Genomic DNA, 55145 nt, shown 5'->3' with positions numbered 1-55145 from the left:
TCCCACCGCGACGGCAGTACAACGAGATCGGCGGCCCGAAGCCACGGTCGGATGTCGCGGGCGGCTCCCGCGAAGTGCACGGCGGGCGGGGCCGTGCGGCGCAGCCGCTCCGTGTCGGGGCCGTCCCCGACCAGCGCGAGGCGGGCTCCGGGGACGGCTCCGAGCAGCTCGGGCCAGGCCCGCAGCAGGATGTCCTGCCCCTTCTGCTGGCAGAGCCGGCCGACGCACACGGCCAGCGGCCCGTCGCCCAGGAAGGCGGCGGGCAGCGGCAGTTCGGCGCGCGCCCGGGCCTTGTCCCGTACGGGGTCCGGGTCGTCCGGGCGGAAGTGGCCGAGGTCGACGCCGTTGCGGATCACCGACCAGCGGGCGGCGATCCCCTCGGACTCGCCGGTCCTGCGTTCGGCCTCGCTGACGCAGAGCACCCGGTCGGCCCAACGGGCCCCGAACCGCTCCCAGCGCAGCGCGAGCGCGGCGGTGGCCCCGCCGACGGCGTCGAACGACCAGGCGTGCGGCTGGAACACGGTCGGGACGGCGCCGCGCACGGCGAGCCTCCCGGCCAGCCCGGCCTTGGCGCTGTGGGCGTGCAGGATGTCGGGGCGCACCCGTCCGATCAGGCGGCGGGCGCCGAGTACTTCGGCGGCCAGGCCCGGTCCGGGGGCCCGCCCGGCGCGCCAGGTGAGCACTTCGGCCCCGGCGTCGCGGGCGGCTTCGGCGAGCGTGCCGCCACGCGGGCAGCCGACGACGGTCCGCAGTCCGGCGGCGGACTGGGCCCGGACGAGGTCGACGACGACGCGTGCGACCCCGCCGTCGACGGGCTGCACGAGGTGGAGGACGGCCGGCGGCCTGCCGGGCGGGGAGCTGGAGGAGGACGGGGAAGGTGAGGGGGTGGGGGTGGAAGGCTGCGTCGGCACGTGGAGTGATCTCCTGCGTTCAGCGGCGCGCGTCTGTCTGAACGAAGAGCACACCGAGGAAATGACCCTGGCTTTCGCCCGTGAACCCGAAGGTCAGGCTGCGGGCGCCACCGGACAGGGCGGGACTCAGATCGAACACGTCCGCGTCATATCCGAGATTATTCATATGTTCGGGCTGTCGCACGAAAGAGGGATGCCCGAATTCCGTGATCGTGGAATTCATAACATCATTAAAAGGATTTTCTCCGTCACTGAGGGAGATCCGGCGCCCGCTGTCGGCGGTCACCGTCAGTGAATCCCCGAGCGTCCCGCGGTCCCCGTCGTAGGCGACCACACCGGCCCGCCCCGCGGCCCCGGGCGCCGCGTCCAGCCCGGTGAGCTGCACCGTCTCGCCCGCCGCCTCGCCGGCCCCCGCGGCCAGCCCTTCGAAGCCGTCCCAGATCGAGACCCTGCGCACCGGCTCCTGCGGGTGCTCGTAGGCCACCACCAGCGTCCAGCCGCCCCAGGCACCCATCTCCGAGTGCCCCATGGCGATGTTCAGCTGGGCCACCGTCCACATCCCGGCGCCGCCCTTGCGGACCAGCGGCGTCACGTCGGCGGAGGCCTGGTAGGCATCCCCGGCGTCGTCGCTGCGGTGCCCGATCACGGTGTCGGCCAGCACTTCCTTGTACGCGCCGCCCGGCTCGGCGACCAGCACCCGGCCGTTGTCCTCCGGCGGCTTCTGCTCGCCGACCCGCAGGTTCCCGCCCCAGTACAGCCGTGCGTACGAGACCTTCGCGCCCTGCGGGACCTTGAGCTCGGCCCGCGTGGAGTTGTAGGTGTCCGGGTCCTTGTCGACCTCGTCGTAGAACATCTCGTAGTCGCTGTTGGCGCCGGCGGCGCCCTTGTCGACCGCGGCGCACGGCTCGGCCTGCGAGGACTCCTCCTTGCGGCAGCCGATCGACGAGTTCGAGGCCCGGACCAGACCGCCGTGCTGCACGGCCTGGTAACGCTGGGTGAAGGGAACCCTCGGTGCCTCCTTGACGGCCGGAGCCGCGGCGCCCGCCACGGGCACGTTCGCCGAAAGTGTGAGGCAGGACAGCAGGCCGAGCGTGCCGAGGATTCTGCGGGAGGAACCCATGACCCTGTCTCTCTCATTTCGATCAAGGGAACAAAACAGGAGTGAACTTTGTCAGAACTCGGGCGGGAAATCACGCCGGACTCGCCCGTACGGCCTTTTGAGCGATAGCACGCACCCTCGGACCTGGAAGGTCGTTATGGGGTTGCAAGATTGTTCGAACCGAAAGGAAAAACGGAGATGAAGAAGAGGCTGGTGCGCGGCACCACCATGGCCGTCGCGAGCGCCGCGATGCTGATGGGCGGCGCGGGCCTCGCCTCCGCGCACGGCGGCGACGGCGCGACGGCGAACGGCTTCACGGGCGAGTCCCCCGGCGTCCTGAGCGGCAACCTGCTCCAGGTCCCCGTCGACGTCCCGGTGAACGTCTGCGGCAACACCGCGAACCTGATCGCCCTGCTGAACCCCGCGTTCGGCAACACCTGCGTCAACGCCTGACGTCAACCGTGCGGCCCGAAACTTCGGCATCCGAGTGAAGAGACGCAACCCGAACCGCGGTTGGCCCGTTGATCCGGGTGCTTGAGTACCGGGCAATCCTGCAAAAAAGGGACCATCATGATCAAGAAGTTTGCGGCCGGCGCAGCGGTTGCCGCCTCGTTCGTCGGACTGGGTGCCGCCATGGCCCCGCAGGCCATGGCCATCGGCAACGACCACGGCATCAACACCGTGAACGGCAACGGGGCCTCGCAGATCTACGGCAACCAGGCCACCTACGGCAACATGAGCCCGCAGATGGCGCTCATCCAGGGCTCCTTCAACAAGCCCTGCATCGCCCTGCCGGCCAAGGCCAACGTGCAGTCCGTCCTGGCCCTGGTCAACGTCGGCGTCCAGGACATCCCCGTCCTGTCCAGCCCGCAGAACCAGCAGTGCACCGAGAACTCGACCCAGGCCAAGGGCGACGAGGCCCTCTCGCACATCCTCAGCAACATCCCGGTCCTGTCCGGCAACGCCTCCGCCGGCAGCTGACAGCACCGCTCCAGCTGACACAGCACCGCACCAGCGAGGCCGTCGCACCTTCGGGTCGCGGCGGCCTCGCCGCATGCCGGGCCCCGGACAATACCCCGGAAAAATCCGGCCGGAATTCCGGATGCACGAGCATCTGAGTGAATTGACGGACAGCTCGCGAAAATCCCCGGTTTCTTTTCCCCGACCCACTCGTTGTTATTTCTGCAGCGGATAGACCTCTGCGGGAAGGAATCAAGAAAAATGACGTACAAGAAGGCAGTGGTGCTGGCCGCCGGCATTCTGATGGCCGCCGGTGCCGCCTCCCCCGCCATGGCCGACTCGGTCGCGGACGGCAAGGCCGTGGGCTCCCCCGGCGTCCTGTCCGGCAACGTGCTCCAGGTCCCGGTGCACGTCCCGGTCAACGTCTGCGGCAACACCGTCAACGTGATCGCGCTGCTGAACCCCGCGTTCGGCAACACCTGCGTCAACGCCTGACGAAGCGCCTGTGCCCGCAAGGGCAGACCTCCTCGGGGTGGCCTCGGAGTGCACGGCGGTGCACTCCGAGGCCACCTTCGATTCAGCACCGGCCGCAGCGCCGGTAGACAGGGAAGGACCCATGCGACAGGTACTGAGCCGACAGGTACTGGGCAAGGGGGTGCTGACCGCGGCAGCGGCGTCGAGCCTGCTGTCGATCGCGACCGGCGCGGCCTACGCACACCCCGGGGCCATGGCCGAGGCCTCGCATTCACCGGGTGTGCTGGCCGGCAACAGCGTCTCGGTACCGATCACCTTCACCCCGAACGTGTGCGGCAACACCGTGGACGCCGGAGCGGGCCTGAACCCCGCGATGGGCAACAACTGCGCCACCACGACCGGGTCCGACAGCCGGCACGACGACCACGACTACGAGCGCTACCTCAGCCCCGAGCACGCGGAGGCGTTCGAGCGCTACCTCGACGAACGCGAGGAGCGGCGCGCGGGCCGGCACGAGGAGCAGCGCGAGGACCGGCACGAGGACCGCGGCGAGGGCGGTTACGGGGAGGCCCCGCAGCGGGGCGGTTACGGGGACTCCGGCGAATCCGGCGGCCCCGGCGGTCCCGGTGGCCCCGGCGAGGAGGAGTGCGACGACCACCCGGCTCCGGAGCGGCCCGAGCCCAGGCCGCAGCACCAGCCGAACCCGCACGCCGAGCACCCTCCGGCCCCGGCCCCGCACCACGCGCCCCCGGCGCCGAGGCCCCTGCCGAAGCCGCAGCCGAAGCCCGAGGCGGAGCACCCGGCGCCGGCACCGGCGCCCCAGCCGCTGCCCGCGCCCGCTCCGAAGCCCGCGCCGGCACCCGCGCCCGTACAGGAAGCGCCCGCGCCGCAGCCCCTCCCGGCTCCCGTCCCGGCTCCGGAGCCCGTCCCGGCACCGGCCCAGGAGGCGCCCCAGCCGCTCCCCGCCCCGGCTCCGGCGCCCGCGCCCGCGCCGCCCGTGGAGGAGGAGGCACCGCACACGCTCCCCGCCCCGGCGCCCGTGGTGGAGGACGCTCCGGCGCCGATGCCGCCGCACGGCAGCCAGGTAGTGGAGCACCCGGCGGCGCCCGCCCCGGCGCCCGCGCCCGTCCCCGCGCCGGAGAACGTACGCCCGGCCGACCAGCCCCCGGCGGCCCCCGCCGGTGACCTGCCGGTCGAGCTGCCTCCGGCTCCGCTGCCCGCCCCGGCACCGGAGACCGCGCCCGCGCCCCTTCCGGCACCCGCCCCCGCACCGGCACCGGCGCGCGTGCCCGCGCAGGCGACCGCTCCCCAGCTCGCCGCGACCGGCGCGGGATCGCCCGGCGCCGCCGCGGCGCTCGCCTCGGCCCTGGTCCTGGGCGGCGCCATTCTGTACCGCAGGTCCCGTATCGCCTGACGGCAATAACGGTAATCGGAAGAAATATCGGCCGGAGAATCCCTTGTCGGATTCTCCGGCCGTTGCCGTGTTCGGTTCCGCGTTTCCGTAGCGGCGGGGAATCGTTAGCCAGGACGAAAGCTGCGCGACGGGCGCCGCTGACGCCTCTGCCCACGAAAAGAAGAGGATTTCGACAATGAAGCTCTCCAAGGTAGCCGCCGCGGTAGTCGGCTCCGTCGCCGCCCTCGGCGCCGCCACTCCCGCCTTCGCCGCCGAGGCGCCGGCCGTTCCCATGAGCCTGACGAGCGGAGTGACGGAGACCCTGGGTGCCGTGAACCCCGTCTCGGAGGCGCTCCCCCAGACGGTGGGCAACGGGCTGGCCGAGCAGGGCGAGAGCGTGGGGAAGGTCGTGGGCACCGTCCAGAAGGTCAACGAGGTCCGCAACAACGCGCCGGGCGAGGTGATGAAGCTGGCGAACGGGGCCACCCAGGCGTCCCCGCTGCTCGGCGGGGTCAAGCTCAACGGCGGGGCCAACTGACGCTCCCGGCCGGCGTTCCGGCCGACACGACTGTGGGCGCCACCGGCAAGGCCGGGGCGCCCACAGTCGGTTGGTGCGTACGACGTCAGTCGTTGACGCAGACGTTGCCGAACGCCGGGTTCAGCGCGCCGATCACGTTGACGGAGTTGCCGCAGACGTTGACCGGGACGTGGACCGGGACCTGACCCAGGTTGCCCGAGAGGACACCGGGGGAGCCCACGGCCGCGCCGTCGGCCTGCGAGTCGGCGGCGGCGGAGCCGGCGGCACCGGCCGCAGCGAGACCAGCGGTGGCCAGGACCAGGGCGGCCTTCTTGGCAGTGTTCATGGGAAGTGCACCTTCTCTTCGATGTTCCGCCCCGGTTCCGAGGCTCACATCGAGCGAAACGGTCCACCTTCCCAGACGACACGGTTCCGCACGCGATCAGACCTGTTCAGCCCAATAGTCGTAACCACGTGCGGTTCCGGGCCCACTACGGCAGAAGGAGGTCCGGGATCTCCGGGATCTCGGGAACCAGGTCCACCGGCGGCGCCGCCGGGACCGCCGGCACCACCCCCGGTACCGCCGCCGCGGGTGGGACCGCCGGCACGGACACCGGCAGCTCGGGCATCTTGAACTCGGGAATCGTGATCTTGGGGATCTCCGGGACGCCCGGGACGGCCGGGACGGCCGGGAGCTTGGGGATCTCCGGGATCGCGGGCAGGGCCGGGAACGCGGGCAGCTTGATCTCGGGGAGCGTGACCCCCGGCAGCAGGCTGCCCAGGCTCTTGGTCAGGTCCGCCAGGATCTTGGAGACCTGCGCGAGGAGGTCGTCGATCGGACCCGCCGCCGCCACCCTCTCCTCGATCTGCTCCTGGGCCGCCTCCACGCGCGAGGCGGCGGCACCGGCACCTTCGGCGGCGCCCGCGGGGGCGGCCGCGCCGGAGAGTATGACGACCGCCAGGGCCGACGGGACGAGGACGCGAATGCGGGAGGCCTTGGTGCGGTGCATGAGTGTTCCTTCTGGTGGTCGCACGAAAGCGGACCCGAGCGATCCGCCTCCTTACCCACCGTGCGAACACGTTCGACGGAGCGCAACAGGATCTTGGAGCCCCGCACCCCCGCCACGGGCTTCGTACGGGCTTCGTACGGGCTTCGCGCACGCGTCCGGGGGCGGCTCACCCCACCCGGGGAAAACCCGCCCCCCGGCAGGCCGTTTGAGTGAAGCAGCGGAACCAACCCTCTGTGCGGGCAGTTGATCAGGGCGCTCCATTAGCGGGCACTCGTGCGACAAAAGGATCAAGATGCTCAAGAAGATCATGACTGCTGCCGCGGTCACCGCCGCTGCCGTCGGCGCGGGCGCTGCTGTTGCGGCCCCGGCCATGGCCATCGGCAACGACAACGGGATCAACACCGTCAACGGAAACGGTGCCCAGCAGATCTACGGCAACCAGAAGACGCACGGCGACATGAGCCCGCAGCTCGGCGTCGTCCAGGGCACCCTGAACAAGCCCTGCATCGGCCTGCCGGTCAAGGTCAACGCCCAGTCGCTGGTCGCCCTGGTCAACGTCGGCGTCCAGGACATCAACGTCCTGTCCAACCCGCAGAACCAGCAGTGCACCGAGAACTCCACCCAGGCCAAGGGCGACGAGCCGCTCTCGCACATCCTGGACAACATCCCGGTCCTGTCGGGCAACGGCGCCGTCGGCAGCTGATCTCCGCTCCCCCTACGGTTTCGGGCACCTGGCGCCCGTGGAGCGATGTGACGAGGGCCCCGGCAGCTTCCAGCTGCCGGGGCCCTCGCCCGTCCCCAGGGGGTGTCTAGCCGGTCCAGAAGTCCCACCAGCGCGTCAGGATCAGCATCCCGATCACGCCGGTGTGCAGGACGGGCGGGGCCCAGCCGAACTCGGCGAAGAAGCTCCGCACCGGGGCGGGCGCCGGGAGGATTCCCGTACGGACCGTGTACGCGGTGACCGCCCAGAACATCACGAGCGTGGCCACCCAGGTCAGGCAGCACCACAGGCAGAGCGCGTTGATCTCGTAGAGCGACTGGACCATGAGCCAGGAGCAGAAGCCGACGCCGAAGGCCGTTCCGGCGTTCAGGCCGAGCCAGAACCAGCCGCGGTGGCGGGCGCCGGCCAGCAGGCCCGCGCCGACGCACACGACCACCCCGTAGGCGACGAGGCCCAGCATCGGGTTCGGGAAGCCGAAGGCCGCCGCCTGCTCGCTCTTCATCACGCTGCCGCAGGAGACGACCGGGTTGAGGCTGCAGGCGGGCTTGAAGTCCGGGTTCTCCAGCAGCAGGAACTTGTCGAGGGTGATGATCCAGGCGGCCAGCAGCCCCGCCGCCCCGGTGAGCACCAGCAGCCATCCGAGCGCACGGGGGGCGGCGGGCGGTTCCGCTTCGTCGTGGTTGCGCGGCTGCCCTTGCTGGCGGGGCACGCCCACGGTATTCGTTGCCATACGGTTCATCGTCCCGCCTCGATGCCCGATATCCGGTCCAACCATGCGCATGAGCAAGGAGGTTGACCTGAAGGGGTGGCGGGAACCCCTGATGCTTCCCGGACGTTTTACCGAACCCCGGACGTGATGTCAGACCCAGGGGCTACGTTGAGCTTCCGCGAAGTGACAAGCTGCGACGGCCTGGAGACCCACCTTGAGCGATCCGTACGAGACAACCGAGGCGCACCTCGAGCGACTCCTGGGCCGCGCCCTCAACTCCTTCGACCTGCCTGACCACTTGGTCGAGCGCCTGGGCACGGCACTCGCCCACAGTTCTTCGCTCTACACCACCCGCCACAGCCCGGCGTCGGGAATGTGGCGGGAGACGCGCCGGCACACGTACCTGCTGGCCGACGGCGGCTCGGCGGCCCTGTGGGAACTGGCCCACCGCCGGGAGGGCGACCGCTCGATACGGTACGAGGTCTTCGCGAGCAGGGCGGAGACCTGCCTCGCCGTGGCCCGGCTGTTCGGCGAGACGCCCTCGCAGGTGGCCCGCGATCTGACGGAGGCGAGGGCCGAGGAGGAGCCGGAGAGCGACATCGCCGTGCTCAGCGCCCTGTTCGCCAACCCGACCCCCGCCCAGCGGCACCGCGAGTACACGGTGGAGGACTCCGCGGACCACGCCCGCCGGGTGCTGCGCCGCGCGGAGAACCCGGACCGGCCGGGCGAGCGGGTGGGACTGCTGCTGCGCTCGGCGTACGCGCACCAGATCACCCAGGCGTTCGGCACCCGGCAGTGCCTCCCGGACGGGCGGGACGCCGGTTTCAGCCTGTACGAGCACTCCTTCGTGCTGCTGGACGGGAGCGAGTTCAGCCTGTGGGAGGTCGAGCACACGGCGACGCCGGACGGGCGGCACATGTGCGAGGTGTACGAGACGGAGGCGGCCGCACGCGGAGCCATGGAGCTCCGCGCCCGGGTCAGGTGAGCGGACCGCCCACGGACGGGTCGAGACGGACCTGTCCGTGGGCGGGCGTCCCGCTCATCGCTCGTCGCCCGCTTCGGACAGGGAGAGGTCCAGGGGCAGGTCCCGGGTGATGCGGACGTCGTCGGGGCGCAGGTCCGCGGGGGACGGCATGGCGCTGCCGGGAAGCCGGACCGCCGCCGCGCCGTGGGCCAGGGCCGAGGCGAGGGCCCGCGGCCCCGTACCGCCCGCGATCAGGAAGCCCGCGAGGGAGGCGTCGCCCGCGCCCACGTTGCTGCGGACCGAGGAGACGGCGGCCGTGCCGTAGTACGTGCCCTCCTCGGAGACCAGGAGCTGGCCGTCCGCGCCCAGGGAGGCGAGGACCGCGGCCGCGCCCAGCGAGCGCAGTTCCTCCGCCGCCTTGACCACGTCGCCGAGGGTGGCGAGCGGCCGGCCGACCGCCGCCGCGAGCTCCGAGGCGTTCGGCTTGATCACGTCCGGGCGGGCGGGGAGCGCCGCGAGGAGGGCCGGGCCGGAGGTGTCCAGGGCGATGCGGGCGCCGGCCCCGTGGGCGCTGGCGACGATGGCGGCGTACCACTCGGGCCGCAGGCCGCGCGGGAGGCTGCCGCAGCAGGCGATCCAGGCGGCGCCGCCGGAGCAGGTGCGGACCGTCTCCAGGAGGAGCGCCGATTCGCCTTCGGTCAGTTCGGGGCCGGCCGCGTTGATCTTGGTGAGGGTGCCGTCGGGTTCCGCGAGGGAAATGTTGGAGCGGGTCTGGCCCGCGATGGACACCGCCGTGACGTCCACGCCCTGCGTGCCCAGGAGTTCGGCGATCAGCGTGCCCGGGGCGCCGCCGAGCGGCATGACCGCCGTCGTACGGACGCCCGCGGCGGCCACCGCGCGGGAGACGTTCACGCCCTTGCCCCCGGGGTCGACCCGGTCGCCGGTGGCGCGCAGTACCTCACCGCGGTCCAGCGAGGGGACCTCGTACGTCCGGTCGAGGGAGGGGTTGGGGGTGACGGTGAGGATCATACGAGCACAACTTCCGTACCGGCGGCCTCGATCGCCGCCTTCCGAGCGGGGTCGAGCCCCGAGTCCGTGATGAGCAGGTCGACGTCCGCGAAGGTGCCGAAGCGCGCGAAGTGCTCCTGGCCGGCCTTGGCGGAGTCGGCGAGGAGGACGACGCGGCGGGCGGCGGCCATCGCGGCCCGCTTGACGGCGGCTTCGGCGAGGTCCGGGGTGGTCAGACCGCCGTCCGCGCTGAAGCCGTTGGTCGCGACGAAGGCGACGTCGGCGCGGATCTCGGCGTAGGCGCGCAGCGCCCACGCGTCGACGGCGGCCCGGGTGCGGTGGCGGACCCGGCCGCCGACGAGGTGGAGGTCGATGCCGGTGTGGTCCGCGAGCCGGGCGGCGACGGGCAGCGCGTGGGTGACGACGGTGAGCGCGACGTCGAGGGGGACGGCGGCCGCGAGGCGGGCCACGGTGCTGCCGGCGTCGAGGACGACGCTGCCGCCGTCGGGGAGTTCGGCGACGGCGGCGGCCGCGATGCGGTCCTTCTCGTCGGCGGCGGTGGCCTCGCGCTCGGTGAGGTCCGGCTCGAAGTCGAGGCGGCCGACCGGGATGGCGCCGCCGTGCACCCGGCGCAGGAGGCCGGCCCGGTCCAGGGCCTTGAGGTCCCGGCGCACGGTCTCGGCCGTGACCTGGAACCGGTCGGCGAGGGACAGGACGTCGACCCGGCCCGCCTCGCGGGCGAGGCGGAGGATCTCCTGCTGGCGCTCGGGTCCGTACATGGGGTTCGACATGTCCGTTCAGGTCCGTCCGAGTCCGGCGAGTGCCCGACTCTGTGGGTTCCTCCCTACCGTACGCCCGATTCGACCCGAAAACAAAAGAAACGGGCATGTCCGCCAACAGAAGCGGACATGCCCGTCAGAGGCGAGGACCCCGGCTAGCCGGCCGGGACCTTCTCCGGAGCCGGCTCGCCGGCGTACTCGGAACCGCCCTCGCGCTGCTCCATCGGAATCGCCTTGCGCGGCAGCATGAACATCACGGCGAAGATCAGCACCAGCACGGCCACGACCCACCACAGCGCATGGTGGAAGCCGTCGACGTACGGCGCTCCGAGGACCCGGTCGTCCTCGATCACCCCGAAGAAGACCACGGAGGTCAGGCCGAGACCGAGCGCGTTGCCCATCTGGCCGGTGGTGTTGATCAGGCCGGACGCGGAGCCGGCGTCCTTGCGCGGCACCTCGGAGAGGATGGTGTCGTTGAGCGGGGCCACGATCAGGCCCATGCCGATGCCCATGAGGATCAGCGGGGCGGACATCTGCCAGGAGGCGATCTCCATGCCGTAGCGCTGCGACTCCCAGATGTAGAGCAGCAGACCCCCGGCCATGACCAGCGCCCCCGCCTGGAGCACCTTGCGGCCGAAGCGCGGGACGAGCTTCTGCACCGACATTCCGGCCGCGGCCGAGACGGCGAGGGAGAACGGGATGCCCGTGGTGCCGGCGCGCAGCGCGCTCCAGCCGAGGCCCATCTGCATGTACATCGTCCAGACCAGGAAGAAGATGCCGGTCGCGATGCCGAAGGTCAGCTGGACCGCGATGCCTCCGGCGAAGCTCTTGACCTTGAAGAGGGACAGCTCGACGAGGGGGGAGCCGTCCTTCCTGGTCTTGTACTGCTCGTACGCGATGAACGCGGCGAAGACGAACGGCGACGCGATCATGCAGGCGAAGCCCCACAGCGGCCAGTCGTTCTCGCGGCCCTGGGTCAGCGGGAAGATCAGCATGACCAGGGCGAGGGTGGCGAGGACGACGCCGACCAGGTCGAGGCGCAGCGCCTGCGGGGCCTTGGACTCCGAGATGAACTTGCGGCCCAGGATCACGCCCGCGATGCCGACCGGCAGGTTGATCAGGAAGATCGGGCGCCACTCGAGACCGAAGAGGTTCCACTCGGTGAGCAGCGCGCCGAGCATCGGACCCGAGACGGCACCGAGGCCCACGATCGCGCCGAACATGCCGAAGACCTTGCCCCGCTCCTGGGGCGGGAAGGTGACGTGGATGATCGCCAGCACCTGCGGCACCATCAGGGCCGCCATGGCGCCCTGGAGGATGCGGGAGGCGACGAGCATGCTCGGGTTCGCGGCGATGCCGCAGAGCAGCGAGGCGGCGGTGAAGCCGGCGATGCCTATGAGGAAGACGCGCTTGCGGCCGTATATGTCACCGAGACGGCCGCCGGTGATGAGGCCCGCGGCGAAGGCGAGGGCGTAACCGGCGGTGATCCACTGGATCGCGCTGGTGGAGGCGCCGAAGTTCTCCCGCATGCTGGGTATCGCGATGTTGACGATCGTGACGTCGACCAGGTCCATGAAGGCGGCGGTCATCACGATGGCGAGCGCCAGCCAGCGGCGGCGGTCCGCGGGGGCGGTGGGTGCCGCGGTGCTGGTGGCGCCGGGCGAGCCGGTCGAGCTGGTCTCTGCGGGGGTCTCGGTCCGCTCTTCTTGTACGGGCCCGTTCTTTCCTTCGGGCGATGACTGGGTCGTCTCGGTGCTCATGAGGAGAAACCTAGACGGCATGTAGGTCAGTCGGTGTCCTATTTGGCTGGCAATCTTGAATCCATGACCGACACCCCGGCCCGGCTGCTCACCCTGCTCTCCCTGCTCCAGACCCCGCGCGAGTGGCCGGGGAGCGAGCTGGCGCAGCGGCTGCGGGTGAGTGCGCGGACGATCCGGCGCGATATCGACCGCCTGCGAGAGCTGGGGTACCCGGTCGAGGCCACGCTCGGCGCGGAGGGCGGCTACCGGCTGGTGGCGGGCGCGGCGATGCCGCCGCTCGTCCTGGACGACGAGGAGGCCGTCGCGATCGCGGTGGGCCTGCGGGCGGGGGCCGGGCACGCGATCGAGGGGGTCGAGGAAGCCTCCGTACGAGCCCTCGCGAAGCTGGAACAGGTCCTGCCGGGGCGGCTGCGGCACCGGGTGAGCGCGCTGCAGTCGGCGACGGTCGCGGTGACCCGGGGGGACGGGCCCAGCGTGGACCCGCTGACGCTGACGACGATCGCTTCGGCGGTGGCGGGCCCGGAGCGGCTGCGGTTCTCGTACCGGGCGCGGGACGGGGTGGACTCGCGGCGGCTGGTGGAGCCGTACCGGCTGGTGAGCACCGGCAGCCGGTGGTACCTCGTGGCCTACGACATGGAACGCGAGGACTGGCGGACCTTCAGGGTGGACCGGGTGAGCGAGCCGCGCGCGACGGGGGCGAGGTTCTCGGCGCGCGAACTCCCGATGGACGCGGTGGAGTTCGTCCGGCGGGGGCTGCGGGGGCGTGAGACGTACGCGGTGGACGTCACGTTCGCGGGGGTCCGTGAGGAGTTGCCGGCGTGGGTGTGGGGGTATGCGCAGGCCGTCGCCGGGGCCGCGCCCGGCCCGGGGGGCGTCCCCGGGGTTCGGGTGCGGTTCGAGTCCGCGGACTCGCCCGAGTGGCTGGTGGCGCGGTTCGCGTTGGTGGGCGTGCCGTTCACCGTGCACGGGCCGGGCGTTCTGGCGGACGCGGCCCTCGCGCTGGCCGCGCGGTTGACGGGGGCGGCGGGGCGGTAGCGGACCCCTGGGGCTGCGCCCCGGACCCCGCGCCTCGAACGCCGACGGGGCTGGATCTGCCGGCCCGGGCAGCGGGGAGCCCCCGGCGCCTGGGGGGGATAGGCACCGGGGGCTCGTATGGGGGGGCGGTCAGGCCACTGCGTCGAAGCCCGTGTCGCGGGCCATGCGCTTCAGTTCCAGCAGCGCGTGCTTCTCGATCTGGCGGATCCGCTCGCGGGTCAGGCCGTGCTGCTTGCCCACCTCTGTCAGCGTACGCTCGCGGCCGTCCTCGATGCCGTAGCGCATCTTGATGATCGAGGCCGTGCGCTGGTCCAGCTTGCCGAGCAGGTCCTCCAGCTCCTCGCTGCGCAGCAGGGAGAGGACCGACTGCTCCGGGGAGATCGCCGAGGTGTCCTCCAGGAGGTCACCGAACTGCGTGTCGCCGTCCTCGTCGACCCCCATGTTGAGGCTGACCGGGTCGCGCGCCCAGTCCAGGACGTCGCCGACGCGCTTCTCCGTCGTGTCCAGCTCGGCCGCGATCTCCGCGTGCTCCGGGTCGCGGCCGTTCTCGCGGTTGAACTCGCGCTGGACCCGGCGGATCCGGCCGAGCTCCTCCACCAGGTGCACGGGGAGGCGGATGGTGCGGGACTGGTCGGCGATGGAGCGGGTGATGGCCTGGCGGATCCACCACGTGGCGTACGTGGAGAACTTGAAGCCCTTGGCGTAGTCGAACTTCTCGACCGCGCGCACCAGGCCGGCGTTGCCCTCCTGGATGAGGTCGAGGAGCGGCAGACCGCTGCGCGGGTAGCGGCGGGCGACGGCGACGACCAGACGGAGGTTGGAGCGGATGAAGACTTCCTTGGCGCGCTCGCCTTCGGCGGCCAGGGCTTCGAGCTCCTCCTGGGTGGGCGTCTTGCCCTTGCGCTCTATCGCTCCGTCGAGGATCTGCTGGGCGTAGACGCCCGCCTCGATGATCTGCGAGAGCTCGACCTCCTTGGCCGCGTCGAGCAGCGGCGTGCGGGCGATCTCGTCCAGGTACATGCCGACCAGGTCGCGGTCTGCGATCTCCCCGCCCGCAGCGCGAGCGCTGCTCGTGGACTGACGACGGGCGACGGCGCGGGTTGCCATGCGTGCTCCCTTGCGATGAGTTCTGTCGCGGTGGTGCGGCTGCCTGGATGTCCGGACACTCTCCCGAGTGCCCGCTTCCGAAGGAAACAACGACTGGAATCGGGACAGAATTCCCACGTTGCTCCCTCTTTTTCGAGATCTTGCAGTATCCTTCGCCGCCACCCCCCGATCCGAGAGGATTCGCGATGCCGTCAGACCTCGAAGAGGTGCAGGTCAGGCCCGGGACGGAGGCCGATCTGGAGGCCCTCACGGAGCTGTACAACCACTACGTCCGTGAGACCGCCGTCACATTCGACACGGTCGCTTTCACCCCGGAACAGCGCCGCCCGTGGCTGCACTCCCACCCCAAAGACGGCCCACACCGGCTTCTGGTTGCCTGGACTGGCGATCGAATCGCCGGATACGCCACAAGCAGTGCGTTCCGTCCCAAAGCGGCCTACGACACTTCGGTGGAGGTCAGCGTCTACCTCGCCCCGCACGCGGTGGGCCGGGGCATCGGCGGCTTGCTGTACGCATCCCTCTTCGCGGCGCTCGCCGACGAGCCGGTCCACCGGGCCTTCGCCGGCATCGCCCTCCCGAACGAGGCCTCGGTACGGCTGCACGAGCGCTTCGGGTTCCGGCGCGTGGGCGAGTTCTCGGAGGCGGGCCGCAAGTTCGGCCGGTACTGGGACGTGCGGTGGTACGAGAAGCCGCTGGGGCCCGGCCACTCGTCCGGGTGAGCCTCCGGCATATTCCTGCGGCATGCGTGAGGGGGTGCCTGGCGTCGGAGAGTCGCTTGTGCCGCCCGGCCGGCGACGCCCACGCGCGACCGGACACGCAAGCGGCGCGCGTACGCCCGTGCGGCCATTCCCGTGTACGTCCTGATCGACGACTTCGACGACGGCGGCACCATCACCGTGCTGACCGCCCCCGATCCGGATCAGGCCGTCTACGACGACAAGGTCCGCACGGCCTACGGCACCACGGTCACCATCGCGGCCGGTCCCGCCAAGGGTTTCACCATCGGGGAGGACGTCACCGGGCCGGGGCGGGGCGGCGGGTAGCGACCTGGGGGCAGGCGTGGCAGGCGGGCGGGCCCGACTGGGTCCACCATGTGCAGGCCGGGCGGAGGTGGCAGGCGGGGAGTGGGGCGGGCTTCGGCGGGGGTGAGGTCAGGCGGGTGGCCAGGGTGCAGGTTTCGCCCGCGCGGTTGCGGCAGTGCGGGACGCAGTGGGAGGCCAGGCGCAGCAGGCGGCGCGGTTCTGCGCCGGGCGGGAGGCCGGCCAGGGCTTCGGCCGTCGGGCGCGGGGCGGGGAGGTAGGCCGGGGGGCCGTCGAGCCCGTCGCGGACCGCCAGGACCACCGACTCCACCGCGTACGCCGATCCGCTGGGGCACCAGAGCGGCCCGGACCCGCCCGGCACCGGCCCCGGCGTCCCGTCCCGGCTAGCCAAATTGCAGGGAGCGCTTGGAGAGGCCCATCCAGAAGCCCGTGACCGGGGTGGACGCCGAGGCGAGCTCGGATTCCGTGGAGGCGCCCAGGGTGACGAAGAGCGGGGCGAAGTGTTCCGTGCGCGGATGGGCCAGGCGGCCCGCCGGGGACTTGGTCTCGAAGTCCAGCAGGGAGTCGACGTCGCCGGCGGCCAGCGCCTCGTGGCCCCAGGCGTCGAACTCCTCGGACCAGCCGGGGACACCGGGGCCGGTGTGCCGCAGGGCGGCGAGGTTGTGGGTGAAGAAGCCGCTGCCCACGATCAGGACGCCCTCGTCGCGCAGCGGGGCCAGCTTGCGGCCGATCTCCATCAGGCGGCGCGGGTCCAGCGTCGGCATCGATATCTGGAGGACCGGTATGTCGGCCGCCGGGAACATCTCCACCAGCGGGACGTACGCGCCGTGGTCCAGGCCCCGGTCGGGGATGTCCTGGACGGGCGTGCCGGGTGCCTTCAGGAGCTTGCGCACCGACTCGGCCAGCTCGGGGGCGCCCGGAGCCCCGTAGCGGACCTGGTAGTAGTGCTCGGGGAAGCCCCAGAAGTCGTAGACGAGCGGGACCCGCTGCGTGGCGCCGAGGGCGAGCGGGGCCTCCTCCCAGTGGGCGGAGACCATCAGGATCGCGCGGGGGCGGGGCAGGTCCGCGGACCAGGCGGCCAGTTCGCCCGGCCAGACCGGGTCGTCGGCCAGGGGCGGGGCTCCGTGGCTCAGGTACAGCGCCGGCATCCGGGTCGTCATCGGGGGCTCCTGAAGGGTTCGGGCGGGCCGCTGGGAAAAGACTAACCCCGCGTCGTTCAAATTTGAACGACGCGGGGTCATCAGTCATTCCCGCACCCCGGAACCGGGGCCCGCCCGGGTCAGTGGGCGATCACCGGGAGCTTCACGTCGGCTTCGGCGTCGGCGCCCTCGGCGACCGGGGCGCCCGCACCCGGCCGGCCGGTGTTGATCAGGGTCAGCGCGATGAGCGAGCTGACGACCAGGATGCCGACGGCCCACCAGATCGCGGAGGAGTACCCCTCCACCATGGCCTTGGCCTGCACGAGCTGCGCCGCCGGGCCGCCCGCCGCGGCCTCGGCCGCGTGGTCGGTGAGGTACGCGGTCGTCGCCGAGGCGGCGATCGTGTTCAGCAGGGCGGTGCCGATCGCGCCGCCCACCTGCTGCGAAGTGTTGACCATCGCGGAGGCGACACCGGCGTCGGCCGGGTTGACCCCGTACGTGGCCAGGGACATGGCGGGCATGAACGCCGTACCCATGCCGAGGCCCAGCAGCAGCTGCGCCGGCAGGATCAGCGCCGGGTAGGAGGAACCGACCTCCAGCTGGGTCAGGAGCAGCATGCCGGTCGCGGCGACCATGAAGCCGGGGCCCATCAGCAGGCGCGGCGGGACCCGCGTCATCAGGCGGGCGCCGATCTGGGTGGAGCCGGTGATCATGCCCGCGATCATCGGGAGGAAGGCGAAGCCGGTCTTGACGGGCGAGAAGCCCTTCACGACCTGCAGGTAGTAGGTGAGGAAGAGGAACAGGCCGAACATCGAGATGACGGCGAGGCCCAGCGAGAGGTAGACACCGCCGCGGTTGCGCTCCAGCAGGACGCGCAGCGGCAGCAGCGGGGAGGCGGTGCGCGACTCGACGAAGACGAACGAGGCGAGCAGCACCACGGAGGCGACGAACATGCCCACGGTCAGGCCGTCCGACCAGCCCGCCGACTCGGCGCGGGTGAAGCCGTAGACCAGCGCGACCAGACCGGTCGTGGACAGGACCACGCCGGGGATGTCGAGCGGCGCGCGGTTACGGCCGCCGGCCGGCTCGCGGATGATCATCCAGGCGCCCACGGCGGCGACGATCGCGAACGGGATGTTCACGAAGAAGGTCCAGCGCCAGTTGAGGTACTCGGTGAGGAAGCCGCCGAGGATCAGACCCACGGCGCCACCGCCACCGGCGATCGCACCATAGATGCCGAAGGCCTTGGCGCGCTCCTTGGCGTCGGTGAACATGACGGCCAGCAGCGAGAGCGCGGCGGGCGCGAGCAGTGCGCCGAAGGCGCCCTGGAGGGCGCGGGCGCCCAGCATCATGGCCTCGCCGGTGGCGGCGCCACCCAGCGCGGAGGCCAGGGCGAAGCCGGCGAGGCCGACGACGAAGGCGTTCTTACGGCCCCACTTGTCGGCGATGCGGCCGCCGAAGAGGAGCAGGCCGCCGAAGGCCAGCGCGTACGCGGTGATGACCCACTGGCGGTTGCCGTCCGAGATGCCGAGGTCGGTCTGGGCGGACGGCAGGGCGATGTTCACGATGGTGGCGTCGAGGACGACCATCAGCTGCGCCAGGGCTATGAAGACGAGTGCCTTCCAGCGGCTGGGGTCGGCGGTGGCAGCCAGCGGCGGATTCGCGGCTGTTTTTGACATGGGGGTACCCACTTCACGGTGCGTGATGACTGAATTACGGCATTACAAGGCTTTTTGGCGGTTGCCGACGCTAACGGGTGCGACCCGGGGCGTCACATGGTTTTCCGCCTCAGGTCCTCCAGCGTGGTCGGCGCGCCCGGCAGTTCGGAGCGGGCCGGAGCCCTCAAGCCGTCCAGGAACAGCTGGAGATGGCGGTGGACGAAGACATCGGTGTCGAAGCAGGCGGTGCCCGGGAGGGGGCGGCTCAGCTGGGACAGGGCGATCATCAGGTCGCCGACCCCGATGTCCGTGCGCAGCAGTCCGCAGGACTGGCCGGCACCGAGCAGGGTGTCGACGGCCTCTTCCAAGGCCGTGCGGGCGGCGAGCAGTTCGGGGTGTTCCCGGTCGAAGTCGCCGGAGAGCATGGGGCACAGGGCGCCGATCCGCTCGTCCGCCGCACCGTGCGTGAAGCGGCACAGGGCGGCGAAGGCGTCCGGTTCCTCGGCGAGCCCGTCCTCGGCCAGCGCCGTCACCCGGTCCATCACGAAGAGCACGACGTGGTGGATGAGCGTGGGCCGGTCGGGGAAGTGACGGTAGAGCGTGGCGTTGCCGACTCCGGCCCGGCGGGCGATCTCGTCGAGCGGGGCCGCGGGGCCGAACTCCACGAGCACCTCGCGCGCCGCGGTCAGGATGCGCTCCCGGTTGCGCACGGCGTCGGCCCGCGGGCGCGGCACCTTCGCCGGAGCCTTCGCGGACGCGCCGGCCGACGCCTTCGCCGGCACCTCGGCCGGCGCCCCGAGGTCGAGTGCGGCCTCCGGGTCCGGGACGGGCAGGGCCGCCGGAGCGGTGGCGGTGGGGCGCTTCATTCCGTGGCCTCCCTGGTGCGGTGACGCGTACGTCCGCTCGGTACGTCCGCTCGAAACGGGGAGCGGGCCCCCGGTTCGCGGAGACTCTCGTTCAAACGGGGAGGAGGTCCCCGGTTATTTCACTCTTGAGTGTGACCTGGGTCACACCACCACAGTCCCTTTTGTCCCGTTTGGCCTCTCCCGGCGCGCGAGCGCGCCCGGGCCGTCGGAGGGTGATCGCACAGAGCGCAGTCCGGACCCGGCCGGCTGCCGCGGACCCGAAGGCCGATCTCCATGCCGCAGACGCGCCACCGGATACGCAAGCCACGCCGCACCAGCGCCTTCATCGGCATCACCGCGCTGGCCCTCGGCGTCACGGCGACCGCCAGCGCCGGGATATCCAGCCGCAGCCACTCGGCTTCCGGCCCGGTGGGCGCGACCTCCGCCGAGTCGATGCTCGCGCCGTGCCGGATCTCCGGGGCGATGGGCGTGCAGATGTCCGAGGGGCTGCCGACCCCGCCCGGGTACGCGCGCTCCACCGGCGAGGTCCGGGCACTGAACCTGATGGTCGACTTCCCCGACGCCAAGGGGGAGGGCACGGCCACCGACCGGCTGGCCGAGTTCTTCCCGCAGACCTCCGACTGGTTCCGCACCAGCTCCTACGGACGGCTCACCTACCGGGCCGAGGCACCCATAAGGAACTGGCTGCGGATGCCGATGCCGTTCGCGGCGTACGGGATCGAGCGGGGCTCCGCGTACGAGCCCGGCTACCGCCAGCTCGTGGAACACATCGTCAAAGCCGCCGACGCCGAGGTCGATTTCTCCCGGTACGACCTGATCAACATCCTGTTCACGCCGAACGCCGGACCCTCGGCGCTCGACACCGTCCTGTCCGTCACCTTCTCCGGCAACGCCGAGGCCCCCATGGCCGACGGGGTCCCGCTCGCCAACACGTCCTTCGTCTACAGCCGGCAGGACGACGGCTCCGGCTCCTACCGGGAGACCGGCTACCGCGTGCTCCCCCACGAGAACGGGCACGTCTTCGGCCTGCCGGACCTCTACACCGCCGACGGCGGAGGCACGGTCGGCCACTGGGACATCATGAGCGAGGACTGGGGCGCCAACAACGACATCCTCGGCTGGCACAAGTGGAAGCTCGGCTGGCTCGACGGCTCCCAGATCAGCTGCGCCGGGAAGTCCGGGGTCAGCGACCACGTCCTGTCCCCGCTCGCCGTCGAGGGCGGCACCAAACTGGCCTTCATCCCGGTGTCGGAGAGCGCCGGATACGCGGTGGAGGTGCGCACCAAGGCCGGGAACGACGAGGCCATCTGCAAACCCGGGGTCCTCATCTACAAGGTGGACTCCCAGGTGGACACCGGCCGCGGACCCGTCACCGTCTCCGACAGCGCCAACGCGAGCGGCGGCTGCACCCGGCGGCCCAACGTGCACGCCGAGCTCTCGGACGCGCCGTTCCGGCCGGGCGAGACCTTCACCGACGAGAAGGCGGGCATCAGCGTCTCGGTCGTGGGCGAACTGCGCAACGGCAGCTACCAGGTGCGGGTCATCCGGCCGTGACCCGGGGACCGCTCCCGCCGCTCCCCCCGCCCGGTCCGGCCCAAGGGCCCGGGCCGGGCCGGCCCTCGTGCCCGGCCGGCCGCCGCAGGAGCCCGCCCGGAGCGGAATCAGGTCGAGTCGCTCGGCCCGCCGGTTCGCGACCTCCGGCCCCCTGCCGGACCGGATCCGGGCGGCGATGGTTGATGGGACCAGCCGTGTCACACCGTAGGGAGACCCCGTGAAGGCCTTCGCGCTGCGCCGGACCGGCGAACCGCCCACCGTGGTGGACCGGCCCGTTCCCGAACCCCGGGCGGGCGAAGTCCTCGTACGCACCACGGCCGCGCTCATCTGCGCCTGGGAAGGGCACACCGCCGCCGGAGCGCCCGCCGGGCTCGGCCACGAGGCCGTCGGCGTCGTCGAGGCCGTCGGCCCGGGGGTCTGCCCCTCGTACGTCGGCCGGCGCGTCGGGGTCGAGGGCCACGGGCGGCTCGCCGAGTTCTTCCGCGCCCCGGCGGCCGGAGCCGGACTGGTCGCGCTCCCCGGCACCGTCACCGACCACCAGGCCCTGTACGCGGCCGGCGCGCTCCCCACCGGCTTCGCCGCCGCCGACGAGGCCGGGCCGCCGCCGGGCGGCAGCGTCGTGGTCTTCGGACAGGGCGCCGTCGGGCTCGGCGCCACCATCGCGGCCGGCCGGCTGCGCGGCGCCCGCGTCATCGCCGTCGAACCGGAGAGGAAGCGCCAGCGGCTCGCCCTGCGGTTCGGGGCGGACGTGGTGATCGACCCGGCGTACGAGAACACCGCCGAGCGGATCCTGGAGCTGACCGGCGGCGCCGGCGCCGACCGGTCGATCATGGCGACGGGCTCCCCCGACGCCGCGGCGGCCGCCCGCGAGGGGCTCGCCGAGGGCGGCAGGATCACCTACGCCCGCTGCCGGCCGCCGCAGAGCAGCGGGGCGCGCCTCGCGCGGGCGCTGGGCCTGATCGACGAGGGGCTGGTGGACCCGACGGTGATCACGACGCACGAATTTCCCTTCGCCCGTGTCGAGGAGGCCTTCGCCCGGCTCGTCGCCCGGGAGCCCGGCATGATCAAACCGGTCATCCTCTTTCCCCGCCCGACCCGATCCGCGGCCTGAACCGCCGCCCGATCCGCCGCCCGATCCGCCGCCCGGAGCGGCGCACCGCACCGCTCCGTGAAGGGACCCGTCATGCCCAGCACCCCCGAAGAGCGCCTCGCCGCCGCCGGCCTGAAGCTCCCGCCGACCCCCTCGCCCGTCGCCGTCTACGTCCCCGCCGTCCTGAGCGGCCACTACGTCTACACCTCCGGCCAGCTCCCCATGGTCGACGGCTCCCTCCCGCTGACCGGCAAGGTCGGCGCGGAGGTCACCCCGGAGCAGGCGAAGGAGCTGGCGCAGCAGTGCGCGCTGAACGCGCTGGCCGCCGTCGCCTCCGTCTCCGGGGACCTGTCCGCCGTCAAGCGCGTGGTCAAGGTGGTCGGGTTCGTCGCCAGCGATCCGCACTTCACCGGCCAGCCGGGCGTGGTCAACGGCGCGAGCGAACTGCTGGGCGCCGCCTTCGGCGACGCGGGCATCCACGCCCGCAGCGCGGTCGGCGTGTCGGTGCTCCCGCTGGACGCCCCCGTCGAGGTCGAGCTCGTCGTGGAGCTGCACGCGCCGATGGGCGTCTAGCCCTGTGACGGCCGGGACGGCCGGGACGAGCGGGACTGCTCGGGCTGCCGTTACTGCGGCGGCGGCTGCTGCGCGGGGAGCTGCGGGGCCGCCTGGGTCAGGGTGAGCGAACCGAAGTCCTGGCCCTGGACCACCGCGCCGTGAAAGGTGCCCCCGGTGATGGTGTTCTGCACGACGGAGGTGGAAGTGCCCTCGCGCCAGGCCGGGTTCACCTCGTCGAGGAGCTCGGTGAGCTCCCGTACGGCCTCCGGGTCGGACTCCAGGGCCAGCCGCAGCCGGTCGCGCCAACCCTCCTCGACCCGTGCGACGACCTCCTCGTCGCCGTCGGCGCGGGCGATCAGGAGCTCGGCCCGGGACGCCCGCAGACCGGTGCCCGCCTCGGTCTCCGCCTCCTCGCCCGTGCGGCCGAGGAGGCGGGCGAAGCGGCCGCCCGCGTAGTTCCACGCGTCCGAGACCATGAGCCCGACGATCGTGGTCGCGCCCGCCGTCACCAGTGCCGCAACATCCATACCCGTCACGCTAGCCGTAGGCTGACGGCGGCGCGGGCGGATCGGGAAAGCGGGGCAGCGGGTGCGGACCGGGAGGGCGGAACGGGGGCTCGCGGCGGCGCGGTGGAACACGGTGCAGGCCGAACGCACCGTCCTCGGCGTCATCCACAACGTCACCTCGGCGACCCGGCTGCTGGACGTGCTCGACGTCTTCGAGGGGGACCACCGGGTCCGGGTGGTCTTCACGTGCACCGGGTCCTCCGTCTTCGAGGACGGGGTCGCCGGATTCGTCTCCGAGCGCGGGCTGTCCTTCCTCCCGTGGGAGCGTGCGCTGGAGGAACGGTTCGACCTCGCGGTGAGCACCAGCCGCGGCGGGAATCTCGAGGCCATTTCCGCACCGCTCATTGGCACCCCTCACGGGGCTGGATACAATAAAAAACTCAGCAAGAATCCGGAATCCGGAATCCGGAATCCGGAATCCGGGGCCGGGGCTTTCGGGCTGACGTCCGAATGGCTGCTGCACGACGGTGAGGTCGTCCCGTCCGCGATCGTCCTCTCGCACGAGGAACAGCTCTCCCGCCTGGGCCGGGACTGCCCCGAAGCCCTCCCGTACGCCCACGTCGTGGGCGATCCGGTCGCCGACCGGCTCGACGCCTCCGACCCCTTCCGTACGGAATACCGCGCCGCCTTCGGGGTCCGGCCGGAGCAGAAGCTCCTGCTGATCTCCTCCACCTGGGGCGACCGTTCCCTCATCGGCACCGATATCGGCCTCGTCGAACGCGCCCTCGCGCAATTGCCGTCCGACGAATTCCGGGTCGTCGCCGCCGTGCACCCCAATGCCTGGTACCTGCACGGCGGGAACCAGATCCACAGATGGCTGGCGCGCGCCCTGCGGGCCGGGCTGATCCTGCCGCCGCCCGCCGGGGAGGGCTGGAAGGCCGCGCTGTGCGCCGCCGACGTCTACCTCGGCGACCACGGCAGCCTGAGCCTGTACGCCGCCGCCCGCGGGATCCCCGGGCTCCTCGCCGCCTTCGACGAGGACACCGTCGCCGCGGACTCCCCCATGGCCTGGCTCGGCTCCGCGCTCCCCCGCCTCGACCCGGACCGCCCGCTGGCCGCCCAGCTCGCCTCGGCCGTCGCCCTGCCCGGGGCCGCGGCCCGCCTCACCTCGCGTCCCGGCCGGGCGGCGGCCCTGCTGCGCGCCCTCTGCTACCGCCATCTCGGCCTACCCGAGCCGGAGTTCCCCGTCGTGGCGCGCCCCGCGCCGCTGCCGGTCCCGGAACGCGCCGCCGGGGCCGGCCCGTTGCTGCCCGCCTCGTACGTCTCCACCGCCATCGGGGGCCGGGAGGTACGGGTCCGCCGTTTCCCGGCCGAGATCCAGGGCCGGGCGACCGCCCACCTCGGCGCCGACGCCCACGTGGCCGCCGACGCCGCCGAACCCGATGCCGGGCTCCGCGAGCGGGCCGACGTACTGATCGCACGGCCCGGTGCGGATCCGGCCGCGGTGTTCGACCGCAACCCCGGCTGCGTGCTCGTGGTCGCCGGCGGGCGGCTGTGCCTGCGCGGGGGACGGGAGTTCGCGGCGCGGGGCCCCGCGGAGCCCGCCCTGGCCGGGTCGGTACTGCTGGCCCTGCTCGGCGAAGGGCTGCCCCCGGAGGGCGAGTTCACGGTCCGGGCCGGCGGCTGCGGTTCAGTCCTGCGGTTCGTCCGGGTCCGGGAGGGCTGAGCCGGCTCCGGTACGGGCGAGGCGGATGCGGGCCTCCTCGGCCCGGATGCTGCGCAGTGACCCGTACGCCTCCAGGGCCGTCTGCCAGTCGGCCCGCGCGGCCTGCGCGTCGCCCAGGGCCGCGCGCACGTCTCCCCGTACGAGGACCGCGTCGGCCCGGTTGAGCGTCCCGTCCGCGAAGGCCTCCAGCGCGAGGGCCAGCGGCGCCCCCGCCTCCTCGGGCCGGCCCGCGGCGAGGAGGGCGGCGGCGGAGCGCAGCCGGGTCTTCGCCGCGTTGCCCTCGTCCTCGATCGCCTCGAAGGCGCGCAGCGCCGAGGCCAGGCACCGGACGGCCCGCTCGTGGTCTCCGGCCGCACTGGCCGCGTTGCCCTCGTGGTAGTCCAGCAGGGCGCGCCCGCGCGGGTGTTCCACCTCCGCCAGGGCCGTGCGCGCCTGCCCGTACAGCTCGGCGGCCGCCCGCGGGCTGCCCTGCGCCGCGGCGATCCTGCCGAGGCCCTCCAGCGCGGAGGACTCGGTGCGCGCGTGCCCGATCCGGCGGGCGCACTCGCGGGCCGCGTCGTAGTGCAGCCGGGCCTCCTCCAGGTCCTCGGCCGAACCGCGGTCGTTGAGGGCGAAGGCCAGCTCGAAGTGCATCCGGGCGAGCATCAGGGGGTCGCCGGTGTCCGCGGCGGCCTCCTGCGCGAGACGGGCGACGGCCGTCCACAGGGTGTGGTGGCCCCGGTCGAGGAACATCGCGTGGACGGCCTGGGCGAGCAGGCAGAGCCGCGCGGGCCCCGTCTCGGGGAGTTCGGCGAGGGCCGCGAGGGTGTGCCGGTCGGCCTCCAGGGCCGCGATGGCGGCCGCCCTGGTGGCGAAGGGCCCGGCGTCGCGGTCCGGGTCCGGTTCGGGGAACAGCTCGCCCGCACGCCAGCGCGGGGAGATCTTCCGCTCGGCGAGGGCCGCCCGGCGCAGGTACCAGTCGATCATCCGCTCCAGCCCGTCGCGCCGGGCCGCGGCGGAGGAACCGGGGCCGGTGGCGGCCAGGGTCGCGGCGTAGCCGTGCAGCACCCCGTTCATCCGGAACCGGCCGGGACCGGCCGGTTCCAGGAGTCCGGCGGCGTGCAGCCCGCGCAGGGTGCCGGGGGCGAGCTCGTCGAGGAAGGCGGCGGGGAACTCCGGGGTGGGGTGCAGGCCCAGCAGCCGGAACCCCTCGCGCAGCGCCGGTTCGAGCCGCTCGTGGGCGAGGTCGAAGATCCGGCGCGCGGCCTTGGCCTCTCCGGGATCTCCGGGATCTCCGAACTCGCCGGTCCCCGCGGTCTCTCCGCCCCCGTGCGTCCCTTCCGTCCCGTCGGGCATGTGGAGCACCTCCAGGATGTGCTCGCGCCCGATGCGGGCCGCCAGCTCCTCGACTCCGCCGCCCACCGGGTCGGCGGCGTGCGCGGCCGCGATCCGGACGACGTACGGGAGCCCGGCCGAGGCGCGCAGCACCGTACGCAGTGCGTCGCCGGACGGTACGTCCTCGCCCGCGACGGCGCGGAACAGCTCGGCGCACGCCTCCTCGTCGAGCGCGGGGACGTCCAGCCTCTCGGGCAGCCGGCCCTCGGCGAAGGCGCCGAGGCGGAACCGGCTGGTCATCAGGACCATGCTCGCGGGATGCCCGGGCAGCAGGTGCCGGACGGCGGCGGCGCCCGGGGGGACCCCGTCGAGCACGACGAGGCTGGGCCGCTCGCAGGTCAGGCTCCGGAACCGGGCCGCCAAGGCCTCCTCCGTGCCGGGCATCTCGGCGACCGGGATGCCGAGCTGCCCGAGGAAGGACTCCAGCACGGCGGCGGCCGGAACGGTGCGGCCCAGACCCCGGGGCGTCAGCTCGGCGTAGAACACCCCGCCGGGGAACTCCTCCCGGCGGGCCTGCCCCCAGTGCAGGGCCAGGCCGGTCTTCCCGACGCCGAGCGTTCCGTGCAGGAGCACCAGCCGCGGCGCGGACCGGCCGTCCCGCCCGGCGAGCAGCTCGTCGAGGCGGCCGCGCGGGGCCTCGCGGTCGACGAAGGCGTCGGGGCCGAAGGGCAGCATGCGGGGTACGGGCGCGGCCATGGCGCCATGCTCGGGCATGTGGATGTCGCGGCCCATGATGACCGGGCCGTAGAAGTTCCCGCCGGAGATGCTGCTGTTCACCGAGTCCACGCGGCGCAGTGTCCCAGCGGGGGCCGTCGGAGGGGAGACTTCCGGGCGATCGTGGCCGGTAAGGGGCGGTGGACGGCGGAGGGGCCGTCCGTGGAGGCCGACGTCTCCGTCGGGGCGGGAAGATCACCGGCGCCTCGGGCGTTCTGGGCTCCGGAACTCCGAACCATCGGATGACCTGAACTTCGCGAGCAGGGGGACCCGTCCATGCCCGACCGCCACATCGAGTTCGAACGGCTGCACAACTTCCGTGACCTCGGGGGCTACCGCACCGCCGACGGCGCCACCGTCGCGTGGGGCGCCCTCTACCGCGCGGACTCGCTCGGCAAGCTGAGCGGCGCCGACTGGGACCGGTTCCTGGACCTCGGCGTCCGCACGGTCATCGACCTGCGCTACCCCTGGGAGATCGAGGCCAAGGGCCGGATCCCGGAGCCCGAGCGGTTCGCGTACGCCAACCTGAGCATCGAGCACCGGCCGTACGACCAGGCCGAGATCGATCCGGACATCGACCCGTGGCGCTTCCTCGCGGACCGGTTCGCCGAGGTCGCGCAGGACGGCGTCGAGGAGATCCGCCGGGCCATCGAACTGCTCGCCGAGGGCCCCGGCCCGGCGGTCTTCCACTGCACCTCGGGCAAGGACCGCACCGGCCTGATCGCCGCGCTCGTCCTGACCCTCCTCGGCGTCGACGAGGAGCAGATCCTCGCGGACTTCGCCCTGACGGAGCTGGCCACGGCCCGCCTGACGGCCGACTGGCACACCGCCAACCCGGGCCGCACCATGCGCTGGCCGTCGTACGGGCGGGCCCCCGCCGAGATCCTGCGGCTGACCCTCGCGGACCTCGCAGCCCGCTACGGCTCGGTCGAGGCCTACCTCACGGACGCGGTGGGGATCACCGAGGCGACGAAGGCCCTCCTGCGCGGGCGCTTCCTGACCGGCTGACCGCTCGGGGAGTCACCGCTCGCGGCTGCCTTGCAGCACGGCCTTGGACCAGGCCGACAGCTGGCGCAGCATGCTCTCCGTGCGGGAGCGGGTGGCCGGTACGAAGGGCAGCAGGATCAGCGCCGGGAGGAAGGCGACGGTGACCAGGGTCAGCGGCACCAGCGCGAACAGGACGATCAGGGCGCGCTGGAGGCGGCGTACGGAGCCGGTGAGACCCGGGGGGACGATCATCTGAAGTTCCTCTCGTCGGTCGGAGTGACAGGTCCGAGAGTCCGCGCTGCCGGATACTTGCGACAGCGGTCAACGGTTGCCAGAACACCAGCAACGACGCGGGGGACTTCGTGGACGATCTGCCCGGGCTGAACAGGAACTCCTCCGAGGTCGAGCGGGGTGAGGCGCCCGAAGTTGTCACGCTCGGCAAGACGTTGACACAGCTGTTCAACAGCCTGGGCGTGACGCAGAAGGTCTACGGGGTCCGCGTCAGCCTCGACAACACCACCGTCTGTCGGTACTTGGGCGGCACCCGGGTGCCGCCCAAGTTCTTCATCGAGCAGCTCATCCGCGAGGTGGAGAGCGACAAGGGCGTCCCCCTCCAGGAGAGCGCCAAGGAGACCGTCCACCAGCAGTACCTGGCGGCGCTGAAGGTGACCGGCAAGAACGGCGAGTACGAACTCGCGGTCATGCGGGACGAGCTGGAGCTCGCCAAGCGGGAGGTCGCGCGGGCGCGGCGCAGCGTCGAGTCGCTGCACCTGCTGCTCGACAGCAAGGAGGAGGAGGCGCAGGGGCTGAAGGTGGATCTCCAGCGGATGGAGCTGGACTGGTCCCGGGAGCGGTCCAGCACGGCCGGCTTGCAGCGGGCTTACGAGGACTCGGCGGGCCAGGCGGAATCCCTGATGGGCCAGATCAGGGAACTCAAGGCTCAGCTGGAGGACGCCGAGACCAGGCGCGAGGAGGCGGAGGGGCGCAGCGCGTCACTGCGCGAGGAGGTGCTCCGCCTGGAGGAACTGCTTTCGGAACACGCGGTGGCTCCGGCTGTCGAGCGGGCGCCCTTCGAGGAACTCAAGGCGAAGTTCTCTGCCGAACCCAAGGGTTCGGCTCTGGCACTTGCACGCCAGTTGAGCGATGCCGCCTGGAGTCGGCCGGTGGACGAAGTGATCGAGATGTACGCGTGGCTGGTGAGCACGCGAAGCGTCGAGGAAGCGGCTCGGTTCTCCGGAGACGTGGCCCGCTTGCGGGATCTGGGCGAGAGCATCGACTTCTTCGCGGCCGTGTGCTCGAAGGCGCCCGGCGCCGTGCTCGACAGGCTGATGGAAGGGGTGGGTGCCCGGATCGAGGGTGCGAACGTCAGCTACGTGTGCGGCCGGCTGAAGGACGTGCAGGCCGGCAGACGACGCCCCGTGGTGGCGGCGGACGAACTGATGAGCGCGTTCGGAAACCCTCGCCTCAACCTTCGGATTCCCGGGATGGAGTACTTCGCACTGCTCGCCGCGATCCGCCCGGAGGACCGGTATTCGCCACCGACGTACACCGCCATGCGGCTGGTCACCTTCCGGTCGCGCACGGACCTCGGCGGGATCGTTCCCATCCTGCTCGGTGTATCGGCCCTGGGATGGGAGGAGCTCTGCATCACTGCGCTGGCCTACCTGGGCGCGAAGAGCTACGGGGGCCTCCTCGCCGACTTGGACAGACTGCCCCCGGGGCAGGCCAAGGAGCTGTTGGAGCTCTCCGCGTCGTTCCGGCACGACCCGATCGACTTCAGAGGGCGAACCGTCGTGTCGGTCGCGGCACTGTTCGCCGACGCCCTGCACGCCGACCACACCTCGCCCTGGCTGGGCAGGTACCTGCAGATCCTCGAATCCGCCGGCGGACTGGACCTGCTCGCGCACGCGGAGAGCGCCGAGGTGCGCAAGCGCGCCGCAGCCCCCTAACCCCTCACCGCTCCCGCTCCACCCTCCGCTCGTCCCACACCGGCTCGCTCGTCTCGCGCAGCAGACCGTCCGCGCCGAAGACCAGGAAGCGGTCGAAGGAGCGGGCGAACCAGCGGTCGTGGGTGACCGCCAGGACCGTGCCGTCGTAGGCCTCCAGGCCCTCCTGGAGGGCCTCCGCGCTCTCCAGGTCGAGGTTGTCCGTCGGCTCGTCCAGCAGGAGCGCGGTCGTGCCCGACAGTTCGAGGAGGAGGATCTGGAAGCGGGCCTGCTGGCCGCCCGAGAGGCGGTCGAAGCGCTGTTCCGCCTGGCCCGTGAGCTCGTACCGGCGCAGGACGGACATGGCGGCGCCCCGGTCCTGCGACTGTTCGCTCCACAGGATGTCCAGGAGCGTGCGGCCCTCCAGTTCGGGGTGGGCGTGGGTCTGGGCGAAGTGGCCGGGGACGACCCGTGCGCCGAGCTGCCACGTGCCGGTGTGCGCGACGGCCTCGCCGGCGAGGAGCCGCAGGAAGTGGGACTTCCCCGAGCCGTTGGAGCCGAGTACGGCGACCCGTTCGCCGTAGCTGACCTCCAAGTCGAAGGGTTTCATCAGCCCGGTCAGCTCCAGGCCCTTACAGGTGATCGCCCGTACGCCGGTGCGCCCGCCGTGCAGGCGCATGCGGATGTCCTGCGGCTTCGGGGGCTGCGGCGGCGGTCCGGCCTCCTCGAACTTGCGCAGCCTGGTCTGGGCGGCCGCGTACCGCGAGGCCAGTTCGTGGCTGACGGAGGCCGCCTGCTGAAGCGTGAGGACCAGCTTCTTCAACTGGGCGTGCTTCTCGCTCCAGCGGCGGCGCAGCTCCTCGAACCGGGCGAAGCGTTCGGTGCGCGCCTGGTGGTAGGTGCCGAACCCGCCGCCGTGCACCCATACGTCCGCGCCGCCCGGCGCCGGCTCGACGCTGACGATCTTCTCGGCCACGCGGGCGAGGAGTTCGCGGTCGTGGGAGACGAAGAGCACCGTCTTGCGGGTCTGGCGGATCTGCTCCTCCAGCCAGCGCTTCCCGGGTACGTCGAGGTAGTTGTCGGGCTCGTCGAGGAGCAGCACCTCGTACGGGCCGCGCAGCAGCGCCTCCAGGATCAGCCGCTTCTGTTCCCCGCCGGACAGGGTGCGGGCCAGGCGCCACTGGGCCTTCTCGTACGGGATCCCGAGCGCGGCCATCGTGCACATGTCCCAGACCGTTTCGGCCTCGTACCCCTGTACTTCCGCCCAGTCGGCGAGGGCCTGCGCGTACCGCATCTGCGCGGCCTCGTCGTCGACGGTCATGACCGCCTCCTCCGCGGCGTCGACGGCCTTTCCGGCCTCCCGGACGCGGGACGGGGCCACGGACAGGAGGAGGTCGCGGACCGTGCGCTCGTCGCGGACGCTGCCGACGAACTGGGGCATGACTCCGAGTCCGCCGCTGACCGTCACCGTGCCGCCGTGCGGCTGGAGTTCGCCGGAGATCAGCCGCAGCAGCGTCGTCTTGCCGGCGCCGTTGGGCCCCACGAGGGCCACAGCGGCCCCTTCGGACACTCTGAACGAGACATCGCCGAGCAGTGCCCGCCCGTCGGTCAGATAATATTCAAGATGCGCAGCCTCAAGATGTCCCATGATCGGGAATTCTCGACGATCCCGGCTCCCGCGCGCAACACATTTTCCCCGCGTCCACCGTTTTCGCGAAACCAGCCACATCCGGGCAGGGAATCGGCCATTCCCGGCCAAACCCGCCGAGGCGCCGTGGACGCCCATTCCGGCCATTCGCTAACATCCTGAGCGCCGGGGCACATTAACTCCGGACATCGCGGCAACATCAATTTCCACAAGAAATGAGGAACCGTGGAGAAGGCTCCGAAGACCGAATCCGTCACGCCCGAACTCACCCCGAAGCCCGTTCAGGAGCAGGACCGCGTGAGTGCGCGGGAGAGCATCGAACTGCGCGTCACCGACCTGAGCAGCCCCGCGATGGTCGCGGGTCTCGCCCGCCGTTGTTGATCCGCCACGCGTGACGAAACTGCCCAAAGGCACGGAGCCCTAGGGTGTTTTGTCACCACATCCTCTCCGCGGGCCGCGTTCCGCGGGGTTCCGCGGGGAGGACGTCTCTTCCGGCCGTCTCATGAGGAGAGTCACGCGTGGCACCCATCCCGGTCACCCCCCTGCGAACGCTGGACGCCCCTGCCGCCACCGCCCTGGGCGACATCGACGAGCCGGTGGTCGTCCGCGGCCTGCAGGACCAATGGCGTGCGCGCGACCTCTGGACGACGGAATTCTTCCGCCGCCGGTACGGAGAACTGCCGGTCCCGATCCGGAATTACACGGCCGGCTCCGAGTACGACTACACGCTCTCGGAAACCACCCTGAGCGATTTCCTGGACTACTGGGAGAAGACCCCGGCCGATACCGCCCTCGACGGGGACCGCCAATACCTCGCCGAGTGGAATTTCGTCCGCGACTGCCCCGCACTGCTCGAAGACTTCACCATTCCGGAGATCTTCTCCGACGACTGCATCGAGAGGCTTCCGGAACAGGTCCGCTTCGGCCGGATGTGGTTGTTCTTCGGCGAACCCGGCTGCTCCACCGGCCTGCACCGCGACACCTTCTCCACCAGCGCCTGGCTCGCCGTCCTCAGCGGCAGCAAGCGCCTGCGCCTCGTGGCACCCGAGGCCGGCAGGGCGCTGCGGGCCGGGGACGGCCTCTGGTCGCAGGCCTCGTACGACGAGGTGCTCCGGCCGGCGGGCGCCGTCCTGCACGAGGTGACGCTGCGGGCCGGCGACACCCTCTACATCCCCGGCGACTGGTTCCACGAGGTGCGCAATCCCGAGCGCAACCTCATGCTCACCGCCAACTTCGTCGAGGAACGCAAACTCCTCACCTTCCTCTCCCAGTTCGAGACGCGGCTCATCGAGCCCATCTCCGTCCTGCGCCGGGCCCGCAACGCGCACGTGCGCAAGTGGGCCGACCGGGAGGGGAGGGCCGCGCCGGCCGAGCTCGACGACGCGGCCTTCCGGGCCGGGGAGGCCGCCTGGGTGCGCGAGATGACGGCCGAACTCCAGGAGTACGGGGAGGCGTTGGCCCGGTGGGGCGGCGCGGCCCCGTCCGCGGGGCCGGAGGCGCCGTCCGATGCCGGCTGAGCGCCGCGCGGGACCGGCCGAACGCCGCGCGGTACCGGCCGAACGGCCCGAGCTCGTGGTCGCGTTCGACTCCATGCCGGGCACGATGGAACAGCCCGCCTGGAGCGACCACAGCGGCCTGCAGCTCGCCGCCCTCACGACCCGCCCGCTCGTCGCGCACCGCCCCGGCGGGCCCGCCCTGGTCGGCGCCCGGTCCCTGAGCGGTTCCCCGGACGGGCGCCGGCACGAGTTCGCCGTCCGCCCGGGCGCGCGCTGGGCGGACGGCACCCCGCTCACGGCCGCCGACTACGCCGGGACCCTGCGCCGGGCGGCCGCCTCCCACACCGCCACGGGCTACTGGCTGCGCCACGTCGAACGGGTGCACGCGCGCGGCGACCGCCTACGGGTGACCCTCACCGAACCGGACTTCGGGTTCCCCCTGATGACCGCCCTGCCCGCCCTCGCGCCCCACCGCGGCCCGCGCGAAGGCGTCGGCCGCTACCGCATCACCCGGGCGGCGGCCCGCACGATCGTCCTCGACCGGGCCGGCCACTGCGCCGAGGGCCCCGGGCGCATCGTCGTCCGCCGGATCAAGAGCCCCGAGCGGGGCATCGCGGCCTTCGCCGAAGGCCGGGTCGACGTCACCTCCGACACCGCCTTCCCCCTGCACCGGCTCCCCGAGTTCGCGGCGGACCCGGCCCTGCGGACCGGACCGCTCGGCATCGTCGTCGCCGTCTGCTTCGAAGGCGGCCTGCTCCGCCCCGAGGCGGACGGGGCCCGGCAGGCCATCCGGGCCGCCCTGACGGCGCCCGGCGCCGAAGCCCTGCTGCCCGCGCCCCTGTTCGCGCGCCGCGGCTTCCTGCCCGTACGGGACTTCGCCGCGGCCTTCCACGCGGCGGCGCGGCGCCCGCCGGCCCCGGCCGGGCGGCTCGCGCAGCCCGCGCCGGGGAGCCGCTACCGGCTCGCGTACGACACGTACTACCCGAACCGGGAGCTCGCCCGGGCGGCCGCCCGGCTCCTGGGGCGGGCGGGCATCGCGGTGGACCTCGTACCCGACCGGTACGAGGCCCGGTCGCGCCCCGCCGACCTGCGCCTCAACCTGTTCCGGGGGCTGCGCCCCGACCCGCTGGGCATCCACCGCGGGCTGGTCTTCCTCGAGGCGCTGCGGACGCACGAGTCGCTGGAGTCCTACCTGAAGGTGCTGCGGCACTACGACAGCTCCCCGCAGACACCCGAGACGCTGGAGGAGGCCGCGCGGGAGCTCGACGCCATCCTGCTGCGCGACGCGCTGTGCGTACCGCTCGCCGAGGTGCCCGGGATCTTCCTGGCGCGGCCGGCCCGGGCGCCCTGGGAGTGGGCGTGACCGGGGACGGGCGGGACCCACGGGGCATCCAGGACCCGCAGGGCCCGCCGGCCCCGCAGGGCACACCGGGCCCGCGGGGCACGCCGCTGGACCGGCTGCGGAGCCGGTTTCCCTCCGGGGTCATGCTCCGCGCCGGGACGGCGATCGCGGTCGGCGCGTCCGGGGAGCTCCTGGTGATCGGGGAGAACGGGTTCGGCGTCGAGGGCGCGGGCTCGGACGACGGGCTGCGGGAGCTGGCGGGACGCCTCACCAGAGGCCTGACCTGGCCCGATGAGCCCCCTGGGGCCCCCGGGCCCGCCGGGCCCGCCGCCGGTCCGACGCCCCGGCAGCTGGCCCTGCTGGAGGTGCTGGAGGCGCGCGACATGCTGGTGCCGCTGCCCCGTACCGAGTCCGTCGACCAGTACACGAAGCAGCGTCACTGGTTCGCGCACTTCGACCCGCGGCCCGAGGACGCCATGGAACGGATCGCCCGCCACCGGGCGGTCGTCGTGGGCTGCGGCGGAACGGGGTCCATCGTCGCCACCCACCTGTGCGCAATGGGCGTGCGGGACCTCCTGCTCGTCGATCACGACCGGGTCGAGATCACCAACTTCAACCGGCAGTTCGGCTACCGGCGCGGCGATCTGGGCCGGCCCAAGACGGAGGCCCTGCGGGAGTTCCTGCGCGAGCGGTACCCGGACACGTCCGTCACCACCGCCGAGGTCTTCGTCGACGAGGACACGGTCGGGCGGATCGGCCCCGCGACCCCGGGCCCGTGGACCCTGTTCTGCTGCGCGGACCGGCCCGTGGGCACGCTCGCGGCGCTGCTGGCCGGGCACGCCCGGGCCGGCGGCGGCTCGGTGATCTTCGCGGCCGCCGGGCTGGAGGAAGCGGCCGTGGGCCCCCTGCTCAAACCCGAAGCGGACGGCGCCCACCGGGAGTTCGCACGCGAGATGACGGAACTGGCGGCGCTCGCCCGCCGCGCGCTCACCGATCCGGTGATGAGCGCCTCGCTCGCACCGGTGAACACCGTGACCGCGGCATGGATGGTCGGCGAGTGGACGAACGGCGTGATCCTCGGCCGGACCACCCGCGCCTCGAACGCACGGTTCGTCGTCGACCTCGGAAACTCGACCACGCGCGATGAGAGGAAGTGGGGATGACGAACTCCCCCGGCCCGCAGGCGGTCACCGTCGAGGTGCGGCACGAACGCGAGGGCGGCCCCCTGTCCGAGCGGGCCTGGGCCCTGCGCGAGGCCTTCGGCGTGGAGACCGCCGAGGAGACCGTCACCCTCGCGCCGGTCTCCGTCCCCCTGAACGGCATCACGCTCGTCACCGGCTTCAGCGGGACCGGGAAGTCGAGCATCCTGCGGGAACTGTCCCGCCTCACCCGGGTCCGTACGGTCGCCGATCTGCCGCCCGCCGACCCCCGGGACCGTGTCATCGACCTCTTCGACGGCGAGGTCGAGGCGACCGTCTCCTGGCTGGGAAGGTTCGGGCTGGGAGAGCCCCGGCTGATGATGTCGAGGCCGGAGCACCTCTCGGACGGGCAGCGGCACCGGCTGACGCTGGCGCGGCTGGCGACCGGCGGTCCCGACGGCAGCGGCGGCGGGGGTGCCGGTCGCGGCGGTCCGATCGTCGTGGACGAGTTCTGCTCGAACCTGGACCGCACCACCGCCAAGGTCATCGCCCACAACTTCCAGCGGGTCTGCCGCTCCTTGCGGCTGAACGCCGTCGTCGCCACCGCCCACGACGACCTGCACGAGTTCCTCGCCCCGGACGCCCACGTCCGGCTGGACTTCGACGGCACGGCCGGGAAGACGGCGGGCGGGTACGTGCCCGGCCGGCGCATCGAGAAGTGGATCGGCGAGGAGTTCGCGGAATCGGCGGGAGGGCGCTGCGACTACGAGCGGCTGGCCGACTACCACTACCGCGTCGAGGACGAGCGGTGGATCGACTGGGAGAACCTCGTCACGGAGGTGCGCACCATCCGCGTCGGCGGCATGCTCGCCGCCGTGAAGGTGTTCTGCCGGCCGTTCCCCCGGGAGTTCGAGGCGCTGGAGACGCTCCGCCGGATCAACGAGTCGGTCCTGCTGCAGGAGCGCGTCATCGTGCACCCGGCGTTCCGGGGGCTCTCGCTGAACGCGCGGATGTGGCCGGGTACGGGTACGGGCGCGGGCACCGGTACGGGTACGGGCGCGGCCGCCCCGGAGCGGAGGATCATCTTCGCGCAGTCCGCCCTGGGCCGGCTCTTCCCCTTCCACCTGCGGGCCGGCTACCGCAGCGTGCCGCACCCCTCGGAGACCCCGGTCCAGGAGCAGATCGACCTGGTCACCGCCCTGCGCCGGCACGACCCCGGCCTCAACCCCAACTCCACGCAGGCACTCGCGGGGCTCCTCGGGACCCTGTCCGAGGAGGACCTTTCCGGCATCCGGGAGCTGGCCGCCGCCGCGTTCGTGATCGCGACCCGCCGGCAGATCGTCTTCCTGGCGGAGCTGGCCGGTGTCGAAGCACGGGAGGCGGACCTGGAGTTCGTCGGCCGCGCCTCCCTCGAAGCGGCACGGACCGCGGACCCCGGGTCCCTGGCCGTCATGGTCGAGACGGCGACCCCGTTCCGCATGGCCGGCTTCGTCCGGCACTGGTCCCCCGAGCACGGATGGCGCGTAACGACGGAGGGAACCCATGCCGAAGAGGACGCTCCGGCCGCTGCCGATGTCACTGCCTCCGCTCTTACCGCCCCGGCCGGTGCCGCCGTCGCCGGCGGCTGAGCGGCCGGTCGGTGTGGACGGCTCCGCGGCGGCCGAGATCGCCGGCCTGCTCGGGGAGGTACGGGATTCCACCGGTGTCCGCATCGACCTCTTCGTCGAACGCGTGCGCGGCGAGGAGCAGTTCCTGCTCGACGACGCACCCGCGCGCGGGGAGTCGTTCCGGCAGACGGGCTTCTCCGTGAGCATCCGGCACCGCGGGGCCGTGGGCCACGCGGCGGTCAACAGCCTGTCCCACGAAGGGTTCCGGCTCGGGCTCGAGGCCGCGCTCGACCGGGTCCGGGCCGATGCCGGGGCGGCGGGCAGGGCCGGGGCCGCGGGCCGTGGCGGGGCCCCGGCCCGCGTACCGCACCCGGAGCGCCTGGCCTCCGTACTGCACCGGGCCCTCGCCCGCTGGGAGCCGCCGGACGGTGGCGGCGGTCCGGCGCGGATCGCGGCGGCGCAGGCCCCCGAGCTGCTCCGGACCGCCCGCGCGGCGGCCCTCGACGCGGCGCGCGGGGGCGGCGGCCTGGACTCGGTCTCCGTGTCCTACTCCGCCGTGGCCAGGGACTTCGTGCTCCTGGGGCCCGGCGTCGCGCACCTCCAGGCCGACCGGCCGCGGCACCTGCTCTCCTGCCGGGCCATCGCGGAGGCCGGGGCCGGCGGCGTCGGTACCGGCCCGGGCGGCGCGTCCGTCGGCTACCGGAAAGCGGGCGTCCGGGACCCCGGAGCGTGGCTGCCCGGCGGGCGGGCCGCCGGCGCGGGGGAATCCGGCGCGGGGTCGTCCGGCGCCGGGGAGGCCGGCGGAGCCGGGTGCCCCGACGCCGTGGCCGTCGGCCGCGGGGCGGGCCTCGCCGCCGTGGCCAAGCGCGGGGCGGGGCCGGTCTCCGAGCGGAACGTCACGCTCGTCATCGCCGCCGGTGCGAGCGGGGTGTTCGCGCACGAGCTGCTGGGCCATCCGCTGGAGAGGGACGTCGCGGCGGCCGGACTCGCGGGCGCGGCCCGGCGGGTGGGCGACCGCGTCTGCCCGGTCGCCCTGGACGTGACCGACGATCCGGGGCTCCCGGGAGCCTGGGGCAGTTACGCGTACGACGACGAGGGGGCCGCCGCCCGCCCGGTGCGCCTGGTCCGCGACGGCGTGATCACGGGCTTCGTCGAGGACGACGGGCGGCGCCGCAGGGAGTCCTTCCGGCATCCGCCGGTGTGCCGGATGAGCAACGTGTGCATCGGGCGCGGCACGGCGGATCCGGCCGCCCTCCTGTCGTCCGTCGCCCGCGGCTACCACGTGTCCCGGCTGGGCGGCGGGGAGGTCCGCGCGGACGGCACGTTCTCCCTCGGCGCGGTGGACGTGCGCCGCATCCGCGACGGGCGGCCCGCCGAGCCGGTCGCCGACGGCGTCCTCACCGGGAACGTCGCGGCCGTCCTCGCCGGCGTCAGGGGCATCGGCGCCGACTTCGCGATGGGGAGCCCGGCCTCCTGCGCCAAGTTCGGCCAGGAGGTGCCCGTCGGGGACGGCGGTCCCACGCTCCTCGTGACCGGGGCGGACCTCGGGCCGCCGTCGGGCTGAGCCGCGCGCGCAGCCCCGTACGCGGGCCGCCCGGACCGGCACGAACGCACCGTACGACCGCCCCGTACGCACGCCCCGCACGCCCCGCACGCCCGCACCCGTACGACCGCGCATCCGATCCAAGGAGACGAGAAAGACTTGATCACGGCAGACATCGCCATCGTCGGCAACGGCATCCTCGCCCTGTCCACGGCCTTCGAGCTCACGCGGCGCGACCCGTCCCTGTCGGTCGCCGTCATCGGCCCGGACGACCGCGCGGGCGCGGCCACGCCCGCCTCCGGCGCCATGCTGAACTGCTTCGCCGAGATCACCAAGTACACGCTGCGCTCCGACGCCTCGCGCGCCAAGTTCGCGATGTGCCGGGACGCGCTCGCCCTGTGGCCCTCCTGGCTGGACGGGATCGTCGAGGCGTCCGGCCACGACCGCCCCCACACCGTCTCCGGGACGGTCGTCATCGAGAACGCGGTCTCCGGCGAGCTGGACTCGGAGAACTTCGACGCCATGCTCGACGCGGTCGCCAAGTACGGCGAGCCCCACGAGCTGATCGGCCCGCGCTCGATCGTGGGCCTCGACCCCACTCCCACCGCGCGGCCGCTGCGCGCCCTGTTCCTGCCCGAGGAGGGCGCCGCCGACAGTGGGGCGGTGTACGGGGCGCTGCGAGGCGCGCTCGTGGCGCGGGGGGTCCGGTTCCTCCCGTACGCGGCCAGGGCGCTCACGCGCGACGGCCAGAGGGTGACGGGCGCGGAGCTGGAGAACGGCGACCGGCTCCTCGCGGGCACCACGCTCGTGGCCGCCGGGGCGTTCACCACGCCCCTCCTGGACACCGTGCTCGGGCCGGACGAGGTACAGCCCGTGTTCTCGGGCACGGGGATCGCGGCGGTCACGCACCGCACGGAGTCCACGCCCTTCCGGCACGTCGTGCGCAGCGTCAACCGTGCGGGCTCCTGCGGGCTGCACGCCGTCCCGTTCCCGGACGGGCGCGACTACCTCGGCGCCACCAACGTCGTCTTCGCCACCCCGAGGACGCTGCCGTCGGCGGGTCTGAGCCATTTCCTCCTGCAGTGCGCGATCGACCAGCTGAACAACGGCTTCGCGTTCGCCGAGATCGCCGAATGGCGCGTGGGCAACCGGCCGGTGTCCCTGGACACGTTCCCGCTCCTCGGCCCAGGGCCGCTGGAGGGGCTGCACATCGCGACCGGCACCTACCGGGACGGCTTCCACAACAGCCCGCTCATCGCGGAGATCACGGCGGACGCGATCCTCGGCGCGGGCAGGTCCGCAACGGGCGCCTCCACTACGGATGCCTCCACGACGGATGCCTCCCGAACGGGCGGTCCCTACGCGCACCCGTTTCTCCCGACCCGCCGCCCGATCAGTGTGTTCACCGCCGCCGAGAGCGCCGGGGAGACCGCCTACCAGGGTGCGTGCACGGGCTTCGAGGCCTCCCTCGTACTGCCGCGGCTCTGGCGGCACCAGGCGGTGCCGACGCTGTTCGGCGGGGGCGCCGCGCACCTGTACGAGGATCTGGCCACGGCGAACGGCCCCGCGAACAACTCGGATTACGGATTCTCGCCCGACCTCGTACCGTTCCTTGTCGCGGGCCTGTTCAGTGAGGACGGCCCCGACCGCGAGGCCTATCTACGGGTGAAGTCGCTGCTCGGCAGCCGCGGAGCCTCTTTCGGACTGGAGACGGCACGTTGACCACGGATTCGAGCGAGATCGCGCACAAGGACGGCGCGGAGCCGGAAACCTCGGGGGACGGCGGGAACACGCCGGTTCCGGGTACGGCCCGGCGGGTGGCCCTGCCCTTCTACGTGTACGCGGTGTTCGCGAACTCCCTGTTCCAGCGGGGCGTGTTCGTCCTCTACCTGGCCCACCAGGGCTTCTCCATCGCGCAGATCGCCCTGCTCCAGACCACGATCTACATCATCAGTGCGCTGGCGGAGGTGCCGACCGGGTTCGTCGCCGACCGCGTGGGCCGGCGGGCGAGCATCGTGATCGGCCAGGGCCTGATCGCCGCCTGTCTGGTCGGGCAGGTGACCCTGACCGGCTTCCCGTGGTTCGTCGTCCTGTTCGCCCTCCAGGGCATCGGCATGGCCTTCGTCTCGGGCGCCGACACCGCGCTCCTCTACGACCTCCTCAAGCGGCGCGGCGCCCAGACCCACTACGTGAAGGTGAAGTCCCGCTACGCGACCTTCGGCGCCACGACCACGGCACTGGCCATCGCGCTGGGCGGCACCCTGCAGAAGGTCTCCTGGGAGCTGGTCTACCTGGCTTCGGCGGGCGCGCTCGTGCTGGCCGCGACCGTCCTGCTGACCCGGGTTCCGGAGATGGACGGCCGCGAGGCGGCGGAACTGGACGAGCCGGCGGAGTCCTCTCCGGAGGGCGAGGAGCTGGGCAGGGCGGCGGTCCTGCGCAATCTGACCCCGCGCCTGGCGTCCCTGGTGGTCGTCTCGGGCCTGATGCACGCCACGCTGACCCCGTACTTCATCTTCACCCAGCAGGCGCTCAGCGCCCAGGGCCTGGCGACGACCCTGGTCAGCGTGGTGATGTCGGCGGGCTTCCTCATCGGCGGCTTCGCCCCCCTGCTGGCCGACCGGGCCGACCGGCGCCTCGGCGTACACCTGCTGGTCCCGCTCACCCTGCTGGTCCTGGCCGGCGCCCTGGGCGTGAGCGGCCTGGGGCTGGCCTGGCTAACGGTGGCGGTCTTCCTCCTGTCGGTGGGCGCACCGGACATCACCGCGGTCGTGGTCGACAACGTCTTCAACGAGGGGGTGCCCTCGCGCTACCGCGCGAGCCTCCTCTCGATGATCACGTTCGTCGAATCCCTCCTCATCGGCTGCGGCTACCTGGCCCTGGGCAAACTGGTCGACGTCTTCGGACCGAGCGAGGGCTTCGCCTGGTACGCGACGGTCCCGATCGCGGCCCTCGTCCTCAGCGTCCCGTCCCTCCGAAAGGGCCAGTGGGTCAAACCCTGACACCGGCCACCGGAAGACGGGGCATATGCCGAAACCCCGCAATCCCCACGGAATGCCTTCACCTTCACCGACCCCCGATCTCACCATGTGGGAATCGTCCGGGATCGTTTCCGAAACGATTAGGAAGTGATCTAGGGTCTGATTGGTTCCTTACGGGGGTTGGGGATAAATTGATGCGCTTACATTTCACAGCCAACGATCTCGCCCGAGTCCGGCTGTGGGTCATGGGGCCATTGGCCGAGACCCAGTGGGTGTTACGCACCCTGAGGCAACGGCCCGAGAAATCATTGTTCCAGGGGTGGCGCACGCAGGCGCTGTTGCGCAGCCCTTCCCACGCGGCCTCACTGGGGCACTTCCTCGCCCCGCTCCACGGGGGAGCCGCCGACCTCTTCACCATGATCGGCCGCACCGACACGGTCGAGGAGGGCATCGACCGGCTGCTCGAACTGCCGACGGCCCGGCTCCACAGCGAATTCCGCGATATTCCCGACATCGCCCATCGCATGCCGGCCTGGCTGCGGCCCATCGTATCCGGGGACTTCAAAGTCCAGCGGAAGTTCGCCGCGGACCTCGCGGAATGCCACCGGACATTCATCCAGCCGCACTGGCCGCGAATCCAGGCCCATCTTTCCGCGGAATGCGACAAAGGCGCCCGGCTCGTCGCCGAAGGCGGTGTGGAGCAACTGCTCGAACGGCTGCATCCCTATCTGCGGTGGAATGCACCCACCCTGGAGATGCCGCTGTACAACCCGTTCGTGTTCGACGCCGATCTGCACCTCGAAGGACGCGGCCTGATCCTCGCCCCCTCGTTCTTCTGCCCCGCCGAACCGCAGTTGTTCGTCCCGGCGGACGGCGACGGGACCCCGGTCCTGATCTACCCCGCGTCCCGCGAGCCGGGGGACGTCGCGGCGGTGCTCTCCGCGGGCTCGACCTCCTCCGAGGCGCTGCAAGGACTGCTCGGACGGACCCGGGCCGCCGCCCTGGAGGAACTCGGCAGCAGCGCCAACACGACGATGCTGGCCAAGCGGATCGGCGTTTCGGTGGCGGCCGCGAGCCAGCACGTGGGCGTCCTGCGCCAGGCCGGCCTGATCATCTCGCGGCGGGAGCAGAACTCCGTGTGGCACTCGCTCACCCCTCTGGGCAGAGCGCTCCTCGACGACGGCGCCGGGCTGCCGGCGTAGCCCGCAACGCGCCGAGCCCCCGGGGCCACGGGCTCCGGGGGCTCGGCGTGCCTTCACGAGCTCGTACACGGGCCCTTGTCCGGGGCCCTGCCCTTGTCCGGGCCCCTGCACGGGGCTCAGCGCGCGTTCGCGGGCTCCTTCCGGTCGAGCAGGAACGTGCGGTCCCGTACGGTCACCGCGTGGGCCGGCCACGGCTGCCGGGACGGCGGGCTCAGTTCCGCCGGGTGGAAGTACGTGCCGACCACCTCGCCGGCGAGCGCCGCCGGGGCGGCGGCCGCCGAGGTCAGGACCACCGGGATGCCCGCCCCGCTCGCCGTGGCGGCCGCCTCGACCTTGCTGGCCATGCCGCCGGTTCCGGGCCCGCCGCCCACCGGGCCGATGCGCACGCCTTCCAGGCCGGACCCGGTGGGGACCTCCGGGACCCGGCGGCTCGCGGGATCCCGGGGATCCCCGGTGTAGAGGGCGTCCACGTCCGACAGCAGGACGAGCGCGTCCGCCCCGACGAGCTGTGCGACCAGTGCGGCCAGCCGGTCGTTGTCACCGAAGCGGATCTCCTCGGTGGCGACGGCGTCGTTCTCGTTGACGATCGGGACCACACCGAGCTCCAGCAACTGCCCCAGCGCCCGCCGGGCGTTGTCGTAGTGGGTCCGCCGCGTGACGTGGTCCGAGGTCAGGAGGACCTGGCCGACGCCGAGCCCGTGCCGCCGGAAGGAGGCGGCGTACCGGGCCACGAGCAGCGCCTGGCCCACGCTCGCGGCCGCCTGGTGCGTCGCGAGGTCCCGCGGCCGGGCGGTGAGGCCGAGCGGGCCGAGGCCCGCGGCGACCGCCCCGGAGGACACGAGGACGATCTCCGCCCCACCGCGCCCGCGTACGGCCAGCGCGTCCACGAGTGCGTCGATGGCCACGGTGTCCGGGGTGCCCGCCGGTGTGGTCAGGGAGGACGAGCCCACCTTCACCACCAGCCGGCGGGCCCCGGCGACAGCGGTTCTCAGGGCGGCCACGGTCACTCCACCACGTAGAAGCCCCGTGCCTCCATGGCACGGAAAGCGGCGTAGTCGGCGGCCACCTTCTGGGGGTCCTCGTGCACGAAATCGACCACGCCGGGCGAGGTGAACAGGCCTATCGTCCGGTCGATGGCGCCGCCGACCCGGGCCCGCATCGTGGAGTGCACGAAGGTCTCCAGGGCCCGCAGTTCGTCCATGCGCGGCAGGTCGGTGAGCTTCCCGCCCACCGGCGAGACCATGAAGCCGTGGTACATCGCCTTGCTCGCCCGGTAGCGGCCGCCGGCCCGGGCCAGGAGCCGCTCCGGTTCCAGGTACGCCTCGATCGTGAGCGCGAGCTGGTCGGTGCCGAGGGCCCCCCGGATCGATGCCGGGTGGGTCGCGCCCTGCAGTCGGGATCCCACCTCGATGAGCACCGGTCCGTCCTGGGTCATCATGATCTCGAAGTGGGCCGGTCCGTGCCGGATGCCGAGTGCGTCGAGGACGCCCAGCGCGTACTCGGCGAGCGCGTCCTGCAGGTCGCCGTCCCGGGGCAGGAGTTCCTCCAGGCAGGAGATGTAACCGGCGCCCTCCACGCGCTCCTTGCGACAGCGCCAGATGTCGCAGACGAACGCCTGCCCGTCGCGGCTGACCGTGTTGACGATGTACTCGGTGCCGGACAGGAAGAACTGGACGAGGACCTCCTCGTTCTCCAGCCCGATCTGGTTGACCCGGCCGAGTATCCCGTCGGCGGCCCGGAAGACCTCCTCGGGAGTGCTGCAGAAGACGACGCTGTCGGCTCCGCAGCTGTTCAGCGGTTTGACCACGACCGGGAACACGTCGAGGCTGCGGGCCCATTCGGCGGCCTTGGTGGGGTCCGAGGTCCGGTACTGCTCGGCCGTCCGCAGGCCGGCGGCCCGTACGGTCTGCGCCATCAGGTACTTGTCGCGGCGGGCCGGGCTGAGCCGGCTCCCGTTGGTGAGGAGGCCGAGCCGCTCGCTCAGCTCGTCGGCCAGGTTGACTCCGCTCTCCGCCCCCGCGATGACGAAGTCCGGTGCCAGTTCCTTGAGTTCGGCGGCCAGCGTCTCCGAGTCGAAGAGCTCGACGGTGAACAGCGAGCGGTCGTAGGAGTTGCGGTAGACCTCCGGGACCTCCGGCCCGCTCAGCACGCTGATGCAGGCGTGGCCCAGCTCCCGCAGTTCACGGGCGAGGCCCGCTCCGGAGGAGAATCCGTCGACGATGGCGAACAGTTTCATACCTTGACTTCCGTGACGTGGGCCGCCGCCGGCCGGGCCGGCTCGGCGGACCTGAACTTCGCGTAGAGGGCGTAGAGGACGAAGGCGAGGGCGACGAGGATGCCCACGAAGGAGGACGGCGAGAACGGGTACCTGCCCAGGGCCTGTTGCAGGCCGAAGGTGACGAGCGGGCCGATCGCGATGAGGATCCCCGTGGTGGCCATGTCGGAGCGGGCTATGCCCAGTTGCAGGAAGTACAGCGGCAGCATGATCACGAGCACCGATGCCACCGCGATCGCCGTCAGCTGACCGGAGGTCACCTCGACCGGAACGTCGAAGACCTGGATGCAGACGGCACTGGACACGATCAGGAGCGGGAAGCGGAACGCCATGACGTCGGCGGCGGCCAGACCACCGTCGGCCAGCCGTTTCGCGATCACGTTGTTCCAGGCGGTCGTGGCCCCGCTGACGATCGCTCCGGCGATCCCGAGGACCGCGCTCGAGGCGCTCAGCTCGCCGACGGCCGAGGCGCCGGTCGCCGTCAGCACCGCGAGGAAGGCCACCGAGCAGAAGATGCCGGCCGCCGCGACCGCGTCGCTGCGCACCACCCGGTGGCCCGCCACGGTCAGCAGGGCGATGCCCAGGGTGGTGACCGGAATGACCGCGGAGTTCACCGCGACCACGACGGCCGGCTCGATGTGCTTCAACGCGAAGATGAACGACAGCCACATGACCGCGGTCGTGACGTTGATCCGGACCAGGTCGCCCCGCTGGGACCTCGCCCTGCCCAACAGACCGCGCCCACGCGCCAGTTGCGGGATCGAGAACATCCCCATGGTGACGGTGAACGCGATCAGCACCATGACGAAGATGTTCACCTGGTGCAGGATGTCCGCGAAGAACAGGTCCCGCCCGGACGAGAGCGACACGTAGATCAGCGTGCAGACCACTCCCGCAAGGGACCGGTCACGAGCAGTGCTCATTTCGATTCACCTTTCCGACCGGCCGCCGGCCCCCGGGCCGAGGGCCGTGCTGGCGGTATGCCGTGCTGGCTGCGCTACGCGACGGCCGTGCTACGCGACGGTGAAGGAGAACCGCTCGTTCATCTTCCGGGCGCCGGTGAAGAACTCCACGGCGCCTTCGACCCGGTCGATGACCTCGTCATGACCGGAGGCCTTCGCGATGTCGATCATCCAGTCCCAGGACTGCCCGACCGTGATGTCCTTGGTGAAGTGCACCTTGCCCAGGGCGAAGGCGATGTCCTTCAGGTTGTGAGGGGTGATCAGCGAAGCGAAGTGCCGGACCAGACCCGGGTCGAGCCGGCTGCTGATCGGCTGCCGCTCCAGCAGCGTGGGCTCGATCGTCGGGTCGTAGAGCGATCCGTCCGCGAAGATGTCCTCGGGCGAGAAGTCGCTGCCGGTCTTGAAATCGAGGCACAGGGTCCAGCGGCTGAGGGTCGAAGGATTGACCGCGGAGTGCATGTTCGCGGCGTCCAGGAACCAGACCTGACCCTTTTCCATACGGAAGACCATGTCCTCCTCGGAATTCACGCAGTACGGATTGTCCTGGAGCGTGATGAGCACCCGGTAGTAGTTGTCACTGGGATCGGCGAGTTCGAGGAAATCCCGGTGGGGGATGATCGACCAGTCGACCACGTTCCTCAGGCGCGCCATGAACAAACGCTCCTGCGAGAAGCACCTGTTCACCACGTCCGCGATGTGGGGCACCTCGTCCAGCAACGAGGTCGGCTTCGGCGCGGAGTCGGCGTCCCGGAACACGCCGTCGTCGCGCTTCCCCGAAACGTTGAGCAAGGGCATGTTCGTCCACTTGCCGGCGGTGAACTCGTCGTACTTGTCCTGCGGGTGCGGAAGTTCCTCGAGGCGGGCGATGTCTGCGGCGAGCAGCACGTCATCCAGAGGGAGCCGACCAAGAATGGTTGAAGCCACTGAATCTCCCAAGCAAGGCGGAAAACCGTTCTGATGGCCCTGATACAACCCCAGGGCCGAAGACCGCCGCCATGTCATTAAGCGCTGCCTTAACCTCCACCCCGGCACCCTTTTCACCCCGCCCCGAAACCCCGCCCCGAAACCCCGCTCCCTCCACCGCCCCCGACACCCCTCCCCCACCGAGGACCGCGGTCCGCCCCGCCGGCCGGCGGACCCCACGCACACGCCGACCGCCCCCACGACCGGAGCTCCGCCCCGCGCCCCGGCACCCCGCCCCCTGCCCCCACCCCCCGACACCGCGCGGAGCCGCATATCCCGAATGCGGATCAAGCACCACCCGCTACACTGACCGCGGTGGCCCGGCCTCACGGCCAGGTCTCCACACGCTCGCCTTCGTAGCTCAGGGGATAGAGCACCGCTCTCCTAAAGCGGGTGTCGCAGGTTCGAATCCTGCCGAGGGCACATGGGCAAAGGCCCCCAGTCGATCATGGCTGGGGGCCTTTGACATCTACGGGGGCGGGCTGTGCCCGAGGATCTCCATGACGACGCGGGGCGCCACCCCGGCGGCGGTCCGCAGCGTCGCGCAGACGTGCCGGGCGTCATGCAGCCGGATCACCCGGAGCCGCGGCAGGCGACGGCTGAGGAGGCGTCGCTCCTGGGGATCCCGATCAGCCGCTGGGTCGGCCGAGTCCGGAGACCTCTCGGCCACGCGGTGGCCCCGGCTGTCACAGGTGCGTTGTACGGTCCGAACCATGGCTAAAAGACCGACAACGAGCTGGCGCGAGGGTGTAGCCAGTGAGGCCGAGCAACTCGCCGCCGGGACCCTGGATCCGGACTGCGCCTGCATGGCCGAACTGTTTCCCCATGAACTCCTGGTGGCGACCGACGCCGTCCTCGACTCCTTCGAGGCAGAGCTGGTCGGATTGAGCAGCGCCGCGGACGCCGAGGTCTTCGCCGTGGTGAAACGCGTCGTCCTGGCCTTGAACGCCGTGGATGAGGTCCACTCCGGCTACGAGACAGGTGAACGCGAGGCGCTGTGCGCATACATCGACGAGGCTCTGACCGAGCACGGTGTCGATGTGGTGGCGCTGACCGCCCGGCACGGACTCGGAAGGCACGAACTCACCGACGAGTGGCGAAACTGGTAGGGGCTGCTGACATCCGCAGCTGACATCAACGACGCCGGACGGAGGCGTACCTGTGCACCTCCGTCCGGTCGTCGCCCTGTGGACAGCGGCAGAATCTCCGGCCCGGCCCTTCTTGCGTGGCCGGTGGTTCGCCGGCCGGGTGGGGGTCGCCGATCATGGGCGGAGAAGCGAGGTGTTCCCATGGCCGTCTTCCTGTGCCGCGTCTGCCGCCGGGCCGTGACCCCGGACGTCAACGAGCTGCCCCTGCCCGACCCCGACGGGGACGAGGGGTGGTACCGGCCCGAGGCATCGCCCACGGACGTCGATGGGCATACCGACGGGCCGATCGTGCGGATGGCGCCCGGGACCTTCGCCGTCGACCCCGAGCCGTCCGGGCCGCCCTACGTGCTGGACGAGGCCTCCGGGCTGCTGGTGGAGTCCGGGCCGCGCCGGACCGTCGTGCTCAATCCCGGCGACGGCATCGGGCTGGAGGCGCACCCCGATCTCGCGATGCGCCGCGGCTACTGCTGCGGGATGGACGGCGAGTGGGGGCCCAACCTGGTGTGCGCGTGCGGGGCCGTCATCGCGACCGTGTACTCGGACTGCTACCAGGTCCAGGAGATCAGGCTGCAGCCCGACGCCGTCGAGCGGTCCGGGTGATCGTCCGGACCGTCACGGGGGTTCGGTGGCCGGCAGGGTCAGGCGGGCCCGGGCTCCGCCCGACGGCGGGTTGGTGAAGGTCAGGCTCGCGCCCAGGGCCTCGGCCTGGCCCGCGGCTATGGTCAGGCCCAGGCCGTGGCCCTTGTTCATGCCCTCCGTGCGGAACCGCTGCGGTCCGCTCGTCAGCAGGTACTCCGGGTAGCCCGGGCCCGAGTCCGTCACCGTCAGGGTCGGGCCGTCCACCGTCACCGTGACCGGGGCCGCGCCGTGTTTGTGGGCGTTGGCGATCAGGTTGCCGAGGATGCGCTCCAGGCGGCGCCGGTCCGTCTCCAGGCGGAGGCGGGACCGTACGACCAGACCCGTGACGGCCGGGGGCGTCGCCGTGGACGGTGCGCCGATCGCGCGGGCCGCCAGGTCCGCGAGGTCGTACGAGTCCAGGTCCAGCCGCTCGCTGCGCGTGTCCAGGCGGGAGATCTCCAGCAGGTCCTCCGTCAGCGAGCGCATCGCCCGCACCCGGTCGCGTACGAGCTCGGCCGGGCGGCCCGGCGGGAGGAGTTCGGCGGCCGCGTTCAGGCCGGTGAGCGGGGTGCGCAGTTCGTGGGCGACGTCCGCCGTGAAGCGCTGCTCGGTCTCCAGCTTGCGCTGGAGGGAGGCCGCCATGGTGTCCAGGGCGCCCGAGACCGCCGCCACCTCGTCCTTGCGGCGCGGGGAGTCGTTGACGCGGGCGTCCAGGTCGCCCGCGCTGATCCGGCGGGCCACCTGCGCCGTCTGGTGCAGGCGGCGCGTGATCCGGGTGACGCCGAACGCGCCGATCAGCAGCGTGCCGCCGATGGCCAGCACCGAGGAGCCCAGGATGGCCCGGTCCAGGTCGGCGATGGTCTTCTCGCTGACGCTGTAGTCCACGGCCGCCGCGATCACCCGGTCCCCGTCGGCGGGACCGGCCGCCCACATCGCGGACCTGCCGCGGTGCTCGCCGACGGCCGTGCCGCGCTTGCCGCCCGCCGCCAGCTCGCGCAGCTCGTCGGGCAGGCCGTCGGGAAGCAGACCCTCGCCGCGCGGGGTGCTCGCGCCGCTCTCGTAGAGCCCGGTGACCCGGTCGAGTTTGGCGAGCGCGCGCTCGCGGGCCACGTCGACGGTCTGACGGGTCATCGCGTCGTGGACGAGGGCGCCGAGCAGTGCGGCGAGACCGCAGCACATGAGGGTGATGAAGACCGCCGCCTTCCAGGTGAGGGTGGCGGTCCAGGAGGGGAGGCGAAGGCGGGGGGTTCGCAGGCGCGGGGTTCGGCGGCGCGGGCTCATCCGGTCTGCTCCCGCGGGGTGCGGAGGACCTCCGTCAGCCGGGGCGCCATCACGCCCCGGTCCGGGCACCACGACCAGACGTCGCGGGACTCCGTCCCGGGCGTACCGGTCGCCGACCGCAGGATGAGGTCGTGCGCGGCGAGGTCCACGCTGATGACGCGCTGCGTCTCGTTCATGATCCGGTGGACCCGGCCCTCGCGGACCGCGTACGCGCGGATGTTGAGGTGGTGATCGGGCTGCTCGATGCCGAGGATCAGCTCGTCGCTGCCGTCCCCGGTGAGGTCGCGGTAGTGCGCCTGCCGGACGAAGCCGTGCACGTGTCCGTCCCCGTACCCGTCGCCGACGTACGGGTCCTGCGGCGCCCGCGGCCGTTCGGAACCGGCGGCCGGAGCCGTGCCCCGGCCGGCCGAGGCGTCCGCCCGGTCCTGCGCCAGGTCGGCGTCGAGGACCTCCAGGGGCGGTACGTCGCGCAGCCCGCCCTTCGTCGGCGGTACGGAGACCCCCGCGACCGGGTGCGACAGCAGCGGCTCGCTCCCCCGGCCGGCCTCCGGCGGGGCGGGCGGCCGCTCGGGCCACAGCCGGTGCGGACCCTGCGCGCGGGGCGCGGGCTTGGCCCGGTCCGCGGCCTGCACTCCGCCGGACGCGCCGCAGCCCGTCAGCGCGCACAGCCCGGCGGCCAACGCCACGGCGGCGCCGAGCCGACGGGCCGTCGCCCTGCCGGGGGCGGGCGCGGAGTCGCGGGGTCTCACGCCACCAGGTCGGCGTAGAAGATGACGTTGTTCGTGCGGTGGCCGTCCTTCAGCTCGCCGCCGCAGGTCAGCAGGCGCAGCTCGGCGCGGTTCGTGTCTCCGTAGACCTTGTCCGTCGGGAAGTCCTTCTTGTTGACGTCCTCGATCTCGCGGATCTTGAACTTCGCCGTCCTGCCGTCCTCGCGCGGGACCTCGATCACGTCGCCGAGCTTGATGTTCTTGACGTTCTTCATCAGGGCCGGCCCGTACTTCGTGTCGAAGTGCGCGACGAGGACGGAGGCGCCCTGCTCCCCGGGGGTGACGCCCTCGGCCCACCAGCCGGGGTTGTTCGCGTCCGTGTCGGCGTTGGGCACGCCCAGTTCGCCGTTGGCCGGGTCCACCTTCAGGTCGACCATCTTCTTCGCGTCCACGCCCGCCGCGTCGATCTTCATCCCGGTCGGCTTCGACTTGGGCAGGGCGGGGGCGGTGTCCGCGACGGGGGCGGCGGCGGTGCTGCCCACCTTGGGGTCCGGGGGCAGCTTGGCACCGCCGTCGCCGCACGCGGTGAGGGCGCCGATCCCGATCCCGGCGCCGGCGAGCGCGAGGACGGCGGATGCGACGCGGGGGGCGGTGCGGCGCGCGGGGGCCGGCGTCGGGGTGGACGCGGGCGTACGGGTGGCGGTGCGGGTCATGGCGTACTCCGAGGCGGTGCGGACGTGGCAGGAACTCGTGGCGGGCGGGGCGGCGGGCCCGGCCGTGGGGGCGGCGGGCCCGGCCGTGGGGGCGGCGGGCCCGGCCGTGGCCCGGCCCGCCGTCCCACCCCGTACAGCGGCCCCCCGAAGGGGGGTCAGCCCTCGGCGCGGTTGCGGCGGAGCATCGCGAAGCCGAGGCCGCCCGCGCCCACGGCGGCCATGCCGGCGCCGCCGGCGATCAGGAGGGTGCCCTCGCCGGAGCCGGAGCTCTCGACGCCTTCGGCGCCGGCCCGCACGCCGCCCTTGGGGGTGACCGGCTTGGCGGGCTTGTCGGCCGTGCCGGTGCCGGTGCCCTTGTTGACCGCCGGGAAGTCGTAGTACTTGGTGCCCTCGCCCTCGATCGTCACCTTCAGCTGCGGCTTGGCGCTGTCGGCCTTGACGATCTCGAACTTCTGGCCGTTGTTCTCGGCGCGCGGGCTCTTCTTGGTCAGGGTGGCCTGGACCGTACCGGCCTTGGTGCCGTTCGCGGCGTCCTTGGGGCCGACCTTCAGCACGGCCTTCGGGCCCTCGGCCGCCGTGTTGGTCAGGTCGGCCATCGTGCCGCCCCCGACGTAGACGCCCGAGACCTTGACCGCCGGCTGCGGCTTCGGCTGCGGCTTCGCCCCGTCCTTCTTGGAGGTGACCTTGCCGTCCGCGGACAGGGTGAAGGTGTACCCGTCCACCTTCTTGGAGTCCGCCGTGCCGAACGCCTTCAGGGTGGCCTTGACCCCGCCCTTGGCCGGGAGGATCTCGGCCTCGTAGCCCTTGACCGTCAGGTCCATCGTCGGGCCGTTGCTGACGTGCTTGAAGACCTTGGCGTACCAGCCGTCGCTCAGCTGCTGCGTGCCCGCGTCCTCCCGCCTGGTCTCCTGCTTGGCCTCGGGCTTCGCCTCGGGCTTCGCCTCCGGCTTCGTCTCCGCCGGCTTCGCCTGGTCGCCCTGGGGGGAGGCCGGGGAAGCCGTGGAAGGGCCGGCCGGGGACGGGGCGTCCGCCGCGAAGGCGTGGGCGGCCGGCAGGGCCAGGGCGGTGACGGCTCCGGCGGCGACGGCGGCGGTACGGAAGGTGGCGCGCATGAGTGGTTCCCCTCGGGTCGGCGTCGCCTGTGGTCTCGGTCCGGGCGCTCCACCCGTTTCGAGTGGTTTGCCCCGGCGACGAACACGACGTTACGAGGGTCATGTTTTGGTAATCCGTCGGCAATGTAACGGTTGTCGGGACGGTGACCCGCGAAGCCGTTAAGGCCCCCGCCGGGCTCCGGAACCTGGCTCCGGCCGGGACCAAAGTCCCAGGTCGCGGACGTACGAAAGCCCTCCCGGCCGGAACCGGAAGGGCCTGCGTGACGATGGTGACCGGGTCGGACCCGGCCCGCCCTCAGCTCAGTCCTCTGCTGCGCTCGCCGATGCGGTCGCCCTGCGGGGTCCCTGCCCGCTTGAGCTCCGCCTTCGTGTGCGCCCCGCCCTTGACCTTGCTCCGGACCGGACCTTCGAAGCCGTGCGCCTGCGCGACGCGCGGCAGGCGCGTGGCCTCCGCCGCCTTCGCGACAGCCGCCTGGAAGTCCTGCTTCTGCTCTTTGCTCATCCCGTCGTCACTCCCTCAAGACTCGGGGCACCCAATCGGACTACTCGGATCGTATGCACATATACATACCAACGCACCCGGACCGGACGTAAAGAATGGTTGATCAAGGCCTCGGCTGATCCGGCCGGTGCGGCGGCCCCAGCAGCTCGACGACCAGCTCCTCCGGACACGGCGTCCCCCGCGGCAACTGGTACTTCGCCGCCACCCGGTACTCGCCCGGCGCCGGCGCCAGCAGCTCCGTCCACACGTCCCCGGTCGCGTCCGGGACCGCCTTGAACAGGCACCCGCCCGTGTTCGCGTACTGCTTCGGCTGAGGCTTCGGCTTCGGCTCGGCGGACGCGCCGGAGGAGGTACCGGCCGAGGCACCCGTCTTCGGCGTCTGCTTCGCGGCCTCCTTCGAGGCCTCCGTCTCCTGCGGCGGCGCCACCGGCTTGCCCTCGGCGTCCACCAGCCCGAGCCACGGCGAGTGCGGGATCCGCACCAGCACCCGCCCGGCCCGCTTCACATCGATGACCAGCTGGTCGGCGCCGGCCCGCACCACCGTCGCGGGACCCGCGACCAGGTCCGTCGGATCGACCACCTTGAACAGCTGCCAGTTCGCGTCGCCCCACACCTGCTGGAGGTACGGGAGCCCCTCGCGCACCAGCTTCGCCTCGTCGCGCCCGCCCTCGTCGGGGTTGTCGGCGGGCAGCACCACGTAGTGCACGGCCCAGCGGTCCAGCCATGCGCGGTAGCTGTCGGCCGTCAGGGTGTCGTCGTAGAAGAGCGGGTTGCGCTCCAGGTCGGCCTGCCGGTTCCAGCCGCGCGCCAGGTTCACGTACGCGGGGAAGGCGGAGGACTCCCGGTGACTGCTGGCCGGGACCACCTCGACGCGGCCCCGGTCGGCGTTCGCCTTCTGGAGCTGGTCCACCAGCGGCGCCAGCTCCCGGCTCCAGGAGGCCAGCGGAGTGGTGCGGACGATGTCGGTGACGCTGTTGACGGTGATCCAGGCGGTCACGCCGACGAGGGCGAGGACCAGCCCGTACCAGCGGCGCGTACGCCTCGGGCGCACCACGGCCCCCGGTCGCACCACGGCCCCCGCCGCTCCCGCGGCCCCCACCGCCTCCGCGGCCCGGCCGCGCGAGGACTCGTACGGAAGCGCCGCGAGCAGCACCGCCCCGCCGAACAGCATCGCCAGCCGGGTCACGTTCGACCCGACCTGGGAGTCGACCGCCCAGGTCACGGCCACCCCGAGGGCGTAGATCGCGGACGCCGTCCGGACCGTCTTCCAGCCCTTCGGTACGAGGAACAGCGCGGCCAGCGCGCACCCGAACGGCAGCGCCGCCGAGACCAGCTTCATCGGCTGCGTCCCGGAGAAGGGGAACAGCCACGCCGACAGACCGACCACCACCACCGGGGCCAGCCCCAGCGCGTACGCACCCGGACGCCGCCGGTTCAGGAACAGCGCGGCCGCGATCACCCCGAGGAACAGCCCGGCGACCGGGCTGGAGGCGGTGGCCAGCGCCGCGAGCGGAGCCGCCACGGCGGCCTTCGCCCAGCGCCGCTCGGCCCATTTGCGGGGCCAGCAGAAGACGGCGGCGACGGCCCCGAGCGCGAACATCACGCCGAGCCCGAAGGTGACCCGGCCCGAGACGGCGTTGCACAGCAGCCCGTACACCCCGGCCAGCGCGGGCCACAGCGGCTCGCGCACGGCCCCGCGGCAGCGGGTCAGGATCAGCGCCAGCAGCCCGGCCGAGACCGTACCGGCGATCATGATCGTGGTGCGGACGCCGATCATGTACATCACGTACGGCGAGACCACGCTGTACGAGACCGGGTGCATGCCGCCGTACCAGGCGAGGTTGTACGCCGAATCGGGGTGGCGGCCCACGAACTCGGCCCAGGCGTCCTGCGCGGCGAGGTCGCCGCCGCTGTTGGCCACGGCGAAGAACCAGACCAGGTGCAGCAGTGCGGCCACCCCGGTGGCCACGGCCACCGGATGCAGCCGCGCCCAGCCGAGGGCGGGCCCGAGGACACGGCGGAGGGGGCCGGCGCCTGCCGGGTCCGGGTGCGGACCGTCCTGCCGCCCGCGTTCACCGTCCCGGTCCTGCGCCCGGTCCGAGTCCCGACCTCGGCCCCGGCCCTGATCCGGGCCCTGGGCCAGGTCCTGCGTCTGCCGCTCAGCGGTGGTCACGCCGACGTACTCCCCAACACGACACGATGAATCTCCGGTGTCCTATCCGCTCCGGCCCGTTCTGGTCGTAGACGCGATCCGGCGCCCCCGGGTTGCCCCCGGGCGCCCGAACGCCCCAACCCCAGTCAAAATAAAAAAAAAACCAAACCCCCAGA

At 72.3% G+C, this 55145-nt stretch carries 54 protein-coding genes, 1 tRNA gene and 2 pseudogenes (1 of these 57 running past the window's edge); 29 read left to right on the top strand and 28 right to left on the bottom strand.

The window, feature by feature from the left end:
- Positions 1-911, bottom strand: the 5' portion of a protein-coding gene (locus ACWGDE_RS04810; RefSeq protein WP_453387537.1) for a glycosyltransferase. 319 nt of this gene lie to the left of the window's left edge; only the first 911 of its 1230 coding nucleotides appear in the window; its start codon is at positions 909-911; its stop codon lies off the left edge, out of view.
- A gap of 19 nt (positions 912-930) precedes the next feature.
- Positions 931-2031, bottom strand: coding sequence for a DUF3344 domain-containing protein (locus tag ACWGDE_RS04805; RefSeq protein ID WP_453387536.1), 1101 nt, complete (start codon positions 2029-2031; stop codon positions 931-933).
- 177 nt (positions 2032-2208) lie between these two features.
- On the opposite strand from ACWGDE_RS04805, the gene ACWGDE_RS04800 reads away from it, so the two are divergent.
- The 5 genes from ACWGDE_RS04800 to ACWGDE_RS04780 all read left to right on the top strand — a co-directional run bounded on the left by ACWGDE_RS04800 (position 2209) and on the right by ACWGDE_RS04780 (position 5375).
- Positions 2209-2463 carry a chaplin gene (locus ACWGDE_RS04800; RefSeq protein WP_453387535.1) on the top strand — a complete coding sequence of 85 codons (255 nt, stop codon included), beginning with the start codon at positions 2209-2211 and terminating at the stop codon, positions 2461-2463.
- 117 nt (positions 2464-2580) lie between these two features.
- On the top strand, positions 2581-2991 hold the full coding sequence (locus ACWGDE_RS04795; protein WP_112451357.1) for a rodlin: 411 nt from the start codon (positions 2581-2583) through the stop codon (positions 2989-2991).
- Positions 2992-3231: 240 nt separating this feature from the next.
- The gene (locus ACWGDE_RS04790) at positions 3232-3465 is read left to right on the top strand and encodes a chaplin (protein ID WP_453387534.1); all 234 of its coding nucleotides are present in this window, start codon (positions 3232-3234) and stop codon (positions 3463-3465) included.
- A gap of 121 nt (positions 3466-3586) precedes the next feature.
- Positions 3587-4858 carry a chaplin gene (locus tag ACWGDE_RS04785; RefSeq protein ID WP_453387533.1) on the top strand — a complete coding sequence of 424 codons (1272 nt, stop codon included), beginning with the start codon at positions 3587-3589 and terminating at the stop codon, positions 4856-4858.
- 175 nt (positions 4859-5033) lie between these two features.
- The gene (locus ACWGDE_RS04780; protein WP_453387532.1) at positions 5034-5375 is read left to right on the top strand and encodes a hypothetical protein; all 342 of its coding nucleotides are present in this window, start codon (positions 5034-5036) and stop codon (positions 5373-5375) included.
- Positions 5376-5460: 85 nt separating this feature from the next.
- Here ACWGDE_RS04780 and ACWGDE_RS04775 read toward each other — a convergent pair whose 3' ends face one another.
- A complete protein-coding gene (locus tag ACWGDE_RS04775) occupies positions 5461-5700 on the bottom strand; it encodes a chaplin (protein WP_453387531.1) in 240 nt (79 codons plus the stop codon).
- 145 nt (positions 5701-5845) lie between these two features.
- Positions 5846-6364: a hypothetical protein gene (locus ACWGDE_RS04770; RefSeq protein WP_453387530.1), complete on the bottom strand. Its 519-nt coding sequence runs from the start codon at positions 6362-6364 to the stop codon at positions 5846-5848.
- Between the two features lie 292 nt (positions 6365-6656).
- On the opposite strand from ACWGDE_RS04770, the gene ACWGDE_RS04765 reads away from it, so the two are divergent.
- The gene (locus ACWGDE_RS04765; protein WP_453387529.1) at positions 6657-7067 is read left to right on the top strand and encodes a rodlin; all 411 of its coding nucleotides are present in this window, start codon (positions 6657-6659) and stop codon (positions 7065-7067) included.
- Between the two features lie 106 nt (positions 7068-7173).
- Here ACWGDE_RS04765 and ACWGDE_RS04760 read toward each other — a convergent pair whose 3' ends face one another.
- A complete protein-coding gene (locus ACWGDE_RS04760) occupies positions 7174-7815 on the bottom strand; it encodes a vitamin K epoxide reductase family protein (RefSeq protein ID WP_453387528.1) in 642 nt (213 codons plus the stop codon).
- Positions 7816-8008: 193 nt separating this feature from the next.
- Between ACWGDE_RS04760 and ACWGDE_RS04755 the strand changes: the two genes are divergently transcribed.
- Complete coding sequence (locus ACWGDE_RS04755; RefSeq protein ID WP_453387527.1) at positions 8009-8779, top strand: DUF6227 family protein; 771 nt, start codon at positions 8009-8011, stop codon at positions 8777-8779.
- Positions 8780-8833: 54 nt separating this feature from the next.
- On the opposite strand, the gene pfkB is transcribed toward ACWGDE_RS04755, so the two are convergent.
- From pfkB to ACWGDE_RS04740, 3 genes are all read right to left on the bottom strand, one after another.
- Positions 8834-9787 (bottom strand): 1-phosphofructokinase, encoded by a 954-nt coding sequence (pfkB, locus tag ACWGDE_RS04750; protein ID WP_453387526.1) that lies wholly within the window; start codon positions 9785-9787, stop codon positions 8834-8836.
- Positions 9784-10545, bottom strand: a complete 762-nt coding sequence (locus ACWGDE_RS04745) for a DeoR/GlpR family DNA-binding transcription regulator (protein ID WP_453387541.1) — start codon at positions 10543-10545, stop codon at positions 9784-9786. Before ACWGDE_RS04745 ends, pfkB begins: the two co-directional genes overlap by 4 nt.
- A gap of 155 nt (positions 10546-10700) precedes the next feature.
- On the bottom strand, positions 10701-12305 hold the full coding sequence (locus ACWGDE_RS04740; RefSeq protein ID WP_453387525.1) for an MFS transporter: 1605 nt from the start codon (positions 12303-12305) through the stop codon (positions 10701-10703).
- A gap of 63 nt (positions 12306-12368) precedes the next feature.
- On the opposite strand from ACWGDE_RS04740, the gene ACWGDE_RS04735 reads away from it, so the two are divergent.
- On the top strand, positions 12369-13340 hold the full coding sequence (locus ACWGDE_RS04735) for a helix-turn-helix transcriptional regulator (protein ID WP_453387524.1): 972 nt from the start codon (positions 12369-12371) through the stop codon (positions 13338-13340).
- A 129-nt stretch (positions 13341-13469) separates the two neighbouring features.
- Here the strand turns inward: ACWGDE_RS04735 and ACWGDE_RS04730 are convergent, their stop codons facing one another.
- A complete protein-coding gene (locus ACWGDE_RS04730) occupies positions 13470-14447 on the bottom strand; it encodes a sigma-70 family RNA polymerase sigma factor (protein ID WP_453387523.1) in 978 nt (325 codons plus the stop codon).
- A 185-nt stretch (positions 14448-14632) separates the two neighbouring features.
- On the opposite strand from ACWGDE_RS04730, the gene ACWGDE_RS04725 reads away from it, so the two are divergent.
- Both ACWGDE_RS04725 and ACWGDE_RS04720 read left to right on the top strand, forming a co-directional pair.
- Positions 14633-15166 (top strand): N-acetyltransferase family protein, encoded by a 534-nt coding sequence (locus ACWGDE_RS04725; RefSeq protein WP_453387522.1) that lies wholly within the window; start codon positions 14633-14635, stop codon positions 15164-15166.
- Positions 15167-15298: 132 nt separating this feature from the next.
- Positions 15299-15490 (top strand): hypothetical protein, encoded by a 192-nt coding sequence (locus ACWGDE_RS04720; protein ID WP_453387521.1) that lies wholly within the window; start codon positions 15299-15301, stop codon positions 15488-15490.
- On the opposite strand, the gene ACWGDE_RS04715 is transcribed toward ACWGDE_RS04720, so the two are convergent.
- The 4 genes from ACWGDE_RS04715 to ACWGDE_RS04700 all read right to left on the bottom strand — a co-directional run bounded on the left by ACWGDE_RS04715 (position 15462) and on the right by ACWGDE_RS04700 (position 19150).
- A complete protein-coding gene (locus tag ACWGDE_RS04715; RefSeq protein WP_453387520.1) occupies positions 15462-15848 on the bottom strand; it encodes a hypothetical protein in 387 nt (128 codons plus the stop codon). The genes ACWGDE_RS04720 and ACWGDE_RS04715 overlap by 29 nt on opposite strands.
- A gap of 22 nt (positions 15849-15870) precedes the next feature.
- Positions 15871-16647: a dioxygenase family protein gene (locus ACWGDE_RS04710; protein ID WP_453387519.1), complete on the bottom strand. Its 777-nt coding sequence runs from the start codon at positions 16645-16647 to the stop codon at positions 15871-15873.
- Positions 16648-16766: 119 nt separating this feature from the next.
- Positions 16767-18305, bottom strand: coding sequence for an MFS transporter (locus tag ACWGDE_RS04705; RefSeq protein ID WP_453387518.1), 1539 nt, complete (start codon positions 18303-18305; stop codon positions 16767-16769).
- Positions 18306-18397: 92 nt separating this feature from the next.
- Positions 18398-19150 (bottom strand): TetR/AcrR family transcriptional regulator, encoded by a 753-nt coding sequence (locus tag ACWGDE_RS04700; RefSeq protein WP_453387517.1) that lies wholly within the window; start codon positions 19148-19150, stop codon positions 18398-18400.
- Between the two features lie 273 nt (positions 19151-19423).
- Here ACWGDE_RS04700 and ACWGDE_RS04695 point away from each other — a divergent pair, with 273 nt between their 5' ends.
- The 3 genes from ACWGDE_RS04695 to ACWGDE_RS04685 all read left to right on the top strand — a co-directional run bounded on the left by ACWGDE_RS04695 (position 19424) and on the right by ACWGDE_RS04685 (position 22367).
- A complete protein-coding gene (locus ACWGDE_RS04695; RefSeq protein ID WP_453387516.1) occupies positions 19424-20704 on the top strand; it encodes a M6 family metalloprotease domain-containing protein in 1281 nt (426 codons plus the stop codon).
- A gap of 217 nt (positions 20705-20921) precedes the next feature.
- Entirely contained in the window at positions 20922-21815 is an 894-nt protein-coding gene (locus tag ACWGDE_RS04690; protein ID WP_453387515.1) for a zinc-dependent alcohol dehydrogenase, read from the top strand.
- Positions 21816-21887: 72 nt separating this feature from the next.
- Complete coding sequence (locus ACWGDE_RS04685; protein ID WP_453387514.1) at positions 21888-22367, top strand: RidA family protein; 480 nt, start codon at positions 21888-21890, stop codon at positions 22365-22367.
- A 50-nt stretch (positions 22368-22417) separates the two neighbouring features.
- Here the strand turns inward: ACWGDE_RS04685 and ACWGDE_RS04680 are convergent, their stop codons facing one another.
- Complete coding sequence (locus tag ACWGDE_RS04680; RefSeq protein WP_453387513.1) at positions 22418-22876, bottom strand: hypothetical protein; 459 nt, start codon at positions 22874-22876, stop codon at positions 22418-22420.
- Positions 22877-22988: 112 nt separating this feature from the next.
- Between ACWGDE_RS04680 and ACWGDE_RS04675 the strand changes: the two genes are divergently transcribed.
- A complete protein-coding gene (locus ACWGDE_RS04675) occupies positions 22989-24581 on the top strand; it encodes a hypothetical protein (RefSeq protein ID WP_453387512.1) in 1593 nt (530 codons plus the stop codon).
- Here ACWGDE_RS04675 and ACWGDE_RS04670 read toward each other — a convergent pair.
- Positions 24546-26741, bottom strand: a complete 2196-nt coding sequence (locus ACWGDE_RS04670) for a hypothetical protein (protein WP_453387511.1) — start codon at positions 26739-26741, stop codon at positions 24546-24548. The genes ACWGDE_RS04675 and ACWGDE_RS04670 overlap by 36 nt on opposite strands.
- A gap of 204 nt (positions 26742-26945) precedes the next feature.
- On the opposite strand from ACWGDE_RS04670, the gene ACWGDE_RS04665 reads away from it, so the two are divergent.
- The gene (locus ACWGDE_RS04665; protein WP_453387510.1) at positions 26946-27677 is read left to right on the top strand and encodes a tyrosine-protein phosphatase; all 732 of its coding nucleotides are present in this window, start codon (positions 26946-26948) and stop codon (positions 27675-27677) included.
- Positions 27678-27689: 12 nt separating this feature from the next.
- On the opposite strand, the gene ACWGDE_RS04660 is transcribed toward ACWGDE_RS04665, so the two are convergent.
- On the bottom strand, positions 27690-27908 hold the full coding sequence (locus ACWGDE_RS04660) for a hypothetical protein (protein WP_453387509.1): 219 nt from the start codon (positions 27906-27908) through the stop codon (positions 27690-27692).
- 110 nt (positions 27909-28018) lie between these two features.
- Here ACWGDE_RS04660 and ACWGDE_RS04655 point away from each other — a divergent pair, with 110 nt between their 5' ends.
- Positions 28019-29605 carry a hypothetical protein gene (locus ACWGDE_RS04655; protein WP_453387508.1) on the top strand — a complete coding sequence of 529 codons (1587 nt, stop codon included), beginning with the start codon at positions 28019-28021 and terminating at the stop codon, positions 29603-29605.
- Positions 29606-29609: 4 nt separating this feature from the next.
- Here the strand turns inward: ACWGDE_RS04655 and ACWGDE_RS04650 are convergent, their stop codons facing one another.
- A complete protein-coding gene (locus tag ACWGDE_RS04650) occupies positions 29610-31229 on the bottom strand; it encodes an ABC-F family ATP-binding cassette domain-containing protein (RefSeq protein ID WP_453387507.1) in 1620 nt (539 codons plus the stop codon).
- Positions 31230-31454: 225 nt separating this feature from the next.
- On the opposite strand from ACWGDE_RS04650, the gene ACWGDE_RS04645 reads away from it, so the two are divergent.
- From ACWGDE_RS04645 to ACWGDE_RS04605, 9 genes are all read left to right on the top strand, one after another.
- The gene (locus tag ACWGDE_RS04645; protein ID WP_453387506.1) at positions 31455-31610 is read left to right on the top strand and encodes a hypothetical protein; all 156 of its coding nucleotides are present in this window, start codon (positions 31455-31457) and stop codon (positions 31608-31610) included.
- 137 nt (positions 31611-31747) lie between these two features.
- Complete coding sequence (locus tag ACWGDE_RS04640; protein ID WP_453387505.1) at positions 31748-32746, top strand: cupin-like domain-containing protein; 999 nt, start codon at positions 31748-31750, stop codon at positions 32744-32746.
- Positions 32736-34088 (top strand): ABC transporter substrate-binding protein, encoded by a 1353-nt coding sequence (locus ACWGDE_RS04635; RefSeq protein ID WP_453387504.1) that lies wholly within the window; start codon positions 32736-32738, stop codon positions 34086-34088. Before ACWGDE_RS04640 ends, ACWGDE_RS04635 begins: the two co-directional genes overlap by 11 nt.
- A 122-nt stretch (positions 34089-34210) precedes the next feature.
- Positions 34211-35230: a ThiF family adenylyltransferase gene (locus ACWGDE_RS04630; RefSeq protein WP_453387503.1), complete on the top strand. Its 1020-nt coding sequence runs from the start codon at positions 34211-34213 to the stop codon at positions 35228-35230.
- Positions 35227-36834, top strand: a complete 1608-nt coding sequence (locus ACWGDE_RS04625) for a hypothetical protein (protein ID WP_453387502.1) — start codon at positions 35227-35229, stop codon at positions 36832-36834. The genes ACWGDE_RS04630 and ACWGDE_RS04625 overlap by 4 nt, the downstream gene beginning before the upstream one ends.
- A gap of 13 nt (positions 36835-36847) precedes the next feature.
- On the top strand, positions 36848-38377 hold the full coding sequence (locus ACWGDE_RS04620; protein ID WP_453387501.1) for a TldD/PmbA family protein: 1530 nt from the start codon (positions 36848-36850) through the stop codon (positions 38375-38377).
- A 138-nt stretch (positions 38378-38515) separates the two neighbouring features.
- Positions 38516-40078: an NAD(P)/FAD-dependent oxidoreductase gene (locus tag ACWGDE_RS04615; protein WP_453387500.1), complete on the top strand. Its 1563-nt coding sequence runs from the start codon at positions 38516-38518 to the stop codon at positions 40076-40078.
- On the top strand, positions 40075-41355 hold the full coding sequence (locus ACWGDE_RS04610) for an MFS transporter (RefSeq protein WP_453387499.1): 1281 nt from the start codon (positions 40075-40077) through the stop codon (positions 41353-41355). Before ACWGDE_RS04615 ends, ACWGDE_RS04610 begins: the two co-directional genes overlap by 4 nt.
- Before the next feature lie 317 nt (positions 41356-41672).
- Positions 41673-42536: an ArsR/SmtB family transcription factor gene (locus ACWGDE_RS04605; RefSeq protein WP_453387498.1), complete on the top strand. Its 864-nt coding sequence runs from the start codon at positions 41673-41675 to the stop codon at positions 42534-42536.
- Positions 42537-42706: 170 nt separating this feature from the next.
- On the opposite strand, the pseudogene proB reads toward ACWGDE_RS04605, so the two are convergent.
- The 4 genes and pseudogenes from proB to ACWGDE_RS04585 form a co-directional block, all read right to left on the bottom strand.
- Positions 42707-43537 (bottom strand): annotated as a pseudogene (gene proB, locus ACWGDE_RS04600) (glutamate 5-kinase); the annotation flags it as partial.
- A gap of 2 nt (positions 43538-43539) precedes the next feature.
- Positions 43540-44772, bottom strand: a complete 1233-nt coding sequence (locus tag ACWGDE_RS04595) for an ATP-grasp domain-containing protein (protein ID WP_453387497.1) — start codon at positions 44770-44772, stop codon at positions 43540-43542.
- Positions 44769-45734 (bottom strand): hypothetical protein, encoded by a 966-nt coding sequence (locus tag ACWGDE_RS04590; protein WP_453387496.1) that lies wholly within the window; start codon positions 45732-45734, stop codon positions 44769-44771. The genes ACWGDE_RS04595 and ACWGDE_RS04590 overlap by 4 nt, the downstream gene beginning before the upstream one ends.
- A gap of 90 nt (positions 45735-45824) precedes the next feature.
- Entirely contained in the window at positions 45825-46658 is an 834-nt protein-coding gene (locus ACWGDE_RS04585; RefSeq protein ID WP_453387495.1) for an aspartyl/asparaginyl beta-hydroxylase domain-containing protein, read from the bottom strand.
- Between the two features lie 428 nt (positions 46659-47086).
- Between ACWGDE_RS04585 and ACWGDE_RS04580 the strand changes: the two genes are divergently transcribed.
- Positions 47087-47159 (top strand) — tRNA-Arg (locus ACWGDE_RS04580).
- Between the two features lie 58 nt (positions 47160-47217).
- Here the strand turns inward: ACWGDE_RS04580 and ACWGDE_RS04575 are convergent.
- Positions 47218-47319 (bottom strand): annotated as a pseudogene (locus tag ACWGDE_RS04575) (tyrosine-type recombinase/integrase); the annotation flags it as partial.
- A 130-nt stretch (positions 47320-47449) separates the two neighbouring features.
- Between ACWGDE_RS04575 and ACWGDE_RS04570 the strand changes: the two are divergent.
- Together ACWGDE_RS04570 and ACWGDE_RS04565 are read left to right on the top strand one after the other, a co-directional pair.
- Positions 47450-47845 carry a hypothetical protein gene (locus ACWGDE_RS04570; RefSeq protein WP_453387494.1) on the top strand — a complete coding sequence of 132 codons (396 nt, stop codon included), beginning with the start codon at positions 47450-47452 and terminating at the stop codon, positions 47843-47845.
- Positions 47846-48025: 180 nt separating this feature from the next.
- The gene (locus tag ACWGDE_RS04565) at positions 48026-48484 is read left to right on the top strand and encodes a hypothetical protein (RefSeq protein ID WP_453387493.1); all 459 of its coding nucleotides are present in this window, start codon (positions 48026-48028) and stop codon (positions 48482-48484) included.
- Between the two features lie 12 nt (positions 48485-48496).
- Here ACWGDE_RS04565 and ACWGDE_RS04560 read toward each other — a convergent pair whose 3' ends face one another.
- The 6 genes from ACWGDE_RS04560 to ACWGDE_RS04535 all read right to left on the bottom strand — a co-directional run bounded on the left by ACWGDE_RS04560 (position 48497) and on the right by ACWGDE_RS04535 (position 54801).
- Positions 48497-49783, bottom strand: coding sequence for an ATP-binding protein (locus ACWGDE_RS04560; RefSeq protein WP_453387492.1), 1287 nt, complete (start codon positions 49781-49783; stop codon positions 48497-48499).
- Positions 49780-50532, bottom strand: a complete 753-nt coding sequence (locus tag ACWGDE_RS04555; protein ID WP_453387491.1) for a hypothetical protein — start codon at positions 50530-50532, stop codon at positions 49780-49782. The genes ACWGDE_RS04560 and ACWGDE_RS04555 overlap by 4 nt, the downstream gene beginning before the upstream one ends.
- Complete coding sequence (locus ACWGDE_RS04550) at positions 50529-51203, bottom strand: sortase domain-containing protein (protein WP_453387490.1); 675 nt, start codon at positions 51201-51203, stop codon at positions 50529-50531. Before ACWGDE_RS04550 ends, ACWGDE_RS04555 begins: the two co-directional genes overlap by 4 nt.
- Positions 51204-51358: 155 nt before the next feature.
- Positions 51359-52315 (bottom strand): hypothetical protein, encoded by a 957-nt coding sequence (locus tag ACWGDE_RS04545; protein WP_453387489.1) that lies wholly within the window; start codon positions 52313-52315, stop codon positions 51359-51361.
- Positions 52316-52610: 295 nt separating this feature from the next.
- The gene (locus tag ACWGDE_RS04540; protein ID WP_453387488.1) at positions 52611-52817 is read right to left on the bottom strand and encodes a hypothetical protein; all 207 of its coding nucleotides are present in this window, start codon (positions 52815-52817) and stop codon (positions 52611-52613) included.
- Between the two features lie 103 nt (positions 52818-52920).
- Positions 52921-54801, bottom strand: coding sequence for an MFS transporter (locus tag ACWGDE_RS04535; protein ID WP_453387540.1), 1881 nt, complete (start codon positions 54799-54801; stop codon positions 52921-52923).
- On the opposite strand from ACWGDE_RS04535, the gene ACWGDE_RS04530 reads away from it, so the two are divergent.
- Positions 54796-55020, top strand: coding sequence for a hypothetical protein (locus tag ACWGDE_RS04530; RefSeq protein WP_453387542.1), 225 nt, complete (start codon positions 54796-54798; stop codon positions 55018-55020). The two genes, ACWGDE_RS04535 and ACWGDE_RS04530, sit on opposite strands and share 6 nt — an antisense overlap.
- Positions 55021-55145: the final 125 nt, after the last annotated feature.

The organism is Streptomyces sp. NPDC054956 (genome assembly GCF_053609185.1).
This window is presented reverse-complemented; position numbering and strand designations above follow the sequence as displayed.

What these genes read in the sequence shown, in the direction of transcription:
- ACWGDE_RS04805 (WP_453387536.1), bottom strand. Translation starts at nt 2,031, where the DNA reads ATGGGTTCCTCCCGCAGAATCCTCGGCACGCTCGGCCTGCTGTCCTGC.
- ACWGDE_RS04800 (WP_453387535.1), top strand. Translation starts at nt 2,209, where the DNA reads ATGAAGAAGAGGCTGGTGCGCGGCACCACCATGGCCGTCGCGAGCGCC.
- ACWGDE_RS04795 (WP_112451357.1), top strand. Translation starts at nt 2,581, where the DNA reads ATGATCAAGAAGTTTGCGGCCGGCGCAGCGGTTGCCGCCTCGTTCGTC.
- ACWGDE_RS04790 (WP_453387534.1), top strand. Translation starts at nt 3,232, where the DNA reads ATGACGTACAAGAAGGCAGTGGTGCTGGCCGCCGGCATTCTGATGGCC.
- ACWGDE_RS04785 (WP_453387533.1), top strand. Translation starts at nt 3,587, where the DNA reads ATGCGACAGGTACTGAGCCGACAGGTACTGGGCAAGGGGGTGCTGACC.
- ACWGDE_RS04780 (WP_453387532.1), top strand. Translation starts at nt 5,034, where the DNA reads ATGAAGCTCTCCAAGGTAGCCGCCGCGGTAGTCGGCTCCGTCGCCGCC.
- ACWGDE_RS04775 (WP_453387531.1), bottom strand. Translation starts at nt 5,700, where the DNA reads ATGAACACTGCCAAGAAGGCCGCCCTGGTCCTGGCCACCGCTGGTCTC.
- ACWGDE_RS04770 (WP_453387530.1), bottom strand. Translation starts at nt 6,364, where the DNA reads ATGCACCGCACCAAGGCCTCCCGCATTCGCGTCCTCGTCCCGTCGGCC.
- ACWGDE_RS04765 (WP_453387529.1), top strand. Translation starts at nt 6,657, where the DNA reads ATGCTCAAGAAGATCATGACTGCTGCCGCGGTCACCGCCGCTGCCGTC.
- ACWGDE_RS04760 (WP_453387528.1), bottom strand. Translation starts at nt 7,815, where the DNA reads ATGGCAACGAATACCGTGGGCGTGCCCCGCCAGCAAGGGCAGCCGCGC.
- pfkB (WP_453387526.1), bottom strand. Translation starts at nt 9,787, where the DNA reads ATGATCCTCACCGTCACCCCCAACCCCTCCCTCGACCGGACGTACGAG.
- ACWGDE_RS04745 (WP_453387541.1), bottom strand. Translation starts at nt 10,545, where the DNA reads ATGTACGGACCCGAGCGCCAGCAGGAGATCCTCCGCCTCGCCCGCGAG.
- ACWGDE_RS04740 (WP_453387525.1), bottom strand. Translation starts at nt 12,305, where the DNA reads ATGAGCACCGAGACGACCCAGTCATCGCCCGAAGGAAAGAACGGGCCC.
- ACWGDE_RS04735 (WP_453387524.1), top strand. Translation starts at nt 12,369, where the DNA reads ATGACCGACACCCCGGCCCGGCTGCTCACCCTGCTCTCCCTGCTCCAG.
- ACWGDE_RS04730 (WP_453387523.1), bottom strand. Translation starts at nt 14,447, where the DNA reads ATGGCAACCCGCGCCGTCGCCCGTCGTCAGTCCACGAGCAGCGCTCGC.
- ACWGDE_RS04725 (WP_453387522.1), top strand. Translation starts at nt 14,633, where the DNA reads ATGCCGTCAGACCTCGAAGAGGTGCAGGTCAGGCCCGGGACGGAGGCC.
- ACWGDE_RS04710 (WP_453387519.1), bottom strand. Translation starts at nt 16,647, where the DNA reads ATGACGACCCGGATGCCGGCGCTGTACCTGAGCCACGGAGCCCCGCCC.
- ACWGDE_RS04705 (WP_453387518.1), bottom strand. Translation starts at nt 18,305, where the DNA reads ATGTCAAAAACAGCCGCGAATCCGCCGCTGGCTGCCACCGCCGACCCC.
- ACWGDE_RS04700 (WP_453387517.1), bottom strand. Translation starts at nt 19,150, where the DNA reads ATGAAGCGCCCCACCGCCACCGCTCCGGCGGCCCTGCCCGTCCCGGAC.
- ACWGDE_RS04695 (WP_453387516.1), top strand. Translation starts at nt 19,424, where the DNA reads ATGCCGCAGACGCGCCACCGGATACGCAAGCCACGCCGCACCAGCGCC.
- ACWGDE_RS04685 (WP_453387514.1), top strand. Translation starts at nt 21,888, where the DNA reads ATGCCCAGCACCCCCGAAGAGCGCCTCGCCGCCGCCGGCCTGAAGCTC.
- ACWGDE_RS04680 (WP_453387513.1), bottom strand. Translation starts at nt 22,876, where the DNA reads ATGGATGTTGCGGCACTGGTGACGGCGGGCGCGACCACGATCGTCGGG.
- ACWGDE_RS04665 (WP_453387510.1), top strand. Translation starts at nt 26,946, where the DNA reads ATGCCCGACCGCCACATCGAGTTCGAACGGCTGCACAACTTCCGTGAC.
- ACWGDE_RS04660 (WP_453387509.1), bottom strand. Translation starts at nt 27,908, where the DNA reads ATGATCGTCCCCCCGGGTCTCACCGGCTCCGTACGCCGCCTCCAGCGC.
- ACWGDE_RS04650 (WP_453387507.1), bottom strand. Translation starts at nt 31,229, where the DNA reads ATGGGACATCTTGAGGCTGCGCATCTTGAATATTATCTGACCGACGGG.
- ACWGDE_RS04635 (WP_453387504.1), top strand. Translation starts at nt 32,736, where the DNA reads ATGCCGGCTGAGCGCCGCGCGGGACCGGCCGAACGCCGCGCGGTACCG.
- ACWGDE_RS04630 (WP_453387503.1), top strand. Translation starts at nt 34,211, where the DNA reads ATGCTCCGCGCCGGGACGGCGATCGCGGTCGGCGCGTCCGGGGAGCTC.
- ACWGDE_RS04625 (WP_453387502.1), top strand. Translation starts at nt 35,227, where the DNA reads ATGACGAACTCCCCCGGCCCGCAGGCGGTCACCGTCGAGGTGCGGCAC.
- ACWGDE_RS04595 (WP_453387497.1), bottom strand. Translation starts at nt 44,772, where the DNA reads ATGAAACTGTTCGCCATCGTCGACGGATTCTCCTCCGGAGCGGGCCTC.
- ACWGDE_RS04590 (WP_453387496.1), bottom strand. Translation starts at nt 45,734, where the DNA reads ATGAGCACTGCTCGTGACCGGTCCCTTGCGGGAGTGGTCTGCACGCTG.
- ACWGDE_RS04570 (WP_453387494.1), top strand. Translation starts at nt 47,450, where the DNA reads ATGGCTAAAAGACCGACAACGAGCTGGCGCGAGGGTGTAGCCAGTGAG.
- ACWGDE_RS04565 (WP_453387493.1), top strand. Translation starts at nt 48,026, where the DNA reads ATGGCCGTCTTCCTGTGCCGCGTCTGCCGCCGGGCCGTGACCCCGGAC.
- ACWGDE_RS04560 (WP_453387492.1), bottom strand. Translation starts at nt 49,783, where the DNA reads ATGAGCCCGCGCCGCCGAACCCCGCGCCTGCGAACCCCCCGCCTTCGC.
- ACWGDE_RS04550 (WP_453387490.1), bottom strand. Translation starts at nt 51,203, where the DNA reads ATGACCCGCACCGCCACCCGTACGCCCGCGTCCACCCCGACGCCGGCC.
- ACWGDE_RS04545 (WP_453387489.1), bottom strand. Translation starts at nt 52,315, where the DNA reads ATGCGCGCCACCTTCCGTACCGCCGCCGTCGCCGCCGGAGCCGTCACC.
- ACWGDE_RS04540 (WP_453387488.1), bottom strand. Translation starts at nt 52,817, where the DNA reads ATGAGCAAAGAGCAGAAGCAGGACTTCCAGGCGGCTGTCGCGAAGGCG.
- ACWGDE_RS04530 (WP_453387542.1), top strand. Translation starts at nt 54,796, where the DNA reads ATGCAGCCGCGCCCAGCCGAGGGCGGGCCCGAGGACACGGCGGAGGGG.